The organism is Mucilaginibacter polytrichastri (assembly GCF_001911425.1).
Classification (GTDB): Bacteria; Bacteroidota; Bacteroidia; order Sphingobacteriales; family Sphingobacteriaceae; genus Mucilaginibacter; species Mucilaginibacter polytrichastri.
In genome coordinates this window covers 4,848,282-4,905,952 of sequence record NZ_MPPL01000001.1, presented here as the reverse complement: position 1 = coordinate 4,905,952, position 57,671 = coordinate 4,848,282, and the positions used below count along the sequence as shown (strand labels likewise).

General features: G+C 43.3%; 56 protein-coding genes (1 of these 56 only partly in view). 30 read left to right on the top strand and 26 right to left on the bottom strand.

The genetic code is table 11. The features are described from left to right. The 3 genes in view from RG47T_RS21100 to murQ are tightly spaced (at most 53 nt apart) and all read right to left on the bottom strand, a layout consistent with a single transcriptional unit that may run on beyond the window. On the bottom strand, positions 1-345 hold the 5' portion of the coding sequence (locus tag RG47T_RS21100; RefSeq protein WP_074491460.1) for a Bax inhibitor-1/YccA family protein. 390 nt of this gene lie to the left of the window's left edge; 345 of the gene's 735 nt are visible here — the first part of the coding sequence; the start codon lies at positions 343-345; the stop codon falls past the left edge of the window. A 53-nt stretch (positions 346-398) separates the two neighbouring features. Further along, positions 399-965: a hypothetical protein gene (locus RG47T_RS21095; protein ID WP_074491459.1), complete on the bottom strand. Its 567-nt coding sequence runs from the start codon at positions 963-965 to the stop codon at positions 399-401. An 18-nt stretch (positions 966-983) separates the two neighbouring features. Next, entirely contained in the window at positions 984-1,811 is an 828-nt protein-coding gene (gene murQ, locus RG47T_RS21090; RefSeq protein ID WP_074491457.1) for an N-acetylmuramic acid 6-phosphate etherase, read from the bottom strand. 112 nt (positions 1,812-1,923) lie between these two features. Here murQ and RG47T_RS21085 point away from each other — a divergent pair, with 112 nt between their 5' ends. Beyond that, entirely contained in the window at positions 1,924-3,504 is a 1,581-nt protein-coding gene (locus RG47T_RS21085; RefSeq protein WP_074491455.1) for a S41 family peptidase, read from the top strand. A 58-nt stretch (positions 3,505-3,562) separates the two neighbouring features. On the opposite strand, the gene RG47T_RS21080 is transcribed toward RG47T_RS21085, so the two are convergent. The 4 genes from RG47T_RS21080 to RG47T_RS21065 all read right to left on the bottom strand — a co-directional run bounded on the left by RG47T_RS21080 (position 3,563) and on the right by RG47T_RS21065 (position 8,914). After that, a complete protein-coding gene (locus tag RG47T_RS21080; protein ID WP_216351086.1) occupies positions 3,563-4,132 on the bottom strand; it encodes a hypothetical protein in 570 nt (189 codons plus the stop codon). A gap of 218 nt (positions 4,133-4,350) precedes the next feature. Then, positions 4,351-4,980: a leucyl/phenylalanyl-tRNA--protein transferase gene (gene aat, locus RG47T_RS21075; RefSeq protein ID WP_074491453.1), complete on the bottom strand. Its 630-nt coding sequence runs from the start codon at positions 4,978-4,980 to the stop codon at positions 4,351-4,353. Positions 4,981-4,990: 10 nt separating this feature from the next. Then, complete coding sequence (locus RG47T_RS21070) at positions 4,991-6,928, bottom strand: DUF3858 domain-containing protein (RefSeq protein ID WP_074491451.1); 1,938 nt, start codon at positions 6,926-6,928, stop codon at positions 4,991-4,993. A gap of 6 nt (positions 6,929-6,934) precedes the next feature. Beyond that, positions 6,935-8,914, bottom strand: coding sequence for a DUF3858 domain-containing protein (locus tag RG47T_RS21065; RefSeq protein WP_083627484.1), 1,980 nt, complete (start codon positions 8,912-8,914; stop codon positions 6,935-6,937). A gap of 225 nt (positions 8,915-9,139) precedes the next feature. On the opposite strand from RG47T_RS21065, the gene RG47T_RS21060 reads away from it, so the two are divergent. The 4 genes from RG47T_RS21060 to RG47T_RS21045 all read left to right on the top strand — a co-directional run bounded on the left by RG47T_RS21060 (position 9,140) and on the right by RG47T_RS21045 (position 14,237). After that, a complete protein-coding gene (locus tag RG47T_RS21060; protein WP_074491448.1) occupies positions 9,140-10,519 on the top strand; it encodes a DUF1800 domain-containing protein in 1,380 nt (459 codons plus the stop codon). Positions 10,520-10,665: 146 nt separating this feature from the next. Beyond that, entirely contained in the window at positions 10,666-12,381 is a 1,716-nt protein-coding gene (locus tag RG47T_RS21055) for a GMC oxidoreductase (protein WP_074491446.1), read from the top strand. 11 nt (positions 12,382-12,392) lie between these two features. After that, positions 12,393-12,962: a gluconate 2-dehydrogenase subunit 3 family protein gene (locus RG47T_RS21050; RefSeq protein WP_074491445.1), complete on the top strand. Its 570-nt coding sequence runs from the start codon at positions 12,393-12,395 to the stop codon at positions 12,960-12,962. A gap of 75 nt (positions 12,963-13,037) precedes the next feature. Then, positions 13,038-14,237, top strand: a complete 1,200-nt coding sequence (locus RG47T_RS21045) for a DUF1501 domain-containing protein (RefSeq protein ID WP_074491443.1) — start codon at positions 13,038-13,040, stop codon at positions 14,235-14,237. A 124-nt stretch (positions 14,238-14,361) separates the two neighbouring features. On the opposite strand, the gene RG47T_RS21040 is transcribed toward RG47T_RS21045, so the two are convergent. The 10 genes from RG47T_RS21040 to RG47T_RS20995 form a co-directional block, all read right to left on the bottom strand. Then, positions 14,362-15,033: a TonB family protein gene (locus RG47T_RS21040; RefSeq protein ID WP_074491442.1), complete on the bottom strand. Its 672-nt coding sequence runs from the start codon at positions 15,031-15,033 to the stop codon at positions 14,362-14,364. Positions 15,034-15,062: 29 nt separating this feature from the next. Next, complete coding sequence (locus RG47T_RS21035) at positions 15,063-15,770, bottom strand: peptidoglycan DD-metalloendopeptidase family protein (RefSeq protein ID WP_074491440.1); 708 nt, start codon at positions 15,768-15,770, stop codon at positions 15,063-15,065. A gap of 6 nt (positions 15,771-15,776) precedes the next feature. Then, positions 15,777-16,157, bottom strand: a complete 381-nt coding sequence (gene rbfA / locus RG47T_RS21030) for a 30S ribosome-binding factor RbfA (protein ID WP_074491438.1) — start codon at positions 16,155-16,157, stop codon at positions 15,777-15,779. A 96-nt stretch (positions 16,158-16,253) separates the two neighbouring features. After that, positions 16,254-16,619 carry a hypothetical protein gene (locus tag RG47T_RS21025; RefSeq protein ID WP_074491436.1) on the bottom strand — a complete coding sequence of 122 codons (366 nt, stop codon included), beginning with the start codon at positions 16,617-16,619 and terminating at the stop codon, positions 16,254-16,256. 9 nt (positions 16,620-16,628) lie between these two features. After that, entirely contained in the window at positions 16,629-17,861 is a 1,233-nt protein-coding gene (locus RG47T_RS21020) for an ABC transporter permease (RefSeq protein ID WP_074491434.1), read from the bottom strand. A gap of 78 nt (positions 17,862-17,939) precedes the next feature. Further along, positions 17,940-18,575 (bottom strand): MBL fold metallo-hydrolase, encoded by a 636-nt coding sequence (locus RG47T_RS21015; RefSeq protein ID WP_074491433.1) that lies wholly within the window; start codon positions 18,573-18,575, stop codon positions 17,940-17,942. A gap of 124 nt (positions 18,576-18,699) precedes the next feature. Then, the gene (gene gldD / locus RG47T_RS21010) at positions 18,700-19,305 is read right to left on the bottom strand and encodes a gliding motility lipoprotein GldD (RefSeq protein ID WP_074491431.1); all 606 of its coding nucleotides are present in this window, start codon (positions 19,303-19,305) and stop codon (positions 18,700-18,702) included. Then, entirely contained in the window at positions 19,278-20,078 is an 801-nt protein-coding gene (locus RG47T_RS21005) for a shikimate dehydrogenase family protein (RefSeq protein WP_074491430.1), read from the bottom strand. The genes gldD and RG47T_RS21005 overlap by 28 nt, the downstream gene beginning before the upstream one ends. Before the next feature lie 144 nt (positions 20,079-20,222). Next, entirely contained in the window at positions 20,223-20,984 is a 762-nt protein-coding gene (locus RG47T_RS21000) for a phosphosulfolactate synthase (protein WP_074491428.1), read from the bottom strand. Positions 20,985-21,092: 108 nt separating this feature from the next. Continuing rightward, the gene (locus tag RG47T_RS20995) at positions 21,093-22,496 is read right to left on the bottom strand and encodes a tetratricopeptide repeat protein (protein WP_074491427.1); all 1,404 of its coding nucleotides are present in this window, start codon (positions 22,494-22,496) and stop codon (positions 21,093-21,095) included. Between the two features lie 241 nt (positions 22,497-22,737). On the opposite strand from RG47T_RS20995, the gene amaB reads away from it, so the two are divergent. From amaB to RG47T_RS20980, 3 genes are all read left to right on the top strand, one after another. Next, positions 22,738-24,282, top strand: a complete 1,545-nt coding sequence (amaB, locus tag RG47T_RS20990) for an L-piperidine-6-carboxylate dehydrogenase (RefSeq protein ID WP_074491425.1) — start codon at positions 22,738-22,740, stop codon at positions 24,280-24,282. Positions 24,283-24,304: 22 nt separating this feature from the next. Beyond that, entirely contained in the window at positions 24,305-25,942 is a 1,638-nt protein-coding gene (locus RG47T_RS20985) for a S8 family serine peptidase (RefSeq protein WP_074491423.1), read from the top strand. Positions 25,943-26,079: 137 nt separating this feature from the next. Then, positions 26,080-27,537 (top strand): M28 family metallopeptidase, encoded by a 1,458-nt coding sequence (locus RG47T_RS20980; protein WP_074491422.1) that lies wholly within the window; start codon positions 26,080-26,082, stop codon positions 27,535-27,537. A gap of 435 nt (positions 27,538-27,972) precedes the next feature. Here the strand turns inward: RG47T_RS20980 and RG47T_RS20975 are convergent, their stop codons facing one another. Together RG47T_RS20975 and RG47T_RS20970 are read right to left on the bottom strand one after the other, a co-directional pair. Further along, positions 27,973-28,491, bottom strand: a complete 519-nt coding sequence (locus RG47T_RS20975; protein ID WP_074491420.1) for an anti-sigma factor family protein — start codon at positions 28,489-28,491, stop codon at positions 27,973-27,975. Then, positions 28,488-29,069: an RNA polymerase sigma factor gene (locus RG47T_RS20970; protein ID WP_074491418.1), complete on the bottom strand. Its 582-nt coding sequence runs from the start codon at positions 29,067-29,069 to the stop codon at positions 28,488-28,490. Before RG47T_RS20970 ends, RG47T_RS20975 begins: the two co-directional genes overlap by 4 nt. A 523-nt stretch (positions 29,070-29,592) precedes the next feature. On the opposite strand from RG47T_RS20970, the gene RG47T_RS20965 reads away from it, so the two are divergent. From RG47T_RS20965 to RG47T_RS20905, 13 genes are all read left to right on the top strand, one after another. Then, positions 29,593-29,961: a DUF6249 domain-containing protein gene (locus RG47T_RS20965; protein WP_245770845.1), complete on the top strand. Its 369-nt coding sequence runs from the start codon at positions 29,593-29,595 to the stop codon at positions 29,959-29,961. 132 nt (positions 29,962-30,093) lie between these two features. Beyond that, entirely contained in the window at positions 30,094-30,366 is a 273-nt protein-coding gene (locus tag RG47T_RS20960) for a hypothetical protein (RefSeq protein ID WP_074491416.1), read from the top strand. A gap of 284 nt (positions 30,367-30,650) precedes the next feature. Continuing rightward, positions 30,651-31,217 (top strand): YceD family protein, encoded by a 567-nt coding sequence (locus RG47T_RS20955; protein ID WP_245770844.1) that lies wholly within the window; start codon positions 30,651-30,653, stop codon positions 31,215-31,217. A 15-nt stretch (positions 31,218-31,232) separates the two neighbouring features. After that, entirely contained in the window at positions 31,233-31,424 is a 192-nt protein-coding gene (gene rpmF, locus RG47T_RS20950; RefSeq protein WP_074491413.1) for a 50S ribosomal protein L32, read from the top strand. A gap of 15 nt (positions 31,425-31,439) precedes the next feature. Next, entirely contained in the window at positions 31,440-32,378 is a 939-nt protein-coding gene (gene plsX / locus RG47T_RS20945) for a phosphate acyltransferase PlsX (protein WP_074491411.1), read from the top strand. 19 nt (positions 32,379-32,397) lie between these two features. Then, positions 32,398-33,387 carry a beta-ketoacyl-ACP synthase III gene (locus RG47T_RS20940; RefSeq protein WP_074491409.1) on the top strand — a complete coding sequence of 330 codons (990 nt, stop codon included), beginning with the start codon at positions 32,398-32,400 and terminating at the stop codon, positions 33,385-33,387. Between the two features lie 81 nt (positions 33,388-33,468). Then, the gene (accB, locus tag RG47T_RS20935; protein WP_074491407.1) at positions 33,469-33,942 is read left to right on the top strand and encodes an acetyl-CoA carboxylase biotin carboxyl carrier protein; all 474 of its coding nucleotides are present in this window, start codon (positions 33,469-33,471) and stop codon (positions 33,940-33,942) included. A 173-nt stretch (positions 33,943-34,115) separates the two neighbouring features. Beyond that, positions 34,116-35,456: an acetyl-CoA carboxylase biotin carboxylase subunit gene (accC, locus tag RG47T_RS20930; RefSeq protein WP_074491406.1), complete on the top strand. Its 1,341-nt coding sequence runs from the start codon at positions 34,116-34,118 to the stop codon at positions 35,454-35,456. 76 nt (positions 35,457-35,532) lie between these two features. Continuing rightward, positions 35,533-36,396: a twin-arginine translocase subunit TatC gene (gene tatC, locus RG47T_RS20925; protein WP_074491404.1), complete on the top strand. Its 864-nt coding sequence runs from the start codon at positions 35,533-35,535 to the stop codon at positions 36,394-36,396. After that, positions 36,396-36,830 (top strand): ribose 5-phosphate isomerase B, encoded by a 435-nt coding sequence (gene rpiB, locus RG47T_RS20920; RefSeq protein WP_074491402.1) that lies wholly within the window; start codon positions 36,396-36,398, stop codon positions 36,828-36,830. Before tatC ends, rpiB begins: the two co-directional genes overlap by 1 nt. Before the next feature lie 30 nt (positions 36,831-36,860). Further along, entirely contained in the window at positions 36,861-38,384 is a 1,524-nt protein-coding gene (locus RG47T_RS20915; RefSeq protein ID WP_074491400.1) for a M28 family peptidase, read from the top strand. 180 nt (positions 38,385-38,564) lie between these two features. Continuing rightward, complete coding sequence (locus tag RG47T_RS20910) at positions 38,565-39,950, top strand: LutB/LldF family L-lactate oxidation iron-sulfur protein (protein ID WP_074491398.1); 1,386 nt, start codon at positions 38,565-38,567, stop codon at positions 39,948-39,950. Beyond that, positions 39,950-40,507 carry a dihydrofolate reductase family protein gene (locus tag RG47T_RS20905; RefSeq protein WP_074491396.1) on the top strand — a complete coding sequence of 186 codons (558 nt, stop codon included), beginning with the start codon at positions 39,950-39,952 and terminating at the stop codon, positions 40,505-40,507. Before RG47T_RS20910 ends, RG47T_RS20905 begins: the two co-directional genes overlap by 1 nt. On the opposite strand, the gene RG47T_RS20900 is transcribed toward RG47T_RS20905, so the two are convergent. After that, the gene (locus RG47T_RS20900) at positions 40,504-41,352 is read right to left on the bottom strand and encodes a DUF4198 domain-containing protein (RefSeq protein WP_074491394.1); all 849 of its coding nucleotides are present in this window, start codon (positions 41,350-41,352) and stop codon (positions 40,504-40,506) included. The two genes, RG47T_RS20905 and RG47T_RS20900, sit on opposite strands and share 4 nt — an antisense overlap. A gap of 58 nt (positions 41,353-41,410) precedes the next feature. Here RG47T_RS20900 and RG47T_RS20895 point away from each other — a divergent pair, with 58 nt between their 5' ends. From RG47T_RS20895 to RG47T_RS20885, 3 genes are read left to right on the top strand one after another with little or no spacing between them, the layout of a single operon-like run. Beyond that, a complete protein-coding gene (locus RG47T_RS20895) occupies positions 41,411-43,387 on the top strand; it encodes an alpha-ketoacid dehydrogenase subunit alpha/beta (protein WP_074491392.1) in 1,977 nt (658 codons plus the stop codon). Between the two features lie 18 nt (positions 43,388-43,405). Continuing rightward, entirely contained in the window at positions 43,406-43,660 is a 255-nt protein-coding gene (locus RG47T_RS20890; protein WP_074491390.1) for a hypothetical protein, read from the top strand. Next, positions 43,660-44,268 carry an ATPase gene (locus RG47T_RS20885; protein WP_074491388.1) on the top strand — a complete coding sequence of 203 codons (609 nt, stop codon included), beginning with the start codon at positions 43,660-43,662 and terminating at the stop codon, positions 44,266-44,268. The genes RG47T_RS20890 and RG47T_RS20885 overlap by 1 nt, the downstream gene beginning before the upstream one ends. On the opposite strand, the gene RG47T_RS20880 is transcribed toward RG47T_RS20885, so the two are convergent. Continuing rightward, positions 44,223-44,834 (bottom strand): SprT-like domain-containing protein, encoded by a 612-nt coding sequence (locus RG47T_RS20880; RefSeq protein ID WP_245770843.1) that lies wholly within the window; start codon positions 44,832-44,834, stop codon positions 44,223-44,225. The genes RG47T_RS20885 and RG47T_RS20880 overlap by 46 nt on opposite strands. A gap of 103 nt (positions 44,835-44,937) precedes the next feature. Between RG47T_RS20880 and RG47T_RS20875 the strand changes: the two genes are divergently transcribed. Continuing rightward, on the top strand, positions 44,938-45,258 hold the full coding sequence (locus RG47T_RS20875; protein ID WP_074491386.1) for a hypothetical protein: 321 nt from the start codon (positions 44,938-44,940) through the stop codon (positions 45,256-45,258). On the opposite strand, the gene feoB is transcribed toward RG47T_RS20875, so the two are convergent. The 5 genes from feoB to gcvH all read right to left on the bottom strand — a co-directional run bounded on the left by feoB (position 45,236) and on the right by gcvH (position 51,498). Then, positions 45,236-47,350 (bottom strand): ferrous iron transport protein B, encoded by a 2,115-nt coding sequence (feoB, locus tag RG47T_RS20870; RefSeq protein WP_074491384.1) that lies wholly within the window; start codon positions 47,348-47,350, stop codon positions 45,236-45,238. The two genes, RG47T_RS20875 and feoB, sit on opposite strands and share 23 nt — an antisense overlap. A gap of 9 nt (positions 47,351-47,359) precedes the next feature. Beyond that, entirely contained in the window at positions 47,360-47,575 is a 216-nt protein-coding gene (locus RG47T_RS20865) for a FeoA family protein (RefSeq protein ID WP_074491382.1), read from the bottom strand. 87 nt (positions 47,576-47,662) lie between these two features. Continuing rightward, entirely contained in the window at positions 47,663-50,488 is a 2,826-nt protein-coding gene (locus RG47T_RS20860) for an outer membrane beta-barrel protein (protein WP_074491381.1), read from the bottom strand. Between the two features lie 240 nt (positions 50,489-50,728). Continuing rightward, the gene (locus tag RG47T_RS20855; RefSeq protein WP_083627483.1) at positions 50,729-51,118 is read right to left on the bottom strand and encodes a VanZ family protein; all 390 of its coding nucleotides are present in this window, start codon (positions 51,116-51,118) and stop codon (positions 50,729-50,731) included. Further along, the gene (gcvH, locus tag RG47T_RS20850; protein WP_074491379.1) at positions 51,118-51,498 is read right to left on the bottom strand and encodes a glycine cleavage system protein GcvH; all 381 of its coding nucleotides are present in this window, start codon (positions 51,496-51,498) and stop codon (positions 51,118-51,120) included. The genes RG47T_RS20855 and gcvH overlap by 1 nt, the downstream gene beginning before the upstream one ends. Before the next feature lie 146 nt (positions 51,499-51,644). Between gcvH and RG47T_RS20845 the strand changes: the two genes are divergently transcribed. From RG47T_RS20845 to RG47T_RS20825, 5 genes are all read left to right on the top strand, one after another. Then, positions 51,645-52,661: a Gfo/Idh/MocA family oxidoreductase gene (locus RG47T_RS20845; protein WP_074491377.1), complete on the top strand. Its 1,017-nt coding sequence runs from the start codon at positions 51,645-51,647 to the stop codon at positions 52,659-52,661. Between the two features lie 60 nt (positions 52,662-52,721). Continuing rightward, positions 52,722-53,213: a TlpA family protein disulfide reductase gene (locus RG47T_RS20840; protein WP_074491375.1), complete on the top strand. Its 492-nt coding sequence runs from the start codon at positions 52,722-52,724 to the stop codon at positions 53,211-53,213. Positions 53,214-53,365: 152 nt separating this feature from the next. Continuing rightward, positions 53,366-54,178, top strand: coding sequence for an oxidoreductase (locus RG47T_RS20835; protein WP_074491373.1), 813 nt, complete (start codon positions 53,366-53,368; stop codon positions 54,176-54,178). 5 nt (positions 54,179-54,183) lie between these two features. After that, positions 54,184-54,996: a helix-turn-helix domain-containing protein gene (locus RG47T_RS20830; RefSeq protein WP_216351085.1), complete on the top strand. Its 813-nt coding sequence runs from the start codon at positions 54,184-54,186 to the stop codon at positions 54,994-54,996. Positions 54,997-55,195: 199 nt separating this feature from the next. Continuing rightward, the coding region (locus RG47T_RS20825; protein ID WP_216351084.1) for a TonB-dependent receptor at positions 55,196-57,671 on the top strand (2,476 nt) is incomplete at its 3' end.

The window sequence follows — 57,671 nt, the reverse complement described above, 5'->3', positions numbered from 1 at the left end:
CAAGATAAAGCTAAGGCTAATGCCCAATAATGCTGCAAAAGCAATAAACAAAATACCCAGTACCGGGAATGATAAGCGGTTAAGCCCAAATGATATTGCCAATACAAAAGCCAGCGGGGCAAACATTACAATAGTACCCAAGCCGGTATTGCCGCCTGTAAGCGGGTCGCGAAGCGAACTTGATAAAGCTGGGTTACTTGCGAATAAGAAGGCGCAAAAGGCAGAAATGCCGAGTGCCAAAAACATCCACAAAAATACGTTTGCTATAAACCTGCGCGATGCTGCAACTTCGTCGTCCAGTTGGATAACGGTATCGTCGTAGGTGTAATTACGGTTATTTTCCATTTTATATGATATAATTTATTAATCTAAGTTAGTACAAATTTATGAAGAACAAATTAAGTGAGCCTGCGCATCAGTTGTTCTTCTATTTTTTTAAATACCTGTAAAGGCTTTAGGGCGCGCCAGTTAAAATCGTCCAGCTCGCCGCCAAAGTTAATGTAATAGTCGATGTTATTACGCTTAAACTCCTCTATCACATGCTCGCGGAAGTTAACGCCCGCTATCCAGCCATCCTCTACATCCTGAAACCACTCTTCGTAGTAACAATCGTCGGACGAGTGGAAGTTGAGCACGTTTTCGCCAATGATTACAAATTTGTTAATGCCATTATCTATCATCAGCTCAATGAGCTCGCGCTTCATCAGCATCACATCATTATTAATGGCATCATTCCATTCGCCTATCAGTTCTATAATGCTGTAGTTGCGCTCGTAATCTGCATACAATACCTTTAAGTACAAGGTGTTTGAGCCAAATGAATCCCATTGCGGGTGCAGCAAATAGTTATATACCTGCTTGTCAAACTCAAACTCATTGTATACTGTAGCGTAGAAAGGCGAAAACTCGTCTTCCGATGCTACGTAATCATCGCGCCAGCGGTAATATGGTTCTATTTCGTGCATTAGCCCCTCCAGCCTTCCTTAATGGGAAGGCTCTATTTTTGTTTGGTTATAAAATTCTACTGCTTTACGTACGCTGCCGTATTGTTGTAATAATCCGGCAGCTACAGCTTCATCAAGGCCGGTTTCAGTCATAATCATGCGGGTACCGCGGTCAACCAGTTTATGGTTAGTTAACTGCATATCCACCATTTTATTACCTTTTACACGGCCCAAACGTATCATCACCGTAGTGCTCAGCATGTTTAAAGCCAGCTTTTGTGCCGTACCGGCCTTCATCCTTGTTGATCCTGTTACAAACTCCGGACCAGTTACAATTTCTACCGGATACTGTGCCACATTTGCCACCGGACTGCCAGCATTGCATACAATACAGCCGGTTGCCAGGCCGTTTTGGTTAGCTGTTTTTAAACCGCCAATTACATAGGGCGTACGGCCCGATGCAGCTATGCCTACCACAACATCTTTGTCGTTAATGTTAAATTCCTGCAAATCGCGCCATGCCTGTTCGGCATCATCTTCGGCAAATTCAACAGCTTTGCGTATAGCACCATCGCCACCGGCAATAATACCCACCACCCAATCAAACGGAACGCCGTAGGTAGGCGGGCATTCAGACGCATCAACCACACCTAAACGGCCACTGGTGCCTGCGCCAATGTAAAATAAACGGCCGCCATTGCTCATGCGGTTCACCACTATGTCAACCAGTTTTTCCAATTGTGGGATAGCTTTGGCAACAGCGTTGGGCACGGTATTGTCTTGCTCGTTAATATGTTGCAACAGGTCTGCCACCGGCATCTGGTCGAGATTTTGGTAGTAGGAGTCCTGTTCGGTGGTGTTTTCCATGTTAGATGTTGCTGTTCATACAAAATTCAATAAAATTTTAATTAGATGAATTATCAATTAATTAAATAATTATGTTTTGAGTATCAACAATGTAAATTTGCAGGTAACAAAAATGAAACAAGCAGCATCTGTAATTTTCAGGACGGTTGTTATACTCCTTGCCGGCATTACAATAGGGCTGCTGATCAACAATCAGGGTTTTATGGCGCGGCAGGTTGCGGGCAATCATAAAATAGATAGCGCACTGCTAATCATTAACCGGCATTATGTGGATAGCGTAGGTAACGACACCCTGGAAACTAATGCCATAGGCAGTATTTTGCAGGAGCTGGACCCACATTCTGTTTACCTGCCAAGGCAGCAGGCGCAATCTGTTAATGAAAGGCTGGAAGGCCGCTTTAATGGTATTGGTATTGAATATGTTTTGCTGCGCGATACCATGTTTATATCGCAGGTATACCCCGGCAGCCCGGCATACAAGGCGGGCATAGTTAATGGCGACCGGGTAATTACCATCAATTACAAAAAATCGTCGGGTGCTAAATTAGGCACCGATAGCATTAACCACTTAATAAGAAGTACAGCCGGTAACAAGGTAGAAATGAGTGTAAGGCACTTGCTAAGCAATAATATTAACCGTTATATGCTGATGCGCGGCCATGTGCCATTGAGCAGTTTAGATGCCGCTTACCCGCTTACGCCACTAGCCGGTTATATTAAATTGAGCAAGTTTGCTACTACGACCGATAGCGATTTCAGGGCATCATTAAGAGATCTGCAAAAAAAAGGAGTTAAGAAATTGATTGTCGACCTGCGCGGAAACAGGGGCGGCTACCTCGATGCAGCCACGGCATTGGCCGATGAGTTTTTGGTTAAAGACCAGTTGATTGTTTATACCCAGGGTGCGCACGAGCAACGGGTTAATTATTATTCGAGCAACTCGGGTTTGTTTCAGGAAGGCAAGGTAGCCGTGCTGATTGATGAGTACTCGGCATCGGCAAGCGAGATTGTGGCTGGGGCATTGCAGGATTTGGACAGGGCAGTTATTGTAGGCCGGCGCTCGTATGGTAAAGGGTTGGTACAGCAGCAGTTTCCGTTTGCAGATGGTTCTGCATTAAACCTTACCGTGGCCAGGTATTACACGCCATCGGGTAGGAGTATTCAAAAGTCATATAAAAATGGCGTGGATGATTACCGCAAAGAGATAAGCGACCGCCAGCAAAAAGGAGAACTAAGGTATGCCCAGAATAACATGATGGATACTGCCTTTAAATCGCACGCTTATTACACACATGATGGCCGTAAGGTATATGGCGGCGGCGGCATTATGCCCGATGTTTTTGTACCCGAAGATACCACGGCCAATGTAAGGCTGATAGGTGAGCTGGCCGATGCCCAGCTATTTACTGCTTATGTAATTGATAAACTGCATCCCTATTTGGCCAAGCAAATTAGCCGTGAGGATTTTATCAATAAGTTTAGCGTAACTGATAACCAGCTGGATGATTTTATCATGTATGCTTCCAAAACGATAAGGGAAATGGATTCGCGCGAGATCCGGCTGGCAAGGCCGCATCTTAAACAATATATTAAGGCTTTTGCCGCCCGTTTTAAATGGGGCGATGATGCCTACTTTGAGGTGATAAACCAAGATGATAGCGGCATTAAAAAGGCGTTGACAGCTATTAACTAAACGGCATAAAAAAAGCCCTCCATATTGGAGAGCTTTTCACTAATCATTTTATTGAATATTATTCGTGGTGACCGTGGTCGCCATGATCACCGCCTCTGTCGCCACCGCCTTTATTGCCGCGATCATTGTGTCCATTATTTCCACGATCATTGCCATTGCCGCGATCGTTGTTTCCACGACCGTTTCCGCCTTGGCCATTACCATTACCGCGGCCTCTATCTCCATTCCAATGGTTTTGGTAACGTTGATCGCGGCTATCGCGAATTACAGCTTGGTCATGGCGTCCTCTGTAACCTGCATATTTGTTACGGTAAGTAACCGCGTTTCTCCATGGAGAAGGTGAATTAATTACCGCTTTGTAGCCGTGGTACATATCGTAGTTGGCATAACGCGGAGGCAATGCGCCAGAGCGAATCCATCTGCTACCCGATAAGTACACATATTGATGATTGGGTACATCATAGTAAGTATCGATATCAGGCATGTAATAAAATTCGGCATGGTCATAGCCCGTTGGGCCCCAGGCAGGCTGGCTACCTATGTTTAAGCTAAAACTAATTTGTGCATCGGCTAACTTAACGGTGAGGCTGCTGACGAGCAGCACTGCCACAAAAAGGATTTTTTTCATTTTGTAAATTTTAAGATCTGTCGGAAGGTATACTTGCTTCTTTACTAAGCTACAACCCCGATGTTTTGATAGTTGTTTCGTAATTCGGATATATGACAATCCAAATGCGTTAAAGTTTAATGGTTGATGAGTGCAACTATGTAACTGTTTGATTACATGGGCAATCATTAACGATTGAAGCCTTTTTTAACAGAAAAACAGAATGAATTATAGCCGTTTCAGGAGTTTAAAACATCCAGATACTCATCTCGCGGGATGAGGCGAGCACCCATGGAGGTTAAATGGTCGGTGGGTACCTGGCAGTCTACCAGGGTATACGCATTATTTTTACAGAGGTAAATAAGCGCTGTTTTAGAGGCATTGCTAACCCTGCTAAACATGCTTTCGCCGCAAAAAACATTGTTCATGGCTATGCCATACAGGCCACCAACCAAAATACTGTTTTCCCAAACTTCGTAAGAGTGGGCATGGCCCTCGTGGTGCAGGTTGATGTAAGCATCCTGCATTTCGGTGGTTATCCAGGTGCCGTCTTGCCCTTCGCGCGGCGCGGCGGCGCAGGCTTTTATTACGTCGGCAAAACACTGATTGACCGTGACCCTGAATTTACCTGAGTTTAAAACCTGCCGCATGCTTTTAGATACTTTCAGTTCGGCTGGGTAAAGTACAAAACGCTCGTGTGGTGAGTACCATAAAATGGGCGTATCATCGCTATACCACGGAAAAATTCCGTTATGATAAGCCAGCAGGAGGCGATCTATCGACAGGTCACCTCCTACGGCCAGCAGGCCATCATCCTCTGCCTGTGCAGGGTCCGGAAATATTAAGCGTTCGTCTAGCCCGAAAATCATCGGGTTAAAGTTAGGAAGCCTTGCGGCGGATCACTAATTTTTTATTCTGTGCTTTGGCAATATTATCCATGTATTGCTGCATCTCATTGTATTTGGCTGCAGGTATAACCTGGTTGGTTAAAACAAAACTGGTTGTGCTTACCACCTCGTTTTTATCAGCCAGATATTGGTAATTTACATTGTAACTGCCGTAAGTAAATTTAAGGCTTACGTTTGTTGGTAATGACTCCATCTCGAAGCCTGTGGGCAGGTCAATAGTTGTGGTGCAGGTTTTCTGCATGGGGTAATCAAAATAATAATCCGCATTACGCTTGTCAAGAACAGGAACTGTAACGTTCCATAAATCAAAAGCCCTTGGGCGATAAAATTGTTTCTCGCCAGCTGCCATATCATAAAACTTATCATACTCGAGGTCGAGATCTACCTGTTTCACATCATCTTTATTGTCTGAGAGTTTAAAATCAAGTAAAGAGGGTTGCTTCATGTGTAGTCGCCTGATCAAAAATTCTTTCTGATAATCAAGCTTTTGTGCAGATATGCCGATATATGTATCACGCACTTCTCCAGTACTTAAAATTTTTATCTTGGCTTTGGCCCCGCCATCTGGAGCAAGTGTAATATGCACATCGCTATTAAAGGTATTATTACTCATAGTGCTGCGGGGCGTGTTTACCAATTTTCCTCCATCTTCCGTTATAAGTAATGCATTTCGGTTTTCTGTAAATGTGCCAAGTTTACCAAATGGCTGGGTATTACTGGTACATTCTAACCAGGTTGTATCACTTTTAAAAGGGATACATAATATAATATGATTGAAGGGCCTATTCGGAAAGACAGGGTTTGCCGGCTCTTCATTTGTACCTGCATTAACTTCGGCATAATACGAGGGAATGTTAACCGCTTTTAAAAGGGCGTACATATAATTGCATAATGCTTTGCAATCGCCATATTTTTTTTGGTCAACAAAAGTTGCCGGTAGCGGTTTTAAGCCACCAATCCCTAATTGAATACTTACATACCTGACGTTTTTTTGAAGATAGTTGTATAAAAATCTAGCCTTTTCTTTGTCTGTCTTAAGGCTATCGGTCATTTTTTTTATTTCTTCTGCACGTTGCGGTGTAAGTGTGCAGACATCTGATTTAAGTCCTGATAGCCATTTTCCATAGTCAGACCAATTATTGAAAGTTCCAGCAGAGCCACAATATATAAATTGATTAATTGCAAATGATACTTTCTTCGTGATTTGCCAATTTGGAACTTCATCCTCTGGCTTTACCGATTTTAGGTTTTTAATTTGCCAATTGTAGGTGTCAAGAATACCATCTTTTGCCTTTTGAGTTTCTAACTTTATATTCTCATTGATAAAACGAAATCCCAAATCAGGGTTAACCGTCATTGTGCATACAGCGTTTTGAATAGATGTTTCTGTACCCTGTATGTACCAGCTTCCTAGATCGACAAAGCTCGAAAGATCTTCTTCATAGCTGGTTTCTATCGTGGCGGGGTAAGTGGAAATAACATGTCTTAAAGCCAAGTATCTATCGTCTGTTGCAATGGTTGCATCGTCTGTAGCCAGGGCATCATACATATCGCTTTTGCCATACTTTTTAATAAGTACGCCGGCTGCATTATATACCTTCATTTCAATGCTGCTTATTGCATCATATTTTCTGTTGTAATCAATGTGGAGATGGGCTTCACCATCAGCTTTCTCATTTAAGATAGTAACCAAACTATAATGTTTAATTACGGCTTTCCCAGGGGCTTTAATAAGGTAATCATCAGATGAATATCTTACAACTGCATTCGCGTTCTCTTTTAAAGAATCCGGTATGGTGGCTGCTTTGTACAATTCTTTGTCGATACCTTTGGGTTGTGCATACAGGGTGCCGCAGGTTATCAATGCAAAACCTATGCAGGCAAGGCGATAAATATTTTTAACAAACATCTGCGGTTATGATTTTTTCAGTACAACTTGTTCGTTCAGCATTTCCTGCATTTTTTTGTAGAACTCATGCAGTTCGGCATAATCTTCTTTAAAATAAAAAGATTTTGCATAACTCACCACGTAACGTACAGTAACTATACCGCCTTCTTCTGCAACAAAGCGCTTAATGCTGATGCTTTTATCTGGCATTATCATGCTTATACTTTTAGGCAGGGCATCGGCCTTATAACCGGCCGGCATTTTATAGGTGCCTGTTAAAGTTACGTTGTTACGATAGCCGAAATCTATATTGGTATACCTGTTTTCGCTCAAAAATGGGTTGTTGTGCAAAGCCGAAAACATGTTGGGTACAAAATAAATATAAGTACCGTCCGACCCAGTAAGATCGAGCTTAAAAGTTATGTTTTGCGAAAGCGGCAAAGAGTCGATCTCCAGGTTATCCATTTTTAAAGAAGAGATCTTTAAATTATTGTCGTGCTCGGTAAGGCTTTCGATGTATTTTTTTTCGCCATCTGTTTTATATGATTCTACAGCATTAATGCGGCCATAGCTAAGGCTGCTGATGCTGGCAGTGCCACTCATTTGTCCGTCGGTGTTAATTTCGGCATTAATGTATACTGACTTAACAGACGGGCGTTTTTTTTCTAAAAAAACCAGATCGTAAGTATTGGTCTCCTTATTAATGCTAAGACCGTAAGAATTAAGCAAATTTGCCGGTATTTCATTGTACACATTGTATTTACCGCTTGCATCCATTACATAATGGTTTGTACTGTCAATTGGGATGTATACAACAGCGCGGTTAAACTGGCGCATAAAAGGGTAGGCAGGGTTAACCTTACCGTGCGAGCGGGTGCTTACTTCCATCGGGTAAACATCTTTCACCCCCGACTGCTTAAGCAGGTGATACAGAATAATATTAATTTCGGTGGCGTTGCCGGTTTTTTTGTCCCAGGCTGTGCGGGTACCATCATTGGTGTACCATCTGTCAATACCGTTCCATTTCATGGTATTTTTAACCTCATTAAAAATATATGCAATTTTCTGTTCGTCTGTTTTTAACGCCTTGGCTTTGGTAATAATGGCTTCCTCGGCAGTTAATTTACGTTTTAACTGGTCGCCAAAATCTTCATCGTCTGCAAATGCCTCACCAACCTTTGGCCAGCTATTGGCAAAGGTTTTGCTAAAGCCGCCAATAGGTTTTACACCTATCAGCTGAAAATAAATACTTTGTAAATTATCTACATCAGAGGTCATGTACGGTTCATCGGGCAAAGAGTGGATATTTTCAAGCGCCCGCTCATCCTTTTCATTATTAAACGTGATAGCATTGGTACCGGTGCCTATTGTTTGAGACTCACTTGTATTTACCCGCTTAACAAATGCCTGGTTAACATGTGTTTGTGTTTTAAAATCTAAAAGATCCGGGATGCTGGTATCCAGTTCGCTGTATCTTACCGGTATCCCTTCCTGAAAATACCAGTTGGGCAGCCAGCTGTAAGCATGTATAATACGTGTAAATTTATACTCTACAACCGAGCCGGGTTTTACATTAGCAAACGAAAAGGTGTATTGATCCTGGTCTTTATCAATAACCTGCAAAAATATTTGCTTTTTATCAACCTTGGTTATTTCGGGTTTGCCGTCTGTCAGGTTAATAGTTTGGGCTTGCAGGCCGGTTATGCTTTCTACCTTGTTACCACCTTCAAAATCAATTTTAACGTTAGCCTCGTCTTTACCATGTTCATTAAAAATTTTAATGCGCTTATGGTATTCCATCACTATGTTAAATTCCTGGTCGTAGTATATATCGCCTTTAACAAAAAGCACCATGGCATTGGCATCACTTTCAAAGTCGCAGGTTTTTAGTTCGAGGTCGGCTTGGTCAACTTTGCCGAAAGCCTGTATACGGTTTGTTTTAACTTGTGCATGTACAGATAGCTGCAAGGTACAGCACAGAAACAAGAGGGGTAAAATTAGTTTCATTATAAATTAATAAGGTTTGTTGCTTCTAATATAGGGGTAATAATTGATACTTATAAAGTATGATATCGGCACTACTATCAACTAAAAGCCGTAATACTGGCCGTGCAGGCACAGAAATTTCATTAGTGTGTATATATAATAGCCGTGGTTAATTTTATATTGCGGGTATTACATAATTAAACCTATTGTAAAAAATAGTGTCATATTTATTTAACAGATACCCCTATGAATAATGCAAGGCAAATAAAACATCTGTATTCGAGAGCCGGTTTTGGCATCAGGTTTAAAGAATTGTATGGGCACGAGAACGCTTCGGTAAAAAAGAATGTAAAAGAACTTTTTAAAAACGCAGAGGCCGATCAGCACATTGCCGTTATTACAGAAAATATAGACCTGCGGCCCAAAGCCAATGACCCCGAGACAAAGAAGAAAAACCAGGAAGACCGAAACCAGCAGGATAAAGACTTAAATACTACCTGGCTGAAACAAATGGCCGTTTCTGATGCCCAGCTGCGCGAGCGGATGACGCTTTTTTGGCACAATCATTTTGCTTGTAATATTAACAATGCCTACCATCAGCAACAGCTTAACAATATACAGCGTACCTATGCGCTTGGTAATTTTAAAACCCTGCTCACAGCGGTTTCACAATCGCCGGCGATGCTTACCTTTTTAAACAACCAGCAAAATGTAAAGGGGCACCCTAACGAAAACTTTGCCCGCGAACTGATGGAGCTGTTTACCTTAGGAATTGGCCATTACACCGAGCAGGACATTAAGGAGTCGGCCCGCTCATTTACCGGTTGGCATTATGATGGTAAAACCTCCCAGTACACGTTTATACCCCGAATACATGACGACGGGCAGAAAACCTTTATGGGTAAAACGGCCAACTTTTGCGGCGAAGATATTATTGATATCATATTGAGCAATAAGCAAACGGCTACCTTTATTTGCACAAAGCTATACCGTTACCTGGTTAATGATACGCCCGATCCGGTACATGTAAGCCAAATGGCCGATGTATTTTACCAGGCCAATTACGAATTAAAACCCTTGCTGGAATTTGTTTTCCTGGCCGACTGGTTTTATGAGGATAAAAATATTGGCGTAATTATTAAATCGCCGGTGCAGCTGCTGGTTTCGCTCACGCGGCAGTTTTATATAGATTACCATAACCCCGATGTATTGCTGCAATTTGAGCGCACCTTGGGGCAGGTATTGTTTAAACCACCCAATGTGGCAGGCTGGCCGGGCGGCCGGGCATGGATAGACAGTTCATCATTAATGTACCGTATTAAAATAGCTTCTACGTTATTAAATGCAGGTGTTATTGATTTTACAGGTAAGGCCACCCCAGAGGATGAAGCATTTTTGGCAGCTACACACAGGCAGCAGTTCAACGTAATTAAGCGTACCCAGGCAGTGCCTGATTGGAGCCGTTTTTTGCAGGACATCCCGTTGGATATGCCCCGCATACAGGTTGCCGAATTTATGCTGGAACCCAAACTTAACCAAACCGTAATTGACGAGGTGAACCAGACACCGGATATTAAATCGATGGTGATCCAGATTGCTTCGACGCCAGAGTACCAGCTTTGTTAATTGCGTGATATTTTGATTATTACTTGTAATATTTTAACCAATAGTAATCACAGGTATACATAAATTCGCTTTGTATTTGCATGGCCGTAATATAAATACTACTTTACTTTTACCAATTATTGAAGCAACCAACAAAACCTTCATTTATGCTAAAAGATACTGTAAATATTAATGGCAAAGCAAAAGCCGATTACACATACGATGCTATTGTAATAGGCTCTGGCATTAGCGGCGGATGGGCCGCGAAAGAGTTAACCGAAAAAGGGTTAAAAACCATTATGCTGGAGCGGGGCCGTAATTACGAGCACCTAAAAGATTATAAAACTGCTACCAAAGATCCCTGGGAGTTTGAGCACCGTGGCTCTATAACACAGGCTCAGGCCAAGCAACACCCTATTATAGCGCGTAACTGGGGCGCACAGGAGCAAATTATAGATAAATGGGCCAATGATGTTGACTCACCTTATACAGAAGTTAAGCCTTTTAATTGGTGGCGCGCTTACCAGTTGGGTGGCCGGTCGCAGTTGTGGGGCAGGCAAAGTTACCGTTGGAGCGATCACGATTTTGAAGCCAATGCCAAAGATGGCTGGGCTATTGACTGGCCGATAAGGTATGCTGACCTGGCACCCTGGTATGATTACGTAGAAAAGTTTGCAGGCATCAGCGGATCGAGGGATGGCCTGGAGCAACTACCAGACGGGCATTATTTGCCACCCATGCAAATGAATGTGGTAGAAAAAGATGTTGCACGCCGCATTAAAGAAAAATATAAAGGCAGCCGCCATATGATCATTGGGCGTACCGCTAACTTAACACAAGCTATACCGGGCCGTACAGCATGCCAGTTTAGAAACCGTTGCTGGGAGGGTTGCCCGTTCGGCGGGTATTTTAGTACGCAATCGTCTACCTTGCCTGCTGCTGTGGCTACGGGTAACTTAACGGTGAGGCCTTTCTCTATCGTTACCAAAATTATTTATGATAAAAACACCCAAAAGGCTACCGGGGTAGAGGTGCTGGATGCCGAAACAAACCAAACTTATGAGTACCATGCCAAAATAGTATTTGTTAATGCATCGGCATTAAATAGTGCCTGGGTATTAATGAATTCGGCTACCGATGTATGGCAAGGCGGCTTGGGCAGCAGTAGTGGCGAACTTGGGCACAACGTAATGGACCACCACTATAACCTCGGCGCATCCGGCATGATTAACGGTTTTGAAGATAAATACGTATACGGTCGCAGGGCCAACGGTATCTATATCCCGAGGTTTACCAACCTGTTTGGCGACAAGCGCGATTACTTGCGTGGCTTTGGCTACCAGGGCAGCGCGAACCGCGAAGACTGGAGTAGGGATGTAGCCGAAATGCAGTTTGGAGCGGGTTACAAAGAAGCACTGGTTGAGCCGGGACAATGGAGCATCGGCATCACCGGTTTCGGTGAATTGCTGCCGTACCATGAAAACAAGATCTCGCTTGATAAAAGTAAGAAAGATAAATGGGGGCTGCCTGTTTTGGCCATGGATGCCGAACTAAAGGAAAATGAGCAGAAAATGCGGGTTGATATTATCTCCGAAGCAAAGGCAATGCTGGAAAGTTCGGGCGTTAAAAATGTTAAAACATGGAATAACGGGCACCATGTAGGTGACGGTATTCACGAAATGGGTACTGCACGTATGGGCCGCGACCCTAAAACATCGGTATTGAATGGGCATAACCAGGTTTGGGATGCCAAAAATGTATTTGTGACCGATGGTGCCAGCATGACTTCGTCTGCCTGCCAGAATCCCTCGCTTACTTATATGGCATTAACGGCCAGGGCCGCAGACTACGCAGTTAAAGAATTAAAAAAAGGTAACATTTAAGCTTCGGAACCATGAACAGAAGAGACGCAATTGGCAGAGTGGCATTATTAATGGGCGGAACCATTATTGGTGCAGAGTTTTTTTTAAGCGGATGTAAAACAACATCAAATAAGGTTGAAGATTTATTTGGAACAGAAGATGTTTCCTTTTTTAATGAAGTAGGCGATGTGATAATACCCGAAACCAATACCCCCGGCGCAAAAGCTACCAATGTGGGTGGCTTTATGGCCATAATGGTGAGAGATTGTTACAAGCCCGAAGACCAGAAAATATTTTTGACGGCGAAAAACAATATCGATAAAGCGGCCCAAAAACAGTTTGATAAAGATTTTCTGGCTTGTGATATGAAACAGCGCACAGCGGTTTTAAACACACTGGATACCGAGCAAAAGGAATATAATAAGCATAAAGATAAAAAGGCGCCAAATCATTATTTCAGGATGGTTAAAGAGCTTACCCTGCTAGGTTACTTTACATCAAAACCGGGTTGTACCCAAGCCTTGCGCTACGTGGCCATACCCGGGAAATTTGAAGGCGATGTACCTTATAAAAAAGGAGACAGGGCTTGGGCAACACGTTGATGTTTAATTAAAAAGAAAAAATTAAACCTTGGGCTTATAACAACGTCATAAGTAGAACCCCTTAAAAAATAACCGATGAAAAGGAGAGATTTTTTAACCAAGACGATGCTGGCCTCGGGTGCTTTTATGCTCCCTGCTTTTCTGAAACCGTTTGATGCCCTGGCAATGAATGATATTACCGGGCATAAAAACCTCGTGGTGATACAGCTCTCCGGCGGCAATGACGGGCTGAACACCATTATCCCTTACTGTAGCGATATTTATTACCAGAAGCGTAAGAATATAGGCATCAAAGTGCCTGATCTGATTACGCTGAACGATATGCAGGGCTTAAACCCTAACCTTGCCGCGCTGAAGGAGATCTATGACCAGGGCTGGATGACCATTATTAATTCGGTGGGCTACCCAAATCCCGACAGGTCGCATTTCAGATCGATGGATATCTGGCAAACCGGCAGCGACTCTAACCAGTTTTTAACCACCGGCTGGATAGGCCGCTACCTGGATGCAAATCGCCAGAACTTAAAAAACCCTTATACGGCCATGGAGGTTGATGATACGCTTTCATTAGCTATGAAGGGCGAATACATGAAAGGTATTGCGGTATCAGACCCTAACAAGCTATACCAAACTACCCGCGAGCCATTTTTTAAAGACATTGTACGCGACCACGAAGCGCAGCACCTGAGCGAAGAGAACTTAGGCTATCTGTATAAAACGATGATAGAAACCTACTCATCGGCAGATTATATCCAAAATACATCTAAAACCTATAACGTAACGGCACAGTATCCGGCTACGGGTATTGGTAACCAGTTGAAGAACGTATCTAAGTTCATTAATTCGGGCCTGGAGACCAGAGTTTACTATGTATCCTTAGGCGGATTTGATACCCACGCCGGTCAGCAAGGGCAGCAGGGTAGGGTTTTGAAGACTTATGCCGATGCCGTTGCTGCTTTTGTAAAAGACCTTAAGCAAACCGGCAAACTGGATGATACACTGATTATGACCTTCTCTGAATTTGGCCGCCGCGTAGAAGAGAATGCCAGCGCCGGTACCGATCATGGTACTGCCAGTAACGTAATGTTGTTTGGCGGCAAACTACAAAAGCCCGGCATCTTCAACGATGCTCCCGATTTAAGCGACCTCGAAAACGGCGACTTAAAATACAAAGTAGATTTCCGTGATATTTACGCCACCATACTGGATAAATGGCTGGATGTAAACAATAGTGCGGTTTTAAGTAAAGGATTTGTGGGGTTGGGATTGGTATAGAAAATGAAAAAGCCGTCATTGAGTTACAAAGCAATCTCGTAGCTATGCAGATCATATAATGAATAAGACGAGATTGCCACGCTATCGCTCGCAATGACAAAATATGGTTTCTTTTTTCTTGATTCTACCTTAAGCAGTATTTCGCAATAAAACCATCAGCCTTATCACTTCCAATATTGCGGATGAAATTCCAATCTTCGCAGGCGCCGTCTTTATCGCCTTGCTTTAGCTTTTTGCTGGCTTGGTCTAATACATCGGCAATAAAATCATCATTATAGCCTAATTGCTTTTTGAGGATAATTATTTGAGCCTCTTTGGTGGTATCGGCTGCACCTGTGTATTTATTTTTATAATAATTGGTGACTGCATTTTGCAATTCCTGGCGCGATTGATAATTGGCTATAGCTGCAGCAATACCGGCACTGGTGGCATTGGTACAACGTGCATTATCGGGCACAAAGCGGATAGGTAGAACGATATTGCTGTTTGTATTATAGTCAGGAGGGAGCTGCCATTTGCCGGATGTCATTTTCATAACCCGGATTGCCTCATCATCGAGGTCAATACCCGGGCCGTCCAACACTACGGCATCTTTAACGTTTCCTACACTATCCAGCCTGAATTTTACTTTAATTATCGCCGAGATACAGTTTTGGCGTGCGTATTCGGGGTAAACAATATGATCGGTTAAATAACGGTCTAACGCAGCTGCGCCTCCTTTAAAGCCGGGTTGTGCATTAGCTTTAAACGCAGTTAGAATAATAAATGCAAGTAATATGAGTGAGCCTGAACGCATTATAACCGGGTTATATAATTATAACGCTTTCAGGCTATAATAGTTGCAGCGGGAATCTGTAAAATAATATCAGGATCGGGGATGTTGGCCTGCAAAGTTTCTTGCTCCGAAAACTTACCCACGCCGGGATAGTCGCCGCTCATGCCCTCAAGGTCAAACATCAGCTGGAAATGCAGGTGCGGTGGCCAGCTACCGTTTTCGTCGGCATGGCCCAGTTCGGCTATCTTTTGCCCGGATTCTATTACGTGGCCAACTTTTAGCCTGGTTAAACTTTGGCGGCTCAAATGCCCGTATAGCGTATAAAGCGTTAAGCCATCCAGATCATGCTCTAAAATAACGGTCGGGCCGTAATCGCCAAAATGGTGATTGTCCTGAAAGCTATGTATTTTACCTGCCAGCGGAGCATAAATGGATGTACCGGCCGGTCCCCATATATCTACCCCTAAATGCAGGCGGCGGGGTTCGTCATAAGTGTCGAACAGGGCACTGCGCTGGTAAATGGTACGATGCTCCATATAGCCGCCTATACCAAAGCGGCAATTGTGTTGCTGTAGTTGTGCGTTTATCCAATGGCCAAATTTATTGGTATCGGTAACGTCGGCCAGATTGAGTTGCGTATTAGATGCTGTAAAATTGAGCTGGAAGAAACGATCTGCAACCGGATTATATTCCACAACCTTGCTTACAGCACCGGGGTGCCCGCTAATATAGCTGCGTAGTTGCAGATGCCTGTCCATCGGTAATTATTCGCCCTCTTCTGTATCCGGTTGGCGATCTTCTTTGCTGATCTTGTCGAAAATTTTATCCATACGTTCTACGTACTCGCTGGTGTCATCGATAAAAAATTCGAGCTGAGGTACTATCCGGGCATTATCTTTAATCCGGGCACCTAACTTATAACGGATCTCTGAGGCATGCTGCTTAACGGTAGCAAGCGACAGTTGCGAATTAGCATTGTTGAAAAAGCTCAAAAACACACGGGCAATAGCCAAATCTGGTGTAACGCGTACTTTGGTAATGGTAACCAAGGTGTTGGGTAAATAATTCATACCCTCGCGCTGAAATATAGCGGCCAGATCTTCTTGTATAATTCCGGCAAATTTTTGCTGACGTTTTGATTCCATGTTGTTTTAGGTTAAAGGAAAAGGGGGGTCAAAGGAGAAAGGAAACAATAACGATCAAGATTTTACCTTTATCCTTTCATCTTAAAACCTTTCGCCTTAATTACACATATCCTGTGGTATTTCTTTAGTTATCTTAATTAGTTTTTTTACAACAAGGGTACTATCATATTCAGACCCCATGCCTTCTTTACCCGATTTTATCTTTACGCCCTGTAGTTCTACATATACTGGTACGTAAGGCTTTTCGATATTCATTTGTGAGTATTGTAGCTCTAATTTAGCCGATTCGTCTGTAACCCAGTATTCGCGGCCGTTATCACAATCTTTAAATGATTTGGCATCGGGGCCAAAACTATAGATGCCTTTATAAACTGTTTCATTGCCATTGCCCTGCTTATTACCGCACGAGCAAATGAAAATGATAACAACCAGTGTAAAATATTTGATCAGCCTTAACTGCATGCCGCAAATTTATAAATCCTGTTTAAATTCATTTAATCCTTTAACACTTAACCGGGCGCTAATGCCTGATGCTATTACGGCAATGCCGCTAACGGTTAAAAAAACCAATATAAAATCGGTTATTTTAAAGGCAACCGGGTAAGCGTTTATAACTGTTAAACCGCCACCCATACTTATAAAGCCATATTTTTGCTGTAGCAGCCCGAAAATTAATCCGGCTAGCATACCGCCCATACAACCTGCCAGGGAAATCATCATCCCTTCGTAAAAAAATATGCCCTGTATTAATTGAGGCTTGGCACCAAGGCTGTTTAAAATAGCAATATCTTTTTTCTTATCTATTACCAGCATGGTTAACGACCCTATTATATTAAAGATAGCAATAACCAGCACAAAGCTTAGTATTAAAAACACAGCCCATTTCTCTGAGTGCAGGAGCTTATACAGTAACGTATTTTGTTCGTAGCGGTTTTTAATAGTATAGTTATCGGTGCCAATTTTATCTTTAACGTCTTTTTGCACCGCATTAATATCTGTACCCGGCTTAAAATTAAGTTCGACTGCCGAAACCTGTGTGGGCTGATCGAGCAGGTTGCGCATGAAGCTAAGCGGTACAATAACCATGTCGTCAAAATCCTGTTGAACGGTAAATATCCCGGCAGGGTAAACATAGCGCACCGTAAACTCATCGGCTGGGTTAATACTGTTAACAGATGCCTTGCGGCTTGGCGAGTACACCTGTATTGGGCTTAATATATCGCTCACGTTAACACCCAGGCTGCCTTGTATAGTAGCGCCTATTACCGCAGTTGGCTGGCCATGGAAATCGAGGGAGAAAGAGCCTTTAATAATGGTGCTATCCAGGCGAGGATTCTTCAAAAAGGCGTTGCTAACGCCTTTCATAGTGGCAATTACCTGCCGGTCGTTATAACGCAACAGGGCGCGCTCCTGCAGTACTTCGGTATATGATAACAGCTTAGGGTTATTGTGCAAGCTTTTAAAGCCTGCACTGTTATCATCAAATGTTTTACCCAGTTTGGGTTCTATCTTTAGTTCGGCAGTAAAGTTGTCATATAGCGATAAGATCACGGTTTCTAACCCATTAAAAACCGACAAGATAAGGATAAGCGCGGCGCTGCCAATAAACACCCCCAGCATAGATATGCCCGAAATGATATTAATGGCGTGCATCTTCTTAACAGAAAAAAGATACCGTTTGGCTATGTATATCGAGGTGTTCAAGTTGTGTTGTCAGTTGTCTGTTATCAGTTGTCAGATCTGTTTACTTAATGAATTGTAATACTTGATAAAGCCGGCAGACTAAAAGAACGGATTATTTTCTTTCTCATATCCAATAGTTGTTTCGTGGCCGTGGCCCGGGTATACGGTACAATCGTCGGGCAGGGTAAAAAGTTTTTCTTCAATGTTTTTAATCAGTTGTTGGTGGTTGCCTCCTGGCAAGTCGGTGCGGCCTACGCTGTTGCGAAACAATACATCTCCGCCGATAACCAGGTTAGCAGCCTTGTCATAAAAACACAAATGAGCCGGGGAGTGGCCGGGTGCAAAAATCAGTTCGAGCGTGGTATTGCCGAATTTAATCTCGCCGGTTTCTGGCAGGTAAGTATCGGGCTTTGGTGAAAGCTCATACCTGATGCCCGACTGCTGTGCCCAAGCCGGCATAGCATCCATTACAAACTCCTCGCCTTTGTGAAACTGCGGTTTAAGGCCGTATTGATCGAACACAAATTTATTACCGAGAATATGATCGATATGGCAGTGCGTATTTAGCAGCAATACCGGCTTAAGGTTATTATCCTTAATAAAGTTTACTACCACATTTTGCTCGGCACCGGTATCCATGCCCGGATCAATGATTGCGCATTCGCCGGTTTCATCGTAAAGCAGGTAGGTGTTTTCCTGGTATGGGTTATTGGTAAATGATTTTACTGTAGACATGAGACTATTTCGGATTTCGGATGTTCGATTTCGGATTTGGTCAAATTTACAATTCTAATTTGCATTCTCGAGACAGTATCTCCGCTGTATATAAAATCCGAAATCGAACATCCGAAATCCGATATCACTTCCCCTTCCACTTAAAACTCTTAATCATCACATCCACATCTTTCTTCACAAAATCCAAAACGGGTTGTATCGAATCGAGGCGTGGTTCTGAGTTGAAATATAACGCACCGCGCAGGTAGTTTTGTGTGCTATCTGTTAAGTAAAACTGGGCCGATGATGCCGCATTGCCATCAATAGTGTAATAAATGCCATAAACCTTGCGGTCGGGAAAGCGGATTATACCTTCATCTATAGATGTTGCTTTTACGGTATGTTTAAATGCAAAGGTGCGGGCATCCTCTACCAGCTCATTAAATACCTTTTTTGAGGTAACCGGCTGGTAGCTTAAGTGCAGGGTGCCTTTAAAATCGGGGAACTGCATATTGAGCCAGCAAGGCTTGGCACCGCGCGAAAGATCGGGCTCCAGCTTGGCATACTTAGGATAGGTGAAGCTAATGGGGCATCCGCCTGTATATTCCTGGTATTCTTTTTTAGGGAACTTAATGCGATAAAAGCCGCGCGGCTTGGGCGAATAATCATGATTGCTGCCGCAGGCGGTTATAAACAGCACAGCAACACAAAGCAGTTTAATGCCTACGGATGCAGTGCTTTTGAATTCCATATTTCCCATGATTTTTCTGCCTGCAATACTAACATTTCATATCCGTTTTTTATGGCTGCTCCCTGGTCTATTCCATTTTTTAAAAATTTGGTAACAGGCGGGTTGTAAATGAGGTCGTACATTAAATGTTCGTGGCCTATATGTTGGTAAGGTATGGGCGGGCAAGCATCCACATCGGGGCTGGTACCTACCGGGGTAGTATTAATAATTAGCTTGTGCGAAGCTACTTGTTCGGCAGTAAGGTCTTCATATAGTACACAGCCGGGCGTTGGTTTGCGCACCACGGTTAAAAACGGGATGTCGTTTTTGCGCAATACAAACTTAACAGCTTTGGCAGCGCCGCCATCGCCCAAAATCATCGCCCTTTTATGGGCCGATGTTAGTAAGGGTTTCAATGAAGTTTCAAAGCCGTAAGCATCGGTGTTAAAGCCTTCTAATAAAAAGTTTTTATCAATAATGCCCAGTTCGCCGGTTAAGGCAGCTGCTACCGGGCTTTCTTCGGCTATGCGGATACAGTTTACGGCACCTATTTCTTTGGCTTCAACGCTGGTCCAGTCTAAAAATTTAATAACATCTACCTTGTGGGGTATGGTCACATTCAGTCCGCATAAATGGGGGTATTTATTAAGCAGGGCATCAAAATCATTTAATGATTTCAACGGATGCACTTCGTATTTAACATCTTCAATGCCTTCTTTGGCAAATTTGTCTGTAAAAAACTGCTGCGAGAACGAGTGCGAAAGCGGGTAACCAATAATCCCGTATGTTTTCATATAACCAATACTTTTAAGCCTAACCTTATAAAGTGTAAATATAGTTATTGATTTTAACGGAACACGAATTTCGCTGATGATACGAATAATACAGACTTCTTATGTTTGAGAAATCCATATTACCCGTAGTATTTAATGTGACTATTATTGGTTTAGGAAATGATCGAAAGTATCGCTTCTGATGCCCAGGCGTAGTGTTTCCAATGGGATAACATCATTTGTGGCAATGTTACCCAAGTTTACGTTAGCACCTAATAATTTGATGAACCAAACCTGCTGCGCTTTTTGTGGGGCTTCCCAGATAATAGTATCCTGTGGTATTTTGGTCAATATCTCATCAACCAGTCCCTGGCGTACTTCGCCCGAATCGCGGTAGATACCTACGTTGCCGCTTTCACGTGCTTCGGCAATTACCTTCCAGGAGCCGGCCTGTAATTCTGCTTCCATCAGTTGGATCCATTTATAGGGCGCAAAGATTTTAGTCACGTCCTTAGAGCCTACTTCAGAGATCACGGTCACCTGTTTCTTCAGCTTGGTGATGTATTCACACTTTTCATCGTGTGGTATGGTTATAGATCCATCTGATACTTCACAATGCTCCATTTTATAACGATCCAGCGTGCGGCAAAAATCATCATACTGCCCGCGAATAATAAAAGCCTCGAACAGGGTGCCACCAAAATAAACGGGGATACCTGCATCGCGGTACAGCTTTAGCTTTTCATCGAGGTTTGGGGTAACAAACGATGTAGCCCAGCCTAGTTTAACAATGTCGGTATGGGCACCGCTTACTTCAATAAAATCTTCAACCTGGCGTAAGCTAAGCCCTTTATCCATCATCATGGTCATTCCGCTGCTCCGTGGTTTCGCTGTTCGTTCGGGTAAGTTATTTAAATGGTAATTCATTGTTAAATTAATGTGTTATAAGCTATAACTAAAAGTACTAACGGCGCAAAGGTCATAAAAAAAACCAAACCTTAAAATAGGTTTGGTTTTTTAATAAAGCCATGACAATTATTTCATGTACCGGGCTATGATATCTACGATGATTTTATTTTTTTGCAGCTGTGGCAAATAATCAAACAAAATGTAATGCTTCTCCGGGTCGGATGTTAAGGCTATTTCCAATTGGGCAAGCGCTTCATTATATTCGCCTTTGGCAAACAGGTAGGCTACCATGCGGTAGTATAGCTCTGCAGCTTCGGGGTTGTTCTTTATCGCTTGCGACATAACCTCTATAGCATCAACCAAACGCTCTTGCTCATACAGGATAGATGAATAATCTAACCAAGCATCCACATCAAGCGGGTTCATCTCCACTACTTTTTCGTAAGCCTCTTCGGCTTTATCCATGTGGCCAAGCTTGTATTCGGCATCGGCAATGGCAAACCAGTAGTCGGGGTTAAGGGCATCAATGTCCAGCGCTTTTTTGTAAAAGTGGAGGGCTTCAAAATAGCGCTCTTCAAAATCGAGGGTTACACCAATACCAAACCAGGCATCAGCCAGTTTAGGGTCAAGCCTAACCGATTTTTTATAGAAAGAGCGGGCTTCGTCCATCTGTTCCAGCTTTTCGTAGCATTCGCCAATGGCGCAATAGGTGTCGCCGTTGGGCTGCTCGTACTCAAAAGTCTGGCGGTATACTTCAATAGCTTCGGCAAATTTTTCGAGATTAACCAAGGCATTACCCTTGTTAAAGTAGGCCGATGCAAAGCTGTCTTTAATTAATATCGCATAGTCGTACGCGTCTATCGCTTTTTCAAACAAACTTAACTTGGTATAAGCGTTGCCCAGGTTATACCAGGCTGCGTAGCTGTATGGTTCGTTATCAATATACTGCATGTAAAACTGCACGCTCTCCTGCTGGTTGTCCATTACGTCATAGCAAAAAGCCAGCTCGTAAAGGGCATCCTGGTTTTCCATGTTATGTTGCAGGCAGCGTTTCAGGTAGGTTATGGCGCTTCCATAATCGCCCATGTTTTGGTAAACGTAGGCAATATGCAAAAGGATATCATCCTTCTCTTCGGCCATATCCAGGGCCTTTTCGTAATTTTCCAGTGCTTCAGAAAAACGCTCCATGTTTTCATAAAGGTTACCCCTGATGATGTAGATATCAGCTTCAGAAGCTTCCAGCATTTCTGCTTTGTCAAGCGCACTAAATGCTTCGCTCATGCGGTTGGTTACTACCAACAGTTGTGCCTGTTTAATTAAAAAGATAGCCGCGAAGGGGTGCTGGTTGCGGGCGTATTCTACTACCTGTAAAGCCTTTGCCGGATCGTTCTTCTCTATATAATAATCAATAATGTTTTCAAAAGCCTGTGCATCGAAAAAGTACTGATCTTGGTTGCGGATCATTTCCTCGTATCTCTCAACGGAAAACTTAGGATCCTCGGTAAAACCGAATTCAAATTCTTCTTCCATCCGATAGGTTTTAATACTAAGACTGGTAATATCAGCAAAAGTGACATCTGATTTCACTTTTCGTCAATTAAATTACAATTATAAGACCCTATTAAAACAATTTAGTTTTCAACATATAAACGTTTTTAACATACTTTTTTTCTAAGTAGTTGATATTAAGCTTCTATTTTATTGCGTTAATAACATTTAAATCATCTGGATATAGGATGCCTGTACCAGATGTTTACCTTTGGAGAAAAATATGGTTATGGTTGATATTGCAGCTGTTCTTAGTCATTTTAATATAAACGCAGTAAACCCTGCTTTTAGTACCGGTGCCGCTTGCGGCAGTAGTGAAGGGGCTTTTGTGAAGCAGATCATATCGCCGGTAGACGGTAAAGTGATAGCGGCCGTTAACATGGCCACCGCTGCAGATTATGAAAGTGTTGCCGATAAAGCAACAGAAGCCTTTAAGCAATGGCGCACGCTGCCTGCGCCAAAACGGGGCGAAATTGTACGGCAGATAGGCCAGGCCCTGCGTGAAAATAAAGATCAGTTGGGTAAGCTGGTATCGTACGAAATGGGCAAAAGTTTGCAGGAAGGCTGGGGCGAAGTGCAGGAAATGATCGATATATGCGATTTTGCGGTAGGCTTAAGCCGTCAGCTTTATGGCAACACCATGGCATCCGAGCGGGCTAATCACCGTATGTACGACCAATATCACCCGCTGGGTGTGGTTGGCATTATCTCGGCTTTTAACTTCCCGGTTGCGGTTTGGAGCTGGAATGCCATGCTGGCCTGGGTTTGCGGTAATACCTGCATCTGGAAACCATCAGAAAAAACACCTTTAACAGCCATTGCCTGCCAGTACATTATACAACAGGTTTTTGCAAAAAATAATATAGCCGAAGGGGTATCATGCCTGGTAATTGGCGACCGTGTTATCGGCGAGCAAATGGCAGCCGATCCGCGGATAGCGCTGGTATCTGCAACCGGGTCTACCCGAATGGGTAAAGCCGTGGCGGTAACTGTTGCGCAGCGCCTGGGCAAATATTTGCTGGAGCTGGGAGGCAACAATGCCGTAATCATCAGTAAAGATGCCAATATGGAAATTGCCCTGGTTGGTGCCGTGTTTGGTGCAGTAGGCACTGCCGGGCAGCGTTGTACTACTACACGCCGCTTAATTATCCACGAGAGTATTTATGAAGCATTTAAACAGAAACTGGTGAATGCCTATGCGCAGATTCGTATCGGTAACCCGTTGGACGAAAATAACCACATGGGGCCGTTGATAGATCAGGATGCGGTTAAAGCTTACTTAACAGCCATCGAAGCCTGCAAATCGCAAGGCGGCAAGTTTATTGTTAAAGGGGGCGTGTTACAAGGCGATGCCTATGCATCCGGCTGTTATGTAAAACCATGTATTGCCGAGGTAGAAAACCACTACGCCATTGTACAGCACGAAACCTTTGCACCGATATTATACCTTGTAAAATATAATACCATTGATGAGGCCGTTGCCCTGCAAAACGGTGTGCCACAGGGGCTGTCATCATCTATTATTACGAATAATTTACGCGAGGCTGAACAATTTTTGTCTTTTGCAGGTTCTGACTGCGGTATAGCCAATGTTAACATTGGTACATCGGGTGCCGAAATTGGCGGTGCCTTTGGTGGAGAAAAAGAAACAGGCGGAGGGCGCGAGTCGGGCTCTGATGCCTGGAAAACTTATATGCGCCGCCAAACCAATACCATTAACTACTCTGCCGATTTACCATTGGCCCAGGGAATAAAATTTGATCTGTAGACCCATATATTGTTGTTATTTAATGAAGTACTTTTTTAAGCCTGTTGCCGGTTCTGTTATTTGTTTAAGCCTTTTAAGCTATTTTACCGCCGGTGCACAAAGCCGGGTTGCCGATGCCCGTATCCCCGCAAACTGGTTTGCGCTTGATGTTAAAGCCGATGGTTATTATGGCATTAGCCTTAATCAGGCCTATCAGTTTTTGAAAGGTAAAAAAAGCAAAACGGTTGTGGTTTCTACCATAGATAGCGGCATTGATACCGCCCAGAAAGATCTTTCACCGGTTTTGTGGACCAACGTGAAAGAGAAAAAAGGGAATGGTAAAGATGACGACAAAAATGGCTTTATTGATGATATACACGGCTGGAATTTTATAGCCGCTGCAAATGGTAAATGCGATTGCAAGGAAACATCTGAAGAAGTACGCGAATACGAACGTTTAAAACCGAAGTATCTTGCTGCAACAGCGGCAACGGCTACAGATAAAAAAGAATATACTTATTGGTTGCTCGTGAAGCACCTGCGCGATTCGACCGTGAATAAAGCGGATGCTGAATTAAAGCAGCTTACCCCGATTATGAGTGCCCTGGTTGAAACCAGCGGAATTGTGAAGCGGGCGTTAAAATTAAAGGCCAATGAAAGTTTTACGCTAGCCGATCTTAAACGGATTAAAGCGGTTAATGATACCCTGAAGGATGTTAAGTTTTTATGGACTACCTCACTATCTACCGCAGGTGATAATACCAATAACGTAAAAATATTAAAAGACTATGCTGACTATATAGCCAAGCTTAATAATGACGTAAACCCCGATCTGGATATGCGCAAGCGTACTGTGGGCGACAACCCGGATATATTGAAGGATAAGCCTTATGGTAGTAATATATTGAAGCTGGATCAGTCTTTCCATGGTACTATGGTGGCCGGGTTTATTGGCGCAGTGCGCGATAATGGCTATGGCATTAATGGCGTGGCAGATAACGTACGGATTATGTCTGTAGTGGCATCGCCGGATGGTGACGAGTATGATAAGGATGTAGCCAATGCCATTTATTACGCTGTGGATAATGGTGCGAAGATCATTAACATGAGCTTTGGTAAAAAGCTGTCGCCGCATAAAAACTGGGTTGATGATGCCTTTAAATATGCCGCTGCTCATGATGTGCTGCTGGTGCTGGCATCTGGTAATGATAGCCAGAATGTAGACGATGTGCAGGATTTTCCTAATGATACTTTCGAAGATGGATCGGCTACCGATGCTGATAATGTAATTAACGTAGGTGCATCGGGCATGAAAGCCGATGAGGCGCTTGCTGCTGATTTTAGTAATTATGGTAAAAAAAACGTGGATGTTTTTGCGCCCGGTGTAATGGTTACTTCGGTAACGGTAAATGCAGAAACCGAAACAGAAGATGGCACCAGCTTTTCATCGCCCATTACAGCCGGTGTTGCTGCCCTGGTGTTAGAATACTATCCCGACCTGAGCGCCCGCCAGCTAAAGCAGGTGATTATGGAATCGGCACACCCTTTAAAAGGCATCATGGTTAACAAGCCCGGTACTAAGGACCAGGTTGATTTTACCACCCTTAGTAAAAGCGGCGGTATTGTAAACGCCTATGAAGCCGTACTGATAGCCTCGAAAATGAAGGGCGAAAGAAAATAAATTACAGGAATTAAATATCATTTAGAGACGCAGTGTATACCTGTGTCTCTTTTTTTTGTTTAAATGAAATGTGCTGGTATGTAATTTTTACAACACAATACCAACATCCAACCGCTATTACCTAAATTGTGCTTGATATGAAAAAAGCACTTACTCTCTTTATACTTGGTACTTTAATCAGCAGCCAATTACTGGCCCAAACGCCACCCGCACTTAAATTTATTAAAGACGAAGACCTTAAGAAAGATATTTATGAACTGGCAGGCGATGCCTTTCGCGGCCGCAGGGCAGGTACGCTTGATGAGATGCGGGCAGCTGCCTGGGTAGCCCAAAAAGCACAAGAGGCTGGGCTTAAACCTGCCGGTGATGATGGTACTTATTTTCAGTTCTATAATATTCATCGTACGCGGGTATCAAACCGTAGTGCCATATCCATCAATAACCAACCGGTTGAACTCTGGAAACAAATTTGGCCAACGCAGCCATTAGAAACCCACCTGGATGCCCCGGTGCTATGGCTTAAAAGCATGGCTGATACTACCGCCGACCTGAAAGGTAAGGTAGTAGCACTTAATATTATTGCTCCACAGCCATTGCCGGCAGCCGGGATGAGCTTGTGGGGATTTAGATACACTTCACTTGCCATCAGGCAGCAAACGGCAGTATTGCGCCGGCAGGGTGTTACTGCTATAATATTTGTGGCAGATCCTACGGTAGAAGGTTCAATTGCATTTATAGGCCATAATTACCAGGAGGGTTTATACCAGGTAGATGGTATTACCATTAATACAGCCGCCAAAGTGCAGCCGCTGCCGGTAATGGTGGTAGCAGCGCAGCTGGCAGGTGCCTTGCAGCAAAGTGGTGCGCATATCAAATCTGATGTGAGTATCGATAGCTTCCAGTATCCATCTGTTAATGTGGTGGCCCAGGCAGGCGGAACCGACCCGCAGTTAAGTAAGGAATATGTATTGTTCAGCGGCCATCATGACCATGACGGCATTGGCCCCGCGGTAGATCGCGATTCGATCTGGAACGGTGCAGATGATAACGCTTCGGTAACTGTTGGCATGCTGGCTATTGGCAGGGCCTGGGTTGCCAAGCCAGGTAAGCGATCGGCCTTGTTTGTGTGGCATGGTGCCGAAGAGCGTGGTTTGCTGGGTTCGCGCTGGTATGCGGCACACCCAACGGTAAATAAGCAGGCTATTGTAGCCGTGCTGAACGCCGATATGATTGGCCGTAATTCTATTGATTCGGCGGCATTACTGGGAAGCATCCCCCCACATAAAAACTCAACCGCTTTACTTGATATGGCTATGAAAGCCAACGAACAGCTTACCCACTTTAAGGTAGATTTCTCATGGGACGATGCCAAACATCCCGAAGGCTGGTATTTTAGAAGCGACCATTTACCTTATGCACAGGCGGGGATTCCGGCGCTGTTTTTTACCTCGTTGCTACACCCGGATTATCATACCCCAAAGGACGAACCTGCGGGTATTAACATTGCTAAGCTGGCCAAAATGACCCGGTGGATGTACGCTACAGGGTGGTTGGTTTCGCAAACGGTAGCACGGCCTGCTTTAGATGCTAAATAAATACCAAGTGAAATCGGTAATATAAAAGATAAGATATTGGGTAATGGGCTATAACTTTTAGAAATCCGTTTCCGTAGAAATGGCTGGGTAAAACCCCAAAGTAAGATTGGAAGTAAAAATTGCCGACGAGGAAGCTGTGTGTGAGTCCCGGATAAAATCGGTTATAAAATAAAAAGCCCCCCAGTCTTGCACCGGGGGACTTTCAACCTAAACCTTATCACAATTAAACCGGTAAGATTACCAGTTCGATCTATATAATACAATTACTGTACCAAAGTAAATGTGTCTGCATAACACTTTCTTTTTATGGCAAACGCCCCCTGTATGGTACAGGAGGCGTCTTCAAATAATTTGCTTACAATGTGATGGTAGAATTTTATACACAAACTGTTTACAAAGTTATACACTCGTGTATACATTTCTCTAACATTGGCTTTAAAACTGTTTGGCTGTACGCTGCTTGCGCAGGTACGCATCCAGAAAAAACAAGCCAAACACCACATCAAAAAATATAAATGCTTTTAACACCGGTGCACTGCTTAATAAATTTTTAGCAGGCGGTAAGTTTACTGGTAGTTTCACTTGCGGTAAGCTAAAATTAGCGGTGGCTGTGCTGCCGGCATTCCAGTTAATGGTAAACAATGCATACGCAGTAATAGCTACAATAATAAATGCAAACACGCCAAACAAGCCGCGGATTAAGTTTTTATTAATAGCTGCTTTAAGGGGAACCATAGCTTCTTCGGCACGTATGGCTTCCATTACCCGGTAGGTAAAGGCCATAGGCGGCTCTTCCAGCTCAATGTTGCTAAACTCGAGGTTAAGGGCCAGTAATTCCTCATACTGGCGACGGTAAACCTCGTCGGTTTCAATAAGCATACTAATGGCCTGCTGCTCATCGGGCGTGCAGGTGCCATCAATATAGTTCCAAAGGTTTTCTTCTATGCTGTTCATATCAGTTCTTTAGCTTCATGTTTTAACAGCTTTTCTAATTTCTCTTTCAAACGCTGCCTGGCCCTAAATAGTTTAACTTTAACGGTATTGGCCTCCATACCTAAAGCTGCGGCAATTTCTTCGAGCGACTGTTCCCCACTGTAAAACAGGGTGATGATGGTTGCATCATCGGGCAGTAGCTGCGATATAGCCTGGTTAACATAAAACGACTGTGACTGTTTTTCGGCAAGGTTATTTTCAAAGCTACCATGCTGATTTTCAATTTGAAGGTACACATTTTCATCATCTATAGATGAGGTGTCTAACCGCTTTTTACGCAAAAATGTCATTGCCGTTGTATACACAATGCTATAAAGCCAGGTGCTAAACTTTGATTGCTGCTGAAAACTCGATAGCGACCGGTATGCTTTAATAAAGCAATCCTGCGCTATTTCTTCGGCATCTTCGCGGCTTTTTGCAAAACGCATGGCCAGCGTAAAAACAAAACGCTGGTGGCGTTTTACAAGGTCGGCATAAGCCGCCTGGTTACCGCCAAGTGTTTGTTCAATCAATTCAATATCCGAAAGCTTGCTCTGCATTGTATATGTGAACTCTGACGCTTGCTTTTATATCCAGGTTACAGGTGAATATTTATTTTTTACGTTGGTTATTTTAAGTTGTTTCTGGCGGCACTTATATATGCGTATTAGTTAATATACTATTTGTACCCGCAAGTGCCTTCTAGAATATTTTATGAAGATAAGCTTATATCTATAGTTATAAAATAAGCATTATAAATTAGGTGGAGTTTGATAAGCGGTTTCTTTGTAGATAAACTATGCAAGGTTTTGGTTCCTGTCTCTCGATTCTTGGTTCTATAAAAGGCGTTGCCTCCGGTCCGGGCTCCGTTAAGTCCTCGCTCCGCTCCGGGCTTTTCGCTTCTATCTAACTCTGGTTGCACGAAGCGGTCTTGGCTCCTGTTTCTTGGCTCTTGTCTCTATTTTAAAAAAAATGTGTAACAGGGTGTAACCTGTTTAAAAAGCGTGTGGTCATAGACTACAAATACGCCGATAGCGGAGTATGAAACAAACAAAAATTAATAACCTTTAAAATATAAATGCAATGGATGGTCCAGAAATATTAATCCCGATACTAGTGCCAACAGTAATGGCTTTAACAGTCTTTGGTATAGTTTATTTGTACAAACGCGAACGCATGGCCATGATAGAGCGTGGCATGGACCCTCGCCGGTACAAGGCTCAGTCGGCCCCTTTTCAAAATCTTAAGTGGGGTTTACTTTTAATTGGCTCCGGTTTAGGTTTGTTTATAGCGTACGTTTTAGACCGTACTGCTTTTGCAAACGACAATGATAACGAAGCCATTTATTTTTCCCTCATCGCCATATTTGGCGGCCTGGGCTTGTTTGCCTCTTACCTGATAGAGAAAAAAGAGACAACAAATCAGAAAGAAGATTATAAAATAGAAGAATAAAAGTTTTCAAGTTGTGTGTGTTGAAAGCCTTCCGCTTATTGCCGGGAGGCTTTTTGGTTGGAGAGACGTTGCAAACGCCGGGAAGTATTAAACACGCGTTGCAAACGCGCGCAAGAATAATTACTTTGGAGCATGTCAATATTTACCCCGGAACAGCTACAGGAAGCACACAAAAGAAGCATCTTTCACCAGCAAGAAATTTTAAGTAGTTCTATTTGTGGATGCTTTTATTGCTTAAGTAACTTTGCTCCAAATGAAATTGTGGAATGGGTTGATTCAGAGGATCCAAGAGGCATGACTGCACTTTGTCCAAAATGCGCCATTGATTCCGTAATTGGTTCATCGTCGGGTTTTCCAGTTGATGATAAGGAACTTCTAAATAGAATGCGGAAATTCTACTTTTAAATTATGCATCGTATATTTACTCAGCCTTAAACCCGGGTGAAGCGGATACCGGCCCGTGGTTAATGCCTGTGCAGTATGAGTGCAACACGGGGCTGCCGCAGTAGATGGGCAATAGCATTGATTTACATATTAATAAATACCGGCGCAAAATGTCAATAGCCGCTATGTACGGCAAATGGCGTAGTCATTCAGTCATCTTAAGTCCTTAATCCTTATTCTTTCGTCCCGCTTCCTCACTCTAAAAGCTGCTCAAAAAACTATTCCTAAAAAACGTTTTCGCTTTATTGAAAAAAACCCTACATTTGCGGGCTAATTATCGCTCATTGAAATCGTTAAAAACATATTCAATCCCTTTTACAGGCCTTAAGCTTGGGAAGCATCTTTTTGAGTATGCTATAACAGATGCTTTTTTCGAAGAGCTCGAATATTCGCTGGTAAAAAAAGCCGACCTTTTATGTAAGGTTGAGTTGGATAAGCAAGAAACAATGCTGATCCTTAATTTTGATATCGCCGGCACTATCGGGCTTAATTGTGATAAGTGTTTATCGCAATATCCGCAGCAAGTGGCCATCCACGAGCGGCAGATAGCCAAATTTGGCGAAGAAGAAATAGACGAGGATGAGGAGATCATCACCCTGAAGAAAAACGATTTTGAAATAAACGTTGCAGGGTTAATATATGAATATGTAACCGTTTCTGTGCCGTTTTTTGCACGGTGCAGCGACGAGGGGAATACCCCATATTGTGATAAAGAAATGCTCGGGCAGTTTAATAAATTTGCATCGGGCGATAGTGAAACAAATAATGAGCAGCATGACCCACGGTGGGATGCACTCAAAAAATTTAAATGATCATAAAATAACGTTATGGCACATCCGAAACGGAAAATTTCGAAATCAAGAAGAGATAAGCGCAGAACGCATTACAAAGCAGTAGCTCCAAGTTTAACTACATGTCAAACTACCGGTGCTGTGCACTTACCACACAGAGCTTATACTGTTGATGGTAACATTTACTACAACGGTAAACTTCTTGTTGAAAAAACTGCTGCAGCTTAAGTTTAATTTTCCGGAATGAAGATTGGCTTGGATATTATGGGCGGTGATTACGCTCCCAAAGCAACCGTTTTAGGGGCAATTGAAGCTTGTAAAGTATTATCAGCAGACCATCAAATTGTACTTATTGGTGACAAGCCAACAGCGTTAGCGCTGCTGGAAGAGCATGGCTTCGATGCGGATAGATTTGAGTTTGTGCATACCACGGAAGTGATAGGCATGGGCGAACATCCAACCAAAGCCATCGTGCAAAAACCAGACTCGAGCATAAGCGTAGGCTTTAAAATGCTTAAGGATGGGCAAATTGATGCATTTTCATCGGCCGGGAACACAGGCGCCATGCTTGTGGGTTCTGTATTCAGCGTAAAAAGTATTCCGGGCGTTATTCGCCCTGCTATGGCATCCATTGTACCCAAACTGAAAGGCGGTTTGGGTATTTTGTTGGATGTAGGCGCCAATGCCGATTGCAAGCCGGATACACTGGTGCAATTTGGCGTATTGGGTAGTATTTATGCAGAACTTATTTACAAATATAAATCTCCGCGCGTTGCCCTTGTTAACATTGGCGAAGAAGAAGAGAAGGGCAACATGCTTGCCCTGGCTACCTATCCTTTAATGAAGGAAAGTAAGCTGTTTAATTTTGTGGGTAATGTAGAAGGCCGTGATTTATTTGGTGATAATGCAGATGTAATTGTTGCTGATGGTTTTACGGGTAATGTAATATTAAAAATGGCCGAATCCTTTTATGTGATTACCATGAAAAAGGGTTTAAGGGATGAGTTTTTTGATCGCTTTAACTACGAGCAATATGGCGGCAGCCCAATACTGGGTGTTAATGCCCCTGTTGTGGTTGGGCACGGTATCTCAAACCCCAAGGCTATTAAAAACATGGTACTTTTATCAAAAGATATGGTGGAGAGTGGTTTGGTTGAAAAAATAAGACAAGCTTTCCAGTAACAAGATATTTTAATATAAAATGCAAAAAATATACGCTGCTATTACAGCTGTAAATGGTTATGTACCCGAATACGTACTTACTAACCAGGAGCTGGAAGCAATGGTTGATACCAATGACGAATGGATTACCAGCCGTACAGGTATCAAAGAACGCCGTATTTTAAAAGGCGAAGGCCTGGCAACTTCTGACCTTGCCGTACCGGCTGTAAATGGCCTGCTCGAAAAACGGGGTATCCGCGCCGAAGAAATTGAACTCATTATATTTTGTACCACCACACCCGATATGCCTTTCCCGGCTACGGCAAATATCTTAGCAGATAAAATAGGCGCTACAAATGCCTGGGGGTATGATTTAAATGCGGCTTGCTCTGGCTTTTTGTTTGGCCTGGCAACCGGCGCTTCATTTATTGAAAGCGGCAGGTACAAAAAGGTACTTGTAGTGGGCGGCGACAAAATGTCGTCGATAGTTAACTATAAAGACCGCGCAACCTGTATTATTTTTGGCGATGGCTGTGGCTGCGCCCTGCTTGAGCCTAATGAAGAAGGTTTGGGTATACAAGATTCTGTTTTAAAGAGCGAAGGCTCGGGCCGCAACTTTCTGAACATGAAAGCCGGCGGGTCATTAAAACCTGCAAGCCACGCTACGGTTGATGCTGATGAGCACTATGCTTACCAGGAAGGCCGTACAGTATTTAAATTTGCTGTAACCAACATGTCTGACGTGGCTGCAGAAATTATGGAACGCAACAACCTTGTTGCTGATGACATTGCCTGGCTGGTGCCTCACCAGGCTAACAAACGCATTATTGATGCTACCGCAAACCGTATGGGCATTAGTGCCGATAAGGTAATAATTAACATAGAACGTTTTGGTAATACCACTAACGGTACCATACCATTATGTTTGTGGGAATGGGAAAACAAGTTTAAAAAAGGCGATAATTTAGTTTTAGCTGCCTTTGGCGGCGGGTTTACATGGGGTTCTATGTATATCAAATGGGCTTATTAATTTTAGCCCGACTTTTTTTCGTTTAATTTGTTATAACTTAGATATTTAATCTTTTATCCAAAATCAATTTTTTACTTAAGCATGGATATTAAACAAATTCAGGATTTGATTCGCTTTGTTGCCAAAGCTGGCGTAAGCGAAGTCTCTATTGAGCAAGAAGAATTTAAGATCACAATAAAAACGCAACAGGCCCCTACCTTTGTTAATGCTACTATCCCTGCATTACCAACCGCAGCGGCGCCGGCCCCAGTGGCCACTGTTGTTGAGCATACTACCGCACCGGCCGAAGCGCCTGCTGCTGCAGATGTGTCCAAATATATTACTATCAAATCGCCAATGATCGGTACTTTTTACCGCTCATCAACACCAGAAAAACCATCGTTAGTAAACGTAGGCGACGAAATTAAAGTCGGTTCTGTATTATGCATTATCGAAGCTATGAAACTATTTAACGAAATAGAATCTGAAGTTTCGGGCCGTATAGTAAAAGTACTGGTAGAAAACTCTTCGCCTGTAGAATACGACCAGCCGTTGTATTTGGTAGAACCTATGTAATTAATTTGTTAATGAGGTGATTTGACAATTTGTTAATGAGCCTTGTTAAACAGATAGTCAGTAATTGACAGATTAATAAAAACACTTATTTGTCAATCAATTAATTAATTTGCCCAATTGTTGATCGCCATCATTGACAAATTAGCTAATTGACAAATCAACAAATTAACAACATGTTTAAAAAAATATTAATAGCTAACCGAGGTGAAATTGCCCTGCGTATTATACGTACCTGCAAGGAGATGGGCATCAAAACCGTAGCTGTATATTCAACCGCCGACCGTGATAGCCTCCATGTGCGTTTCGCAGATGAGGCCGTATGTATCGGCCCGCCGGCCAGCCGCGATTCTTACTTAAATATCCCCAATATTATATCAGCCGCAGAGGTAACCAATGCCGATGCGATACACCCTGGTTACGGTTTCTTGTCAGAGAATGCTAAGTTTTCTGCCATTTGTGCCGAGTACGGTATTAAATTTATTGGTGCAACTGCAGATCAGATTAACGCCATGGGCGACAAGGCATCTGCCAAGGCAACCATGAAGAAAGCTGGTGTACCCACTATCCCGGGTTCAGAAGGCTTGCTTTCCAGCGTTAAAGATGGTATTACCATTGCTAATAAAATAGGCTATCCTATTATATTAAAAGCTACTGCCGGTGGTGGTGGGCGTGGTATGCGTGTGGTTTGGAATGATATGGAGTTTGAACCCGCCTGGGATTCTGCACGTGCCGAATCTGGCGCAGCCTTTGGTAACGACGGTTTATACTTAGAGAAATTTGTAGAAGATCCGCGCCACATCGAAATACAGGTAGTGGGCGATCAATACGGTAAAGTTTGCCATTTATCTGAGCGCGATTGCTCTATCCAGCGCCGCCACCAGAAATTGGTTGAGGAAGCTCCTTCGCCGTTTATGACCGAGAAGCTGCGTAAAAAAATGGGTGAAGCTGCTGTTAAAGGAGCTAAAGCTGTAAAATACGAAGGTGCCGGTACAGTAGAGTTTTTGGTGGATAAGCACCGCAACTTCTACTTCATGGAAATGAACACCCGGATCCAGGTAGAGCACCCGGTAACCGAAGAGGTGATCAACTTCGACCTGATTAAAGAACAAATTAAGGTTGCAGCAGGGATTCCAATTTCGGGAAAAAACTACGAACCAACCATGCACGCTATCGAGTGCCGTATTAATGCCGAAGATCCTGCCAATAATTTCCGCCCTTCACCGGGTAAAATTACCAATTTCCACTCACCGGGTGGCCACGGGGTAAGGGTTGATACGCATGTTTACACCGGTTACGTAATCCCGCCGAATTATGATTCGATGATTGCCAAACTGATATGTGTGGCACAAACCCGAGAAGAAGCATTAAATACAATGGAACGCGCACTTTCCGAATTTGTGATAGAAGGGGTAAAAACAACCATACCTTTTCACCTGCAATTACTGCAAGACCCTAATTTTAGGGCGGGTAATTTCACCACAAAATTTATGGAAACATTTGAGTACGCTGAGTAACCTTTTTCCGTATATAGATTTATATTACAAATACCATTCTAAATTTAAATAGAATGGTATTTTTGTTTCTGAACAAATGAGCGATAACAGAATTGTAAGGGCCATCAAAGAGAAAAGCAAATCGATGGAGGCCGAGATGTCATTTTTTGACCATATTGAAGAACTGCGCTGGCACCTGGTACGGTCGGCTTTTGCTATCATTATTATAACCATCGGCGTATTTGCATTTTACGATGAAATTTTTGATGGGGTAATTATGGGGCCAAGCAAGCCCACCTTTTGGACCTACCGCATGATGTGCGAATTGGGCGCCTGGCTAAACAGGCCCGGCATGTGCGTAGATAAGATCAACGTAAAGCTGATCAATACCGAAATGGCTGGTCAGTTTACCTTACAAATTAACTCCTCCTTATTAATTGGTGTAACCCTGGGTTTCCCTTACCTGCTTTGGGAGCTATGGCGTTTTATAAAACCAGCCCTGCACGAAAAGGAACGTAAAGCCGCCAGCGGCTTTGTGTTTTATGCAACCTTTTTGTTTGCATTAGGTGTAATGTTCGGTTACTTCGTAATCTCGCCAATGTCTATTAAATTCTTATCTGGCTATACCGTTAGTGATACCATACAGAATTTATTTACCATAGATTCTTATATCTCATCGGTAGCAACGTTAACGTTAGCCACAGGTGCCGTATTTGAATTGCCGATCCTCATTTATATTTTGGCTAACCTGGGTATCCTTACCGCCAAGATTATGCGCTCTACCCGTAGATACGCAATTGTGATTATCTTAATTATTGCTGCGATAGTAACACCAACCCCAGATATGTTGACCATGACTGTGGTAAGTATCCCGCTGTTTGTATTATACGAAGTAGGTATATTGGTTGCTGCTGTTGTAGAAAAGAGGAAACTAAAAAGAGCACAAGAATTAGATTTATAATGAATACTGATTTAAAAATCGCAATCGGTTCAGACCATGCCGGTTTTGAATATAAACAAGCCCTGGCTGCTTTTTTAAAAGTAGCCGGGCTTAAAGATTTTGGTACTTACAGTGCCGTTTCTGTTGATTATCCGGATTTTGCACACCCCGTTGCCAACGCTATTGAAAGCGGCGAGTTTGATCTGGGAATACTGGTTTGCGGCAGCGCAAACGGCGTAGCCATAACCGCTAACAAACATCAGGGCATCCGTGCAGCTATATGCTGGACTGCCGAAATAGCCAGCCTGGCCCGCCAGCATAACAATGCCAACATTGTATGTATCCCGGCACGTTTTATTTCCATAGAGGAAGCGGAGCAAATTGTTGAAACCTTCTTGAAAACAACTTTTGAAGGTGGCCGCCACGCCGATAGGGTCAACAAAATGACCTGCTAATCCCTATCCTACAAATATTTAAATAATATAATGAAGAAAGTATTAATGGGTGCGCTTGCTTTAGCCTTTGCTAACTGCACTTACGCACAAAAAGATCCTGCCGCTGTAAAATATGCTGGCTACATTACGGTTGAAGATGCTACCAAACACCTTACCATTATAGCATCTGATGCTTTTGAAGGCCGCGAAACCGGCACTCGTGGCGCGGATATGGCGGCTAACTACCTGGCTGGAGAGTTTAAAAAGCTAGGCTTACAGGCACCGGTAAAAGGTTCTTATTTTCTAGACATTCCGCTTTCATCAATAGCCAGTAAAGTAAATGAGTTTGAGATCAATGGCTCAAAATTAGTTTATGGTAAAGATTATTCTGCTACGGGCATTACAGCCAGCGCCAACATCAATACCGGCGAAATTGTATTTGTAGGTTACGGTACCGAAGCCGATCTGAACACCATTAACATTGCCAACAAAGTGGTGCTTTTCATCAATGAGGATAAGCCTGTTGCGGGTGAGTCGGTTAAGGAAACTACCAATCGCCGGTTAAAGGCTTTGAAAGATATCCAGGCTAAAAAGCCTTTGCTTATTTTGGCAGCAGGTACAGCCGCTCGTATAAGAGGGGGTAATGGCTCGGCCCGTTTGTCAATCAAAAAAGAAACGGTGCTGCAACAAATTCCATCGTTTACCATCAATGCCGTTATTGCAGATTTATTGATTAAGAACAGTGGTAAAACTTTTGCCCAGTTAAAAGAAACTCCGGAAGCACAAGCTATTAAAGCTACCGTGATAGCTAACTACGAATACATTGGCAAAGATGCCAAAGCGGTGGATGTAGTAGGTTACCTGCCGGGATCTGACCCTAAACTGAAAAACGAAGTACTGGTGATCTCGGCCCATTACGACCATATTGGTATGTTGCCCGAAGGCACCCCCGGAGACCGTATTAACAACGGTGCCGATGATGACGGCTCTGGTACCACAGGTGTATTGGAAATTGCACGTGCATTTACCGAAGCCAAAAAACAGGGCCACGGCCCGCGCCGCAGCATTGTGTTTTTAGGTAACGTGGGCGAAGAAAAAGGCCTGCTGGGTTCTGAGTATTATTCAGACCATCCGGTGTTTCCACTGGCTAATACCATTACAGATCTAAACATCGATATGATTGGCCGACGCGACCCTGCGCATGAGCAAACCCCCGATTATTGTTACCTGATAGGTTCTGATAAATTGAGCACCACGCTGCACAAGATCAGCGAAAATGCTAACAGCACCTATACTAACCTGGCTATAGACTATAAGTATAACGACCCAAAAGATCCTGAAAAGATCTATTACCGTTCAGACCATTATAACTTTGCCCGTTATGGCGTACCTATCGTGTTTTATTTTGATGGTATCCATGCCGACTACCATAAACCTGGCGACGAAGTGAGCAAAATTGATTTTCCTTTACTGGTTAAACGCGCACAACTGGTATTTTATACAGGTTGGGATTTAGCTAACCGCGATAAACGCCCTGTAGTTGATGTAACCAACGATATGCCCGAGAGCAGGTAAGAAGTCCGTAAGATCGAAAGTCTGTAAGACAGAAATAAAAAGTCCGTAAGTGGGAAAGTTTTTTCGCTTACGGACTTTTTATTTACGAGAAGTTATTGAAGCGTCTTACCGACTTTCTGTCTTCCCGTCTTTCGGACTAAAACTTCTTTTATTAGCTGCAAATATTTTAATTTAGCCGATATGTCGACCATTGCCGAAGAATTTCTGACAGCTACTGAGAATAAGGCCTTTGACCTTGATCACCGGCGTATTATCAATTACAATATTGGTAAATACGATGCGGCCGTGGCTAAAGGTTTGGCTAAACTGATTAACCTCGATTATGCTAAACGCAAATCGCACGTAATTAAGTGGCGGGTAATGGAAAACCTCGACAAGTTTTTGCCAGAGTTTGAAGCTAATTTTCAACGCAGGGGCGGCAAGGTGATCTGGGCTAATGATGCTGAAGAAGCTAATCGGGAGATTCTGAATATTATTCAACGTGCCAATGCCAAAACGGTTGTCAAGTCCAAATCGATGACCACTGAAGAGCTTAACCTGAACGAGTTTTTGGAAAGCCATCACATCGAATCTTTAGAAACAGACCTGGGCGAATACATTGTACAGCTGCTGGGCCAAAAACCCTATCATATTGTAACGCCTGCCATGCATCTCTCTAAAGAGAACATTGCAGAGCTGTTTAACCAGCGTTTCGGCACACCAATAGATGCCACGCCCGAGCAATTGACCCTTAAAGCCCGCGAACTTTTAAGGGAAAAATATGTGCAGGCTGATGTAGGCATTACCGGGGCCAACTTTTTAATTGCTGATACGGGTAGCATTGCCATAAGCGAGAATGAAGGTAATGCGCGTTTAAGCACAACCTTCCCCAAAATACATATTGCCATTGCTGGGATCGAGAAAATAATCCCGGCGTTAACCGATTTAGGTTTATACTGGCCCATGCTGGCTACACACGGCACAGGGCAAAATCTTACCGTGTACAACAGCATTTTAAGCGGACCCCGCCAACCGGGCGAAAGTGACGGGCCGGATGAGATGTATGTAATATTGCTTGACAATGGCCGTACCGATCTGCTGGCTCAAAAGGAGCAGCGGCAGGGGCTGTACTGCATCCGTTGTGGTGCATGTTTAAATGCCTGCCCGGTTTACAAAAATATAGGCGGCCATAGCTATAATACTACTTACAGCGGGCCGATAGGCTCGGTAATTACCCCGCACGAGCAGGGTATGCAGGATTTTAAGCACCTGAGCTATGCATCAACCCTTTGCGGGCGTTGTACCGAGGTTTGCCCTGTTAAGATAGATATACACAAAATGCTGCTGCTTAACCGCCGTGATGCCGTTAAAGAGCAGCTGTTTACCAAGCCGGAGCAATGGGGCTGGGCCGCATTTACAAAAATGATGCTGAACCGTAAGTGGATGGATTTTTTTAAAGGGAATTTCAAAAACTTTGCCCTCAAAACTTTCTTTAAAAAGAGCTTTGGTCAATACCGCGACCTACCTAAAGTAGCCGAACAATCTTTTACCGACCTTTGGAAAAAAGGACATAAGGAGAACCTGTAATGCGTAAAGTAATCTTAAACCTGGCTGTAAGCCTCGATGGTTTTATTGAAGGCCCTAATGGCGAATACGATTGGTGCCTGATGGATCAGGATTACGGACTAACAGAGTTTTTTCATAGTGTAGATACTTTGTTTGTAGGCCGAAAAAGTTACGAACTGCTGAACAGTACTGGGGAGATCAGCCACTTCAGCACCAAAAAAATATACGTGTTTTCTGATATCCTGGCCGAGGTGGTGCATGATAATGTAGAGGTTATTTCGGGAGCTAACTTTGTTGCCGATGTAAACGCTATTAAAAACCAGGAAGGCGACAGCATCTGGCTGTTTGGCGGTGCCAGCCTGCTGAGCAGTTTTATGGCTAACAACCTGGTCGATGAATTTTTACTCTCCATTCACCCGGTATTATTGGGTGGCGGTAAAGCATTGTTTCAAGGTATTACAGAACGTACCGGCCTGCAACTGGTTGAAACAATACCTTATGCTAGCGGGCTGATACAGCTCAGATACCAACTGCTGCCCAAATTTGATCTTAATAATGTACCCGGTGCAGGGTATTAGTGCAAATTACCCATACCAAATTCTTTATAGCTATTAGGCATGGTATTGGTGCTGCTAAATGCAAAAGTGAATGAGGTTTGCCATGCCTCAAAATCGAGCGTCTGGTCTTTAGCCGGCTCTATGTGGATGGATTGTAGCATATAAGTGCCTTCGCGGCTCAGTTTTAAAAATACGGCACCGGTTTCATCGGTAGCCAGCAACTGCGAAAATTCTGTTCCCTTTGGGCTGCGTATAAGTAGTGTTACCTTTTCGCCTTTAATGGGCTGGCCTTTAAAAAGTAATACCGCGGTAATATCATCACCGTAATTGCCCTTGTAAGGGTTCTGCTTTAAAATAAGTTCAAAATCTTCTTTCAGGGGTTTCTCTTGTACGCCGCCGCTGTTTTTTTCAATAGCCACCAGCGATTTCATTACATTGGTGGTTTTTTGTTTAAAGCTTTGCTGAAACTGCTTTAAGCCTTCTGCCGTTTTATCGAGGCCATTATCAGTAAGGTAATTAATAAAGGGTTTACGGTCTATATCGGCAGTTTGTTGGTTTACAACTGCAAAAAGCGCCATGCCGGTGCCAGATAATTTGCTTGTTAATGCAGGTAAGTTGCCTTGTTTAAAAGCCGCCGAAAGATCGTCGGGTTTGCCGCCATCCAGCAATAATGCTTTGGTTATAGTTTTGGCATCGTATTGCTGTTCCTGCCCTTTGCTAAAGCTGTTGCCACTTAGCAGGTGCAAGTTAAGGTTATCGCCCTTTTGTGGGAAGAAGTTTTCGGGTAGTAAAAAGTAGTCGGCCTGGCTATATGCAGAGCCAACAGCGCAGGTTAAAAATATAAGAATAAGTAGAAAGTTTTTCATATCAGGTTTATAATTGCTCAAACATACAAAGTTTTAAAATTTCCATTAGTTTAGCTCTATGAATTTCGACTGTAAGGATCTTAATCATGACACGTTGCTGAATTTTTATAAGGCAATCGTGTGGCCAAGACTTGTAGAAGAAAAAATGCTGGTGTTGTTACGCCAGGGCCGTATTGGTAAATGGTTTTCGGGCATTGGGCAAGAAGCCATCTCGGTAGGCAGCACGCTTGCCATGCAGCCAGATGAATTTATATTGCCAATGCACCGCAACCTTGGTGTATTTACTGCCCGCAATATACCGCTATTTAATTTGATGGCCCAGTGGCAGGGTAAGGCAGCTGGCTTTACCAAAGGCCGCGACCGCTCGTTTCATTTCGGAACGCACCATTACAAAATTGTGGGGATGATCTCGCACCTCGGTCCTCAAATGGCCGTGGCCACCGGTATAGCTCTGGCCGATGTTTTAGCAGGTAGAAAGAAAGCTACCCTGGTTTTTACGGGTGACGGCGCTACCAGCGAAGGTGATTTTCACGAGGCTATTAACGTAGCTGCCGTATGGAATTTACCGGTAATATTTTTGATTGAGAATAATGGGTACGCATTATCAACCACTACTGGCGAGCAATATAAATGCGAAAACCTGGTAGACCGTGCCAAAGGTTACGGCATAGAAGGCCGGCAGATAGATGGTAATAACCTGCTCGAAGTTTACCACACCATTAATGAGCTGGCTACCGACATCAGGAAGAACCCGCGGCCGGTATTGATTGAGTGTATGACCTTCCGCAGGCGCGGGCACGAGGAGGCATCGGGCGTAAAATATGTGCCCGAACATTTGTTCGAAACCTGGAAGGCCAAAGATCCTGTTACCTGCTACGAGCAGTTTTTGATTGATGAAAAGATTTTGCAGCCCGCATGGGTAAGCCATACCCATAACGAGTTTATACCCATAATTGAGGCCGAGGTTGAAAAAGCCTTGCAACAACCCGCTATTATCCCCGATGTACAAACCGAACTCAACGATATGTACCGGGCGCACACACTAGCACCGGCAATAATTAATAGCAGCAGTACGCCTAAGCGTTACATGGATGCCATTAGCGATGCCTTACGGCTATCGATGCGGAACTTCCCTAAACTGGTACTCATGGGGCAGGATATTGCCGGTTATGGAGGCGTGTTCAAGATCACCGATGGCTTTATGAATGAGTTTGGCAAGGAGCGGGTTCGTAACACACCGCTGTGCGAGTCGGCTATTTTGGGTGCAGGCTTAGGCTTAGCTATTAACGGCTATAAGTCTGTGATCGAAATGCAGTTTGCCGATTTTGTAAGCGTTGGCTTTAACCAGATCATTAATAACCTGGCCAAATCACACTACCGATGGGGGCAAAATGCCGATGTGGTAATCCGCATGCCGGCTGGTGCGGGCACAGGGGCAGGGCCGTTCCATTCGCAAAGTAATGAGGCCTGGTTCACCAAAACACCTGGATTGAAGGTGGTTTATCCATCCACTCCGGCAGATGCTAAGGGTTTGCTGATGGCGGCCATTGATGATCCAAACCCGGTGATCTATTTTGAACATAAATACCTGTACCGTACCCTCACAGATGAGGTGCCTGAAGGCGATTATTATGTAGAGATCGGCAAGGCCAAAACGGTAAGCGAAGGCAATGATGTAACCATAATCACTTATGGCCTTGGGGTGCGCTGGGCATTGGATTATGCGAAGAAATATCCGGATCTATCTATCGAGATCATCGATCTGCGCAGCCTGCAACCCTGGGATAAAGAAGCAGCCATAGCCGGCGTTAAAAAAACCGGCCGTGTTTTAGTGCTGCACGAAGATACCCTCGGCAGTGGTTTCGGTGCAGAAATTGCCGCCACACTTAGCGAGTGTTGCTTCAACTATTTGGATGCGCCGATAATGCGCTGCGCCAGTTTGGATACAGCCATACCCATGGATGCCGGTTTAGAAAAACAGTTTTTAGCCAATGCACGATTAGAAGAAATGATGGAGAAGTTATTGAGGTATTAAATTTGTAACTTAGTAAATATGTTAACTCTCGAAGAAATATACGAGCTCGATCCTACGCAGCGCATCATTGATGAAGGGGCCGGATATGGCGCAGCAGAAATGTTGAAAGCGGGTGTGCCTATTTTTTATAGAGATGAAGCATATCCTGAAACTATGGAAGGAGACCTCTTCATTAAGGAATATCCTAATGGCGCTAAGTTTATTGTTAGAAAGATACTAACTGCAGACTACAGATTATTGGAAGAGAAGATTAGGTTGATAAATAAAATATAATGCCTACACTGATTGTAATCGGTGGTCCAAATGGATCTGGTAAAACAACATTATCATCTTATCTGGTTAAAAAGGGCAGAATAAAAAGCTCGATTATCAATCCCGATGAAATTGCATATCGTGAACTGGGAAGTTATTCCAACCATGTCCAAGCAGCCCGTATTGCTTTAACCAGAAGAAGAGAGGCAATTAAACAGCATGCCGATTTTGCCTTTGAAACTACGCTATCGGGTAATTCTGAAATAAGAGAAGTGTTAGAGGCGAAGCAAATGGGATATATAGTTATACTCTATTATGTAGCGTTACAATCTGTTCTCGATAATATTATTCGGGTAGAAGAAAGACATAATATTTTAGGTCATGATGTTGATAGTGAGGATATAATCAGGCGCCTTAAGAAGAGTCAGGATAACCTTTATAAATATCTTAGCTTATTCGATAAAGTATATCTTTTCGATAATTCTGGCTCAAATCGTTCCCGAGTAGCTATTTATAATTCTGATGCTCTTTCGTGGGTCAATGCCAAGCACGTAAATCATCCTTTTTATAAAAAGCTTTTATCTTACCCCTCCAACACCTCTACCTCTGCAACGGGGCTAAATAAATAAACCCTTTTACTACTTACCTCTACACATTTAAAACGCTTGCGTAATTGTTCGCCTTTGCGGAAAACGCGGCCGTCTTTGAGTTTAAATACCGAGTTGGCCGGTAACTTCTCTACCGTTAGCATCGACTCTTTGGGCGCATCGTATTGGCGCAGGGAGCGGTACAGGTTTAAGTCGGAACAGCTGGATGCGGCGGGGTTATTCAGGTAATTGGTAATAGCCTGCCTAATATCCGGCGGAAAAACCTGCTGATCGAAGAAAGGCTGCATCATTTTTTTGAAATTCTGCTTCCATTCAATGCCATGCGGTTTGGCTTTATGCTTATGCTCGTTCCAGGTGTGCAGGTGTGCAAACTCGTGTACGGTTGTTACCAGGAAAGCGTAGGGGTTGAGGTCGAAGTTAACCGAAATGCGGTGACCTTTGCCTGCGTGAGGCGGTCGGTAATCACCAAACTTGGTGTTGCGGTTGCGCGAAATTTTAAATTCGCACTTAAAGTAATCAATCCAGCGGCCTATCAGCGGGGCTGCGGCAGGTGGCATATAATTTTCTAAAACTTTTATTTTCTCCAATAGGAACCTCTGGTGCAAAGGTAATAAATTAGTTCCGATGATAGAATTGAGCCTAAGAAGTGGACAATAATTTTGTAAAGTTCACTCGAACGTCATTTAAATCATGAATACGGATAATATTATAGAAATCGGAATCAATGATAAATACCAGCTGTATATTAAACCTCAAGTTAAACGGTTTATATTAATATACACGACGGCAACAGGGGTTCATTGGAATAATACTGAATGTTATTTGTATGCTCCCCAGCCAAGGGAGTGGTCATATGCTGATTGGTTTAAACATATAATGAATGTAATCAGAGAAGAATGTGATTGTACCCTAACGATATCAGCAGATACTATTTGGACTAATATTCCTGATCAATTGAAAAATCAGATTACCGACTACTATCCAAAAGCTATTTCAGCAACTGAAAAGTGATCAAACTTATCACATACGCCAACACCGTCATATAGGCAAACTGTGCTGCGGGCCAGCGCCAGTCTTTGGTTTCGCGGTATACTACGGCTACGGTACTGGCGCATTGCATGGCGAAGGCGTAAAACATCATTAAGGAGAAAGCTACAGCCAGGGTAAACACCGGTTTGCCGGTATTGGGGTTTTTGGCGTTGGCCATTTTTTCTTTAACAGATTCTATTTTGTCTGCATCGCCATCCACACTATAAATGGTTGCCATGGTGCCTACAAATACTTCGCGCGCAGCGAAAGAGGTAATTAGTGCAATGCCAATTTTCCAATCGAAACCCAGCGGACGGATGGCCGGTTCCATCGCATGGCCTAATACACCTGCGTAAGATGCTTCCAGTTTCTCGGAGGCTATCATGCGTTTCAGATCGGCTGGGGCAACGGTTTTAGTATATTCGGGTTTGCTGAATTTTTGATCGATCTTTTCAAAACGGTTGCCTGGACCATAAGAGGCCAGCACCCATAAAATTATCGATACGGCGATGATAACCTTGCCTGCCTGCACCACAAAGGCTTTAGAACGATCGTACATGGTTAACAGTACGTTGTTCCAGCGGGGCATACGGTAAACGGGCAGCTCCATGATAAAGTAACCACGTTCGCGGCCTTTCAGTATCAGCTTCATGGCAAAAGCAACAATTACGGCAGATATTAAGCTGAGCACATACATGGCGGTTAAAGCCAGGCCCTGCCAGTTAAAGATCCACCAAACGTTTTTATTGGGTACTACCAACGCAATAAGCAAGGTATAAATGGGTAAACGTGCCGAGCAGGTAACCAAAGGGGTAACCATAATGGTAATCATCCTATCTTTCCAGTTCTCAATGGTACGGGTACTCATAATGGATGGTACGGCGCAGGCGAAGCCACCAATCAATGGCACTACCGATTTTCCGTTTAAGCCAACCTTGCGCATCAGCTTATCCATCATAAAGGTAACACGGGCCATGTAGCCGGTATCTTCCAGTATGGATATAAAGGCAAACAGGATGGCAATTTGCGGAATGAACACCATAACACCGCTTAAGCCGGCCAATACCCCGTCTGACAGTAAGTTTGTTAACGGACCTGCCGGTAAATAGTTGTGTATTAATCCCTCTACCCATACAAACAGGTCTTCGATCAACTCCATCGGGTAGGCCGACCAGGCAAATATGGCCTGGAAAATGAACATGAGTATTCCAAAGAAAATGATAAAGCCGAAGATCTTATGGGTTAAAACCCTGTCAATGCGGTTGCTCCAGGTTTCGCCTTCGGCGCTTTCTGCTTTTTGTACGGTATCGTAAAGCAGGTCATTAATATAATTATAGCGAGCTATGGTTTCGGTAGCCTGCGCTTTTTGCGAATGGAAGGCGTGGATGTGCTCCAGTTCTTCTATGCGGCCACTTTCTGTTACCGTTAAAAATGATAAATGTTCGTGCTGATGCGCAAGTTGTAAAGCAAAGTAAGGATTTTCTACCTGCATTTCTTCGCCTATCTGGGCAATCAGCTGCGGGGCAATAGCGCTTACATCAATAGAGCTTTCCTGTAAGGCCAGTTTATTGGCGTAGGTAATCGCTTGCTTCAATTTGTCAATGCCTTCCAGTTTGCGTGCTGCAATAGGCACTACCTGTACACCTAGCTTTTTGGCTAAGGCATCAATATCAATGGTTATCCCGCCGCTTTTGGCGAGGTCCATCATGTTGAGGGCTACAATTACGGGGATCTTTAAATCGGCAACCTGGGTATAGAGTAAAAGGTTACGTTTAAGGTTAGATGCATCCAGTATCACCACAATCAAATCTGGCGTGTGGGTGCTTTTACGATCAGCTAAGACAGAAAATACAATGGATTCGTCGCGACTTTTGGGGTAAAGGCTGTAGGTACCAGGCAGGTCGATGATCTCGGCATGCCGTCCGTCGGGCAGGTCGCAATAACCGGTTTTTTTATCAACCGTAACCCCCGGAAAATTGCCGATCTTTTGGTTTAAACCGGTCAGCGCATTAAAAAGTGTTGATTTACCGGTATTGGGATTCCCTACAAGTGCAACTCTGATATCTGCTTTCAACGTCCAATACTACAGTAATATAATGGTTGAGGCTTCGCGCATGCGTAAGCTTAGCTGGTAACCGGCAACGTTAATAGCAATAGGGTCGCCCATTGGGGCTATCCGCTCTACCTTAACTTCTTCGCCGGGCAGGCAGCCCATTTCCATCAACTTAATTGACATTTCCAGATCGGTAAATTCCTTTACTATTCCTTTACTACCTACTTTAAGCTGCGAAAGTCTCATCTTTTTATTTTGATAACCCGACAAATGTATGCCTTATTTAAATTAAATCCAAATAGTGGACTGCCATTTGTCGGGGATATTAAAATATTACCTCATAATCACAATTCCGCTATTGCCGGGCTTATTGGCAGCTGAACCCAACTTGCTGATCTTATAAGTAAGTTTCAGGAAAAAATACTGCCCAATGGTATTAGTTTGCGTATTTGTGATTTGGCCCGTGGTAGAAAGGCTGCGTTGTATACCCGAGTTTTGGTTTAGCAAATCAAAGGCAGTAAGGGCAACCGTAAGATTTTGAGATTTCATAAAATAGCGCTCTACACCCGCATTCCATAAATAAACGGAGCTATTGGTGCTGCTTGGTGTACCGCGGTAAAGGCTTTGGCTTAAATCTGTATAAATACGCCATGATTTTACAGGCTTTACACTAACTGTGGCGTTATTGTTAAAGCTGTAGTATTTATTATCTGCCTCGTGCTGAAACGAGTTGGTAGCGTTGTTATAAGTAGTATAGGTGCGCAAGCTTAACTGAAGCATATCAATATCGTAACTGCTGCTGAGGCTTACTCCCGGAGCTACACGAAGTACTGCGTTTTTATTGTTGTTAATGAAGTTTACATTGCGGTTAATAGCCCCATTTAAACCATAGTTAAAGCGTAAACCTTTTACTTTGCTCGGCATGCCTACATTAAAACCAAAGTTTGACGAAAAATTACCATCGGTATTTACCGGCCGGGAGGTGGTGATGCCTGTATTATCATAAAAGCTTTCGGTTGAAAAACCGTTCCAGGTTTCGGTAAAGCTGCCATAAATGTTAAAATAGTTATTGGTTTTCGGGTCGTAAGTATTCATGTTACCATTAAAGTTTACCGACCGCGACATCCGTAAATCGGGGTTGCCTATCTTCTTGTAAGTATTACTGGTGGTGTTAATAATAGGGAGCAGGTCTGTAACCGAGGGCATAGTTACATCGCTGCGCACACTCAAATAAATGCTGGGGCCAACTTTTGGGTGATAGGAGAAGCTGGCATTAGGTACCAGTGCCCAGTCGTTTCTATTTACCGAACTGGCTTGCGCCCCTGTGAAGTTGCCACGCAAGCCCAGATCTGCTAGTTCTGCATTTAAGCTTACGGTTGTTTGTGCGCCGCTTTTACTTAACCCTGCGGTTGATGAGTAGCGGTAGTTAGTATTGTCATAAATGCCACTGAGGTTGGGGGCTAAAATTTCGTAACGCCCGGTTACCGGGTTGTAATCAATAGTGGTTTGGCTGGCATTATCATTACGGTAATTAAAACCCTGGCTCAAAGTTAAATTAAGCTTGTGCGCCTTGCTTAACTGGCGGATGAAGGAAAGCGTGGTATTACTGATCGTGCCATTATTATTTTGCGCCGTTTGCAGGTTGGCGGTGCTATCGGGCACGGTGCTGTTAGTGGGGTAGGCGATGTTAAATATGTTGGTTGCCTTGTTTCTGTAAGGCGAATAGCTATCGGTAGTATACAAATTGATAGAGCCCTTACCATGCTGAAACTTATGATTGGCAGAAAATATCGCCCCTAATACTGGGTTCCGTAACACCTGGTCTAGCGATTGGCTGGCATTGTTTAACAGTGTTTGATTTAAATCTGTACTGGTAATGCCGGTTACGTTGTTACTGTGCGTATAGCTGTAAGAAAGGTTGGGCTTAAGTTTAAGTGTGTTTAGGGTATCCGGCTTGTACTCCAGGTTCATGTTTAAACGGTAGCTGTTGTAGCGGTTATTCCCGTTGATGTTTTTATTGGTTAACAGGTTTTGTACCGGGTCTTGTATGTTATCAACCTCGGCCAGGTTGTTAGATGATAGTACAGTAATAAAATTGGCGTTAAACTTTAGCTGGTTCTTTTTGCCCCACATGTCCGAGTAGTTGAGCCCGCCGGTATGGTTGGTAATTAAGCCGCCGTTTACGCCCGCAAATGCCCCGTTTATATTGGCCCTGCCATTGCTGTTTACATTAATGCTGATGCTGCCGTTATTGCTAAAGGTATCAAACACGTTGCCGCCGGTAAAGGCATTCAGATCTTCCATCGTAAAGCCCGACTCGTTGACGTTGTTGCTTAAAAACAAGGCAGATAACTGGCGTTTATTATCAAAGTGATTAATGTTAAACTGGCCCAGGTATTTGCTATCCGTGCCACCTGCGGCGCTTACGTTGCCAAACCAGCCGCTTTTTTTGTCATCTTTTAAAGTAACGTTCATTACTTTTTCGCGTTGGCCGTCGTCAATGCCGGTATTTTTGGCTTTTTCGGTTTTATCGCTAATAATCTGTATTTTATCAATGGCATCGGCAGGCAGGTTTTTAGTAACAGCTTTGGGGTCGTTGCCAAAAAACTCTTTGCCATCAACCAGTATCTTGGTTACCTGTTGGCCCTGGGCGGTTACTTTGCCGTCCTTATCCACCTCTACGCCGGGGAGTTTTTTAAGCAGCTGTTCTACATTGTCGTTGGGTTGGGTTTTAAAGGCTCGTGCATTAAATTCGGTAGTATCGCCCTTAATGGTAGCGTTGGCCTTTACGGCGCTTACCGCAACCTCGTTTAGGTTGTGTACATCCGGCTCCATGGTAAGGGTGCCTAGATTTGCTGTAGGTTTTTGGTTGCTGATAGCAAATGGGCGCACCAGCCTTTTAAGCCCAAGCTGCGAGACGATAAGCTTGTAGCTACCCTGTTTTAAACCGGTAATTTCAATACTACCCTGTTTGTTAGATGCCGTGCTTTTTACGGCTACAGAGTCTGCGGCATTCACAACTACAGCATTTACATATTCAAGGGGTTGCTGTTTTTGATCAACTACAACCGTGTGGATACTGCCTGTTGGTTTTTGTGCAGATGCACGGGCTGTAACAAGAAAGCAAAAAATGATGATGAGGTAAAATTTTAATTTCATTGTGCGTTGTTAGTGATAAGCTAAAGTTAAACTAAGAAATTAGTTATACAAAACGAATTAACATTTTTTAACTAAATAATTAGTTATACACTAATCAACAGACGCAATTATGCAGCTAACGTTGCACGGGTGTGTGATTTTTTTATCACATCGCTAAAATGGGGGCAGTTACAGCTTTTATGGAACAAGCCGCATGACGAGGCCGTCATTGAAACAATGACCAGCAACAGGAGGGATATTTTAAGCTTTGGCATATTTAATGGCAGCATTTACCACTAAGATACTAAATGTTGCCATACCAACACCTACGGTATCGGCAAAAAGGTCGGGCCAGTTACCGTCGCGCCAGGTAAAGATGTAGAGTTGAAGAACTTCGATCAATGCACCGAAGAAAACGCCTAAAAAGGCAACGAAAAATATGGTAGCTATGGAAATACCTTTATGCTGCCTGATCAAGCCGTTATCGGCTAATATCACAAACATAAAGAAGAACCCGCAATGAACCATTTTATCAAAGCCGGGGAAAAACATATGTGATTCCCCGACCTTGCCCATAGAAATGCTGCACATGATCAATATAAAAGCCGACCACAGGATTGTTAGTCGCTGATATTTGATGAATTGCAGCATTAAGCGCCTATGATCGATTGGTAATCGTCTGCAGACAGCAGGGTATTAACGTCTTCAGCATTTTGCAGGGTAACTTTCACCATCCAGCCATCGCCGTAAGGGTCGGTATTTACCAGCTCGGGTTGGCTATCCAGTAAAGAGTTAGTTTCTTCAACTGTACCAGTTACCGGCATAAACAGGTCTGATACAGTTTTCACTGCTTCAACCGTACCAAAAACATCATCTTTACCAATTTCTTTACCCACAGAAGGGATATCGATGTAAACGATGTCGCCTAATTCGCGTTGAGCAAATTCAGTAATACCAATGTAAGCACTGTTACCTTCCACACGGATCCACTCGTGATCTTTGGTATATTTTAATTCGGCTGGAAATTCCATATCATTTGTTTAATTAGAGCCCAAAAATAAAAACTTTTGCCGGATCAAACTATGAATTTGTTAATTTGTCCATTAGTTGATTTGTTAATTGTTAAATGGATACAAAAAGGCATTGGCAAATCAACAATTACCACATCAACAATTAAATGGAAAACGCTATAGTTACAGGGTTACTGGCTTATGGGATGTCTGGAAAATTATTCCATGCGCCGTTTTTAAGCACTAATCCACAGTTTAAATTTAAGGCCATTGTAGAGCGGCACGAAAAAAAGGCTGCCGAACGCTACCCAGATCTGATTAGTTATGATCATACCTTCGAGTTGCTGAACGATAAAGAAATAGAACTGGTGGTGATTAACACGCCGAGCTACACCCACTATCAGTTGGCTAAAGAAGCCATGGAGGCCGGCAAGCATGTATTGCTGGAGAAACCTGCCGCGGCAACATCAGAAGAAGTTAAACGCTTATTCGATATCAGCCGGGAAACCGGTAAGAAGCTGATGATCTATCAAAACCGCCGGTACGACAGCGAATTTCAATCGGTAAAAGAAGTAATAGAGAGCGGCCGCCTGGGCGAACTGGTGGAGGTGCATTTCCGTTACGACCGTTACCGCATTGGCATTGGCCCCAAAGTATTTAAAGAAAGCAGCGGCTTCCCGGCCAATGGCCTGATGTACGATCTGGGCCCGCACATGCTCGACCAGGCTTTTGTTTTGTTTGGCAAACCGCTGAGCTATGACAAAGTAACCTCAACCCATCGCCCGGGTTCGCAGGTGCCGGATTATTTTCATTTCAGGCTGAGTTATCCTAATGGCTTAAATGTGTTTTTAACCGGCAGCTTACTAGTGGCCGAGCGCCAGGCCTCATCTGTAGTGCATGGCACCATTGGCAGCTATATTAAAGGCCGTACCGATGTACAGGAGACCCAGCTAATTGACGGCATGTTACCTACCGATCCTGCTTATGGCATAGAAGCACCGGGCAGTGAAGGCAAACTGGTAATAATGGGGGCAGATAATGAGAAAGAAACCTTAATGGAGCCACCTGTAAGGGCTAATTATAATGATATATTTGATGCTGTATATCATACCGTAAGGCAGAATGCGTTATTCCCTGTAAGTGAAGAACAAATTGCCTGGCAAATAGAAATGCTGGAAGCCTGAAAATAATGATCGATAAATAAAATAAATATATTGGCTATAGAACATAACCCCCTGACCATAATGAAACAAGTATTTCTATCTATTTTGGCCCTTGTAGCTATTACGGGCTGTACTCTGGCGCAGAATCAAAATCCAAAAATTCAGAACCTGCCCATATACCATATTTTAACTACCGATAGTGTAAATGTTACCACCGCTAAATTGAAACCTAATAAGCCGGTAATGATCATCTACTTTTCGCCGGATTGCAGCCACTGTCAGCATTTAATGTATGAGCTGAAACCAAAGCTTAAAGAATTAACCGGTATCCAGATCGTGATGATCTCGTTTGTGCAGTATAAAATGATCAAGGAGTTTTACCGCGACTTTGGTTTATCGGCATACCCTAACATTACCGTGGGCACCGAGGGGTATACTTACGAGATGCAGAAATTATTTGACATCAAGACTACGCCTTATATTGCCATTTATGATAAGAAAGGCAAACTATTTAAAACATACGAGAAAGCACCGGCTGTAAAAGACCTGATCGAAGCAGCTAAAAAAGTATAAATAATATTGATATTATTAAAAAGGCCGGTGTTATGTTAAGTAGCACCGGCTTTTTTATGAGCCTTACACCAAAGCAAAATTGAGCTTTGCAGCAAACCTGTAACCGCTGCTTATACCTCACCTTTGATTTAACAAATTAGAGATAAGAAAAAATGAAAAAGGTAATATTAATAACCGGCGCATCTGCCGGCATGGGTAAAGAGTTTGCTAAAGAGCTGCTAAAGGATGGGCACATTGTTTATGGCGCTGCCCGTCGCATGGATAAGATGGAAGATATCCGCTTGCTGGGTGTAAAACTGTTAGAGATGGATGTAACCAACGAAGCATCTATGTTTAGCGGCGTTGATGCCATTATTAAAGCCGAGGGTAGGATAGATGTACTGATTAATAATGCTGGCTTTGGCTCATACGGTGCTATTGAAGATGTGCCCATTGCCGATGCCAAATACCAGTTGGATGTAAACGTATTTGGTGCTGCAAGGCTATCGCAGTTGGTTATACCGCAAATGCGTAAGCAGCAATTTGGGCGTATTATTAATATCTCGTCTATTGGCGGTAAGTTTGCTATGCCTTTGGGCGGGTGGTACCACGCCAGTAAGTTTGCGCTCGAAGCTTTGAGTGATGCCTTACGTAATGAGGTTAAGCCTTTCGGTATCGATGTAGTAGTGATTGAGCCGGGAGGCGTAAAATCTGAATGGAGTGATATTGCAATGGAAAACCTGGTAAAAATTTCGGGTAATGGAATGTATCGTAAAATGGCAGAAAAACTTGCCGGGATATCTAAAACCCAGGGTCACCGTGTGGCAGAGCCCGAAGTAATTACCAAGCTGGTAAAGAAAGCTATCGAAGCAAAGAATCCTAAAACGAGATATGTAGGTGGCTTTGCGGCAAAACCGCTTCTGTTTCTGAGAAAAATATTATCCGACCGGATGATGGATAAACTATTTATGAGCCAGTTAAGGTAAATTTGATGATGGTACAGGATAACGATCACATACTGCTTAACAACCTGCTTTACTCTTGCATGGATGAAAAGAAGCGGAGTAATGAACAGTTTGTGCATGAGCATTCGTTAGGTTACATTATATCCGGTGCGGTGCATTGTGCCACTACAAAAGGAGAAAGTATGGTTAAGGAGGGCACCATAGCCTTGGTAAGGCGTAATCAATTGTTAAAGTCGGTTAAGATACCACCCTCCGGCGGCGGCGAATTTAAAGCCATTAATATTTTTTTTAATCAGGATATTTTACGGCGATATAGCCTGGATAACAACATCCAGGCTACCGGGCACTACACGGGTGACAAGTACAGGGTGTTGCCCGATGATCCGTTTATTAAGGGTTATTTCGAATCCTTACTGCCTTACTTTAGCCAACCCGACAGGCTTAGCACTGCGCTTATTGAATTAAAAACGAAAGAAGCTATAGAGCTGATATTAAAAGCAGATCCATCTGTTAAAGATTTGCTTTTTGATTTTGCAGAGCCTTATAAAATAGACCTCGAAGCCTTTATGAACCAGCATTATATGTACAATGTGCCGGTTAATAACTTTGCCAAACTAACCGGGCGCAGCCTGGCCGGCTTTAAGCGCGACTTCGGAAAAATATTCAGTACATCGCCGGGGCAATGGTTGCAGCACAGAAGGCTGAGCGAGGCGTATTATCTGATTAAAGAAAAAGGCGCAAAACCATCTGCGGTGTACCTCGATGTAGGTTTCGAAAACCTGTCGCATTTCTCTTTTGCTTTTAAAAAGACATTCGGTGTATCGCCATCATTATTATAAGCTGTAGCAGATTTTAATACGTACCATATTTTAAGGATATTATTAAGCGCTATGGCTTATAAAAAACATATATTGGCTTATTAAATCGGAATATCAGCCTAATTTGGTAATAGAAATTTTACCTTAAACGGGTGTTGTAATATCAACAAAGTTACATGCTTTATGGTTTATCGATGTTTAAAACATTGATTTTTGCAGCATGAACTTAAGAGTACTATCTAAATTATTTATTATAGCCGGTTTGCTATTTGTTGCCTTTAATACCCAGGCGCAAACAACCGGAGGTACCGTGTCGGGTAAGCTTGTTGATGCAGCTACCGGCAAAATACTGGACTTTGCTACCGTTGCCATTGTGCGTAAATCAGACAATCAGCCTGTTAAAAGTATGCAAACCGATTTGCAGGGTAATTTTAAACTAACCGGCGTACCCGATGGCTACTATTTATTCAGGGCTACGTTTGTAGGTTATATTTCTTTCACAAAAGACAGTTTAAATATAAAGGGTAATACAGTTAATCTGGGAGCTATTAAATTGCGTGGATCAAAGGGGGTACTAAAAGAGGTTACCATTACCGCACAGCGTAGCCAGATACAACTAAGTACCGATAAAAAAGTATTTAGTGTTGACCAGAGTTTGGTAAGTCAGGGTGGTTCTGCTACAGATTTGCTAAGTAACGTGCCATCTGTACAGGTGGATGTTGATGGTAATATTAACCTGCGCGGCTCGAGCAGCGTACGCGTATTAATCAACGGTAAACCATCGGCTTTAACAGGGGCCAACCTCAGCGATATTTTACAATCTATCCCGGCCAGCTCTATCGAAAACATTGAGGTAATAACCAACCCCTCTTCTAAATACGATGCAGAAGGCCAGTCGGGCATCATCAACATTGTGTTGAAAAGAAATGCACAGATAGGTTTTAACGGTTCGGTTACTGCCACTGCTGGTACGCAGCATACCTATAATGGCTCGGTAAACTTAACCTATCAAAATAAACTGATTAACGTTTATACCAACTATAGCTACCGTAAAGGTACGCGTTTAGGTAATGGCTTAAGCAATACCACTACTAAAGACAGCCTGGGCAATACAATCCAACAGCACCAGGTTAATGACCAGGAATTTAAGATTACGTCTAACAACATCCGCAGTGGTATCGATTTTAACCTCGATCGTAAAACGGTATTGAGTTTCTCTAATAATATCAACATCCGCGATAATGATCGTTACCAAACAGGTGCTACAACCATTATGGGTGGTGGCTTAAACCAAATTCAGAACCGGAATAATGCAAGTAACGGTAATGGTAACAACCTCGATTTTAACCTCGATTTTAGCCATAAATACAAAAAACCTCAGCAAGAGTTAACTGCAAATGTTGGTTACTCTACCAGTAGAAACAACAATACCGACAACTTTAATACCGCTTATGATTACATTAACAACGGTGTAGATTCTACCTCGTCATTGTTGCAGCATAACCTTACTATTGGCCGCCAGCACAACTTAAATTTACAGGCCGACTATGTATTGCCACTAAACCACAATAATCGTTTAGAAATGGGCTACCGTAGTACCTTTAACAAAAACGACAACAACTACCTGGTTGACACCTTGAATAATACCATTAACCAGTTTGTATATTCTGACACGCTGAGCAACCACTTTGTATATAACGAGCAGGTGCATGCGGTGTATACCAATTACCAGCAACAGTTTGGCAAGTTTGGGATACAGGGTGGTTTACGTTTAGAGGATGCCCATATTAATACTACTACAACTTCGGCAGGTGTTACCGAGCAGCACAAGCAAGATTACTTTAGGGTGTATCCAAGTGTTTTTTTAACCGATAAATTAACCGAGAACCAAACCTTGCAGTTAAGCTACAGCCGCCGTGTAAGCCGCCCGCGCGACAGGCAGATCTCTCCTTTTCTGGATAGAAGCGACCGCCAGAACTACCAGCAAGGTAACCCGGATTTAAAACCGGAAGATACCCATGCGTTTGAGTTAAGCTATATCAACTACTGGAAAACCCTGACGTTAACTTCATCATTATACTACCGTTTAACTAATGATAATATACAGCAGATCCGTACCCTGTATGATAACAGCAGCACGGTTACCTTAACCAAGTTTGAGAACCTTAAAAGCGCATCGAACGCAGGTTACGAGTTTATTGCTAAAGTAAACGTAGGATCGAAGGTTGACCTTACCGGTAACGTAAACGTTTACTACCGTAACATACAGGGCGACCCTGCATTAAACATACAAACAACCTCTGGTTATTCCTGGAATGCCAACTTAACCGGCAACATTAAGCCATTCCCTAAATTTGGCATCCAGCTGCGTGGCGACTACCAGGGCCCGCAGGTAATTGCGCAAGGTACCATGAAAGCTATGTATGGTATGGATGGCGGCTTAAAGTATGACATTACCAAAACACTAAACTTTAGCGCCAATGCCCGCGATATCTTCAATACCCGTAAATTTAAATCGGAAGTGGTGAGCGATGGTGGCGCGTTAACCCAATATTCAGAGCGCCGTTTTGCTACGCGGATTGTGTTGTTTACCCTGGGCTATCGTTTCGGCGCCAGCACACCGGCAGGCAAACAGCGTCAGCAACGTAAACAAGATCAGCAGCCAGATCAGCAGGATGCACCTTCTGATGAAGTAC

What these genes read in the sequence shown, in the direction of transcription:
- rpmF (WP_074491413.1), top strand. Translation starts at nt 31,233, where the DNA reads ATGGCACATCCGAAACGGAAAATTTCGAAATCAAGAAGAGATAAGCGC.
- rpiB (WP_074491402.1), top strand. Translation starts at nt 36,396, where the DNA reads ATGAATACTGATTTAAAAATCGCAATCGGTTCAGACCATGCCGGTTTT.
- RG47T_RS20875 (WP_074491386.1), top strand. Translation starts at nt 44,938, where the DNA reads ATGAATACGGATAATATTATAGAAATCGGAATCAATGATAAATACCAG.
- RG47T_RS20855 (WP_083627483.1), bottom strand. Translation starts at nt 51,118, where the DNA reads ATGCTGCAATTCATCAAATATCAGCGACTAACAATCCTGTGGTCGGCT.
- gcvH (WP_074491379.1), bottom strand. Translation starts at nt 51,498, where the DNA reads ATGGAATTTCCAGCCGAATTAAAATATACCAAAGATCACGAGTGGATC.
- RG47T_RS20860 (WP_074491381.1), bottom strand. Translation starts at nt 50,488, where the DNA reads ATGAAATTAAAATTTTACCTCATCATCATTTTTTGCTTTCTTGTTACA.
- amaB (WP_074491425.1), top strand. Translation starts at nt 22,738, where the DNA reads ATGGTTATGGTTGATATTGCAGCTGTTCTTAGTCATTTTAATATAAAC.
- RG47T_RS20910 (WP_074491398.1), top strand. Translation starts at nt 38,565, where the DNA reads ATGTCGACCATTGCCGAAGAATTTCTGACAGCTACTGAGAATAAGGCC.
- aat (WP_074491453.1), bottom strand. Translation starts at nt 4,980, where the DNA reads ATGATTTTCGGGCTAGACGAACGCTTAATATTTCCGGACCCTGCACAG.
- RG47T_RS20895 (WP_074491392.1), top strand. Translation starts at nt 41,411, where the DNA reads ATGAATTTCGACTGTAAGGATCTTAATCATGACACGTTGCTGAATTTT.
- RG47T_RS20900 (WP_074491394.1), bottom strand. Translation starts at nt 41,352, where the DNA reads ATGAAAAACTTTCTACTTATTCTTATATTTTTAACCTGCGCTGTTGGC.
- RG47T_RS20960 (WP_074491416.1), top strand. Translation starts at nt 30,094, where the DNA reads ATGTCAATATTTACCCCGGAACAGCTACAGGAAGCACACAAAAGAAGC.
- RG47T_RS20975 (WP_074491420.1), bottom strand. Translation starts at nt 28,491, where the DNA reads ATGAACAGCATAGAAGAAAACCTTTGGAACTATATTGATGGCACCTGC.
- RG47T_RS20965 (WP_245770845.1), top strand. Translation starts at nt 29,593, where the DNA reads ATGGATGGTCCAGAAATATTAATCCCGATACTAGTGCCAACAGTAATG.
- RG47T_RS20980 (WP_074491422.1), top strand. Translation starts at nt 26,080, where the DNA reads ATGAAAAAAGCACTTACTCTCTTTATACTTGGTACTTTAATCAGCAGC.
- rbfA (WP_074491438.1), bottom strand. Translation starts at nt 16,157, where the DNA reads ATGGAATCAAAACGTCAGCAAAAATTTGCCGGAATTATACAAGAAGAT.
- RG47T_RS20940 (WP_074491409.1), top strand. Translation starts at nt 32,398, where the DNA reads ATGCAAAAAATATACGCTGCTATTACAGCTGTAAATGGTTATGTACCC.
- RG47T_RS20840 (WP_074491375.1), top strand. Translation starts at nt 52,722, where the DNA reads ATGAAACAAGTATTTCTATCTATTTTGGCCCTTGTAGCTATTACGGGC.
- plsX (WP_074491411.1), top strand. Translation starts at nt 31,440, where the DNA reads ATGAAGATTGGCTTGGATATTATGGGCGGTGATTACGCTCCCAAAGCA.
- gldD (WP_074491431.1), bottom strand. Translation starts at nt 19,305, where the DNA reads ATGGAATTCAAAAGCACTGCATCCGTAGGCATTAAACTGCTTTGTGTT.
- RG47T_RS21050 (WP_074491445.1), top strand. Translation starts at nt 12,393, where the DNA reads ATGAACAGAAGAGACGCAATTGGCAGAGTGGCATTATTAATGGGCGGA.
- RG47T_RS20885 (WP_074491388.1), top strand. Translation starts at nt 43,660, where the DNA reads ATGCCTACACTGATTGTAATCGGTGGTCCAAATGGATCTGGTAAAACA.
- RG47T_RS21015 (WP_074491433.1), bottom strand. Translation starts at nt 18,575, where the DNA reads ATGTCTACAGTAAAATCATTTACCAATAACCCATACCAGGAAAACACC.
- murQ (WP_074491457.1), bottom strand. Translation starts at nt 1,811, where the DNA reads ATGGAAAACACCACCGAACAGGACTCCTACTACCAAAATCTCGACCAG.
- RG47T_RS20995 (WP_074491427.1), bottom strand. Translation starts at nt 22,496, where the DNA reads ATGGAAGAAGAATTTGAATTCGGTTTTACCGAGGATCCTAAGTTTTCC.
- RG47T_RS21055 (WP_074491446.1), top strand. Translation starts at nt 10,666, where the DNA reads ATGCTAAAAGATACTGTAAATATTAATGGCAAAGCAAAAGCCGATTAC.
- RG47T_RS21000 (WP_074491428.1), bottom strand. Translation starts at nt 20,984, where the DNA reads ATGAATTACCATTTAAATAACTTACCCGAACGAACAGCGAAACCACGG.
- RG47T_RS21095 (WP_074491459.1), bottom strand. Translation starts at nt 965, where the DNA reads ATGCACGAAATAGAACCATATTACCGCTGGCGCGATGATTACGTAGCA.
- RG47T_RS20970 (WP_074491418.1), bottom strand. Translation starts at nt 29,069, where the DNA reads ATGCAGAGCAAGCTTTCGGATATTGAATTGATTGAACAAACACTTGGC.
- RG47T_RS21045 (WP_074491443.1), top strand. Translation starts at nt 13,038, where the DNA reads ATGAAAAGGAGAGATTTTTTAACCAAGACGATGCTGGCCTCGGGTGCT.
- tatC (WP_074491404.1), top strand. Translation starts at nt 35,533, where the DNA reads ATGAGCGATAACAGAATTGTAAGGGCCATCAAAGAGAAAAGCAAATCG.
- RG47T_RS21085 (WP_074491455.1), top strand. Translation starts at nt 1,924, where the DNA reads ATGAAACAAGCAGCATCTGTAATTTTCAGGACGGTTGTTATACTCCTT.
- accB (WP_074491407.1), top strand. Translation starts at nt 33,469, where the DNA reads ATGGATATTAAACAAATTCAGGATTTGATTCGCTTTGTTGCCAAAGCT.
- accC (WP_074491406.1), top strand. Translation starts at nt 34,116, where the DNA reads ATGTTTAAAAAAATATTAATAGCTAACCGAGGTGAAATTGCCCTGCGT.
- RG47T_RS20905 (WP_074491396.1), top strand. Translation starts at nt 39,950, where the DNA reads ATGCGTAAAGTAATCTTAAACCTGGCTGTAAGCCTCGATGGTTTTATT.
- RG47T_RS21035 (WP_074491440.1), bottom strand. Translation starts at nt 15,770, where the DNA reads ATGGACAGGCATCTGCAACTACGCAGCTATATTAGCGGGCACCCCGGT.
- RG47T_RS20830 (WP_216351085.1), top strand. Translation starts at nt 54,184, where the DNA reads ATGATGGTACAGGATAACGATCACATACTGCTTAACAACCTGCTTTAC.
- RG47T_RS21065 (WP_083627484.1), bottom strand. Translation starts at nt 8,914, where the DNA reads ATGAAACTAATTTTACCCCTCTTGTTTCTGTGCTGTACCTTGCAGCTA.
- RG47T_RS21060 (WP_074491448.1), top strand. Translation starts at nt 9,140, where the DNA reads ATGAATAATGCAAGGCAAATAAAACATCTGTATTCGAGAGCCGGTTTT.
- RG47T_RS20845 (WP_074491377.1), top strand. Translation starts at nt 51,645, where the DNA reads ATGGAAAACGCTATAGTTACAGGGTTACTGGCTTATGGGATGTCTGGA.
- RG47T_RS20865 (WP_074491382.1), bottom strand. Translation starts at nt 47,575, where the DNA reads ATGAGACTTTCGCAGCTTAAAGTAGGTAGTAAAGGAATAGTAAAGGAA.
- RG47T_RS21005 (WP_074491430.1), bottom strand. Translation starts at nt 20,078, where the DNA reads ATGAAAACATACGGGATTATTGGTTACCCGCTTTCGCACTCGTTCTCG.
- RG47T_RS21070 (WP_074491451.1), bottom strand. Translation starts at nt 6,928, where the DNA reads ATGTTTGTTAAAAATATTTATCGCCTTGCCTGCATAGGTTTTGCATTG.
- RG47T_RS21080 (WP_216351086.1), bottom strand. Translation starts at nt 4,132, where the DNA reads ATGAAAAAAATCCTTTTTGTGGCAGTGCTGCTCGTCAGCAGCCTCACC.
- RG47T_RS21040 (WP_074491442.1), bottom strand. Translation starts at nt 15,033, where the DNA reads ATGCGTTCAGGCTCACTCATATTACTTGCATTTATTATTCTAACTGCG.
- RG47T_RS20915 (WP_074491400.1), top strand. Translation starts at nt 36,861, where the DNA reads ATGAAGAAAGTATTAATGGGTGCGCTTGCTTTAGCCTTTGCTAACTGC.
- RG47T_RS20890 (WP_074491390.1), top strand. Translation starts at nt 43,406, where the DNA reads ATGTTAACTCTCGAAGAAATATACGAGCTCGATCCTACGCAGCGCATC.
- RG47T_RS20835 (WP_074491373.1), top strand. Translation starts at nt 53,366, where the DNA reads ATGAAAAAGGTAATATTAATAACCGGCGCATCTGCCGGCATGGGTAAA.
- RG47T_RS21025 (WP_074491436.1), bottom strand. Translation starts at nt 16,619, where the DNA reads ATGCAGTTAAGGCTGATCAAATATTTTACACTGGTTGTTATCATTTTC.
- RG47T_RS20985 (WP_074491423.1), top strand. Translation starts at nt 24,305, where the DNA reads ATGAAGTACTTTTTTAAGCCTGTTGCCGGTTCTGTTATTTGTTTAAGC.